The 55,059-nt window shown below is 66.4% G+C and carries 48 protein-coding genes and 5 tRNA genes (1 of these 53 only partly in view); 31 read left to right on the top strand and 22 right to left on the bottom strand.

Features of this window, described 5'->3' with window-relative positions:
• Window positions 1-179 precede the first annotated feature (179 nt).
• The 12 genes from folP (at window position 180) to ACTXG9_RS03565 (ending at window position 12,025) form a co-directional block, all read left to right on the top strand.
• Window positions 180-1,076, top strand: coding sequence for a dihydropteroate synthase (gene folP, locus ACTXG9_RS03620; RefSeq protein WP_111104591.1), 897 nt, complete (start codon window positions 180-182; stop codon window positions 1,074-1,076).
• The gene (miaA, locus tag ACTXG9_RS03615) at window positions 1,076-2,029 is read left to right on the top strand and encodes a tRNA (adenosine(37)-N6)-dimethylallyltransferase MiaA (RefSeq protein WP_021202262.1); all 954 of its coding nucleotides are present in this window, start codon (window positions 1,076-1,078) and stop codon (window positions 2,027-2,029) included. The genes folP and miaA overlap by 1 nt, the downstream gene beginning before the upstream one ends.
• 96 nt (window positions 2,030-2,125) lie before the next feature.
• The gene (gene hfq / locus ACTXG9_RS03610) at window positions 2,126-2,401 is read left to right on the top strand and encodes an RNA chaperone Hfq (protein ID WP_004152891.1); all 276 of its coding nucleotides are present in this window, start codon (window positions 2,126-2,128) and stop codon (window positions 2,399-2,401) included.
• Window positions 2,402-2,415: 14 nt separating this feature from the next.
• Window positions 2,416-3,726, top strand: coding sequence for a ribosome rescue GTPase HflX (gene hflX / locus ACTXG9_RS03605; protein WP_005412934.1), 1,311 nt, complete (start codon window positions 2,416-2,418; stop codon window positions 3,724-3,726).
• 118 nt (window positions 3,727-3,844) lie between these two features.
• Entirely contained in the window at window positions 3,845-4,339 is a 495-nt protein-coding gene (locus ACTXG9_RS03600; protein WP_005409020.1) for a CinA family protein, read from the top strand.
• A 34-nt stretch (window positions 4,340-4,373) separates the two neighbouring features.
• Window positions 4,374-6,056: a 2-polyprenylphenol 6-hydroxylase gene (ubiB, locus tag ACTXG9_RS03595; RefSeq protein WP_026346905.1), complete on the top strand. Its 1,683-nt coding sequence runs from the start codon at window positions 4,374-4,376 to the stop codon at window positions 6,054-6,056.
• A 209-nt stretch (window positions 6,057-6,265) separates the two neighbouring features.
• Window positions 6,266-6,901: a transcriptional repressor LexA gene (lexA, locus tag ACTXG9_RS03590; protein WP_005412936.1), complete on the top strand. Its 636-nt coding sequence runs from the start codon at window positions 6,266-6,268 to the stop codon at window positions 6,899-6,901.
• A gap of 204 nt (window positions 6,902-7,105) precedes the next feature.
• Window positions 7,106-8,143: a recombinase RecA gene (gene recA / locus ACTXG9_RS03585; protein ID WP_026346904.1), complete on the top strand. Its 1,038-nt coding sequence runs from the start codon at window positions 7,106-7,108 to the stop codon at window positions 8,141-8,143.
• A gap of 110 nt (window positions 8,144-8,253) precedes the next feature.
• On the top strand, window positions 8,254-8,745 hold the full coding sequence (recX, locus tag ACTXG9_RS03580) for a recombination regulator RecX (RefSeq protein ID WP_021202260.1): 492 nt from the start codon (window positions 8,254-8,256) through the stop codon (window positions 8,743-8,745).
• 109 nt (window positions 8,746-8,854) lie between these two features.
• Complete coding sequence (gene alaS / locus ACTXG9_RS03575) at window positions 8,855-11,503, top strand: alanine--tRNA ligase (RefSeq protein WP_111104585.1); 2,649 nt, start codon at window positions 8,855-8,857, stop codon at window positions 11,501-11,503.
• 147 nt (window positions 11,504-11,650) lie between these two features.
• On the top strand, window positions 11,651-11,854 hold the full coding sequence (csrA, locus tag ACTXG9_RS03570) for a carbon storage regulator CsrA (protein WP_004152909.1): 204 nt from the start codon (window positions 11,651-11,653) through the stop codon (window positions 11,852-11,854).
• 78 nt (window positions 11,855-11,932) lie between these two features.
• Window positions 11,933-12,025, top strand: a tRNA-Ser gene (locus ACTXG9_RS03565).
• A 95-nt stretch (window positions 12,026-12,120) separates the two neighbouring features.
• On the opposite strand, the gene ACTXG9_RS03560 is transcribed toward ACTXG9_RS03565, so the two are convergent.
• Both ACTXG9_RS03560 and ACTXG9_RS03555 read right to left on the bottom strand, forming a co-directional pair.
• The gene (locus ACTXG9_RS03560) at window positions 12,121-12,576 is read right to left on the bottom strand and encodes a DUF4189 domain-containing protein (RefSeq protein ID WP_032953406.1); all 456 of its coding nucleotides are present in this window, start codon (window positions 12,574-12,576) and stop codon (window positions 12,121-12,123) included.
• 114 nt (window positions 12,577-12,690) lie between these two features.
• On the bottom strand, window positions 12,691-15,021 hold the full coding sequence (locus tag ACTXG9_RS03555) for a TonB-dependent receptor (protein ID WP_456115458.1): 2,331 nt from the start codon (window positions 15,019-15,021) through the stop codon (window positions 12,691-12,693).
• A gap of 221 nt (window positions 15,022-15,242) precedes the next feature.
• Here ACTXG9_RS03555 and ACTXG9_RS03550 point away from each other — a divergent pair, with 221 nt between their 5' ends.
• A complete protein-coding gene (locus ACTXG9_RS03550) occupies window positions 15,243-15,725 on the top strand; it encodes a hypothetical protein (RefSeq protein WP_021202540.1) in 483 nt (160 codons plus the stop codon).
• A gap of 51 nt (window positions 15,726-15,776) precedes the next feature.
• Here ACTXG9_RS03550 and aceE read toward each other — a convergent pair whose 3' ends face one another.
• Together aceE and ACTXG9_RS03540 are read right to left on the bottom strand one after the other, a co-directional pair.
• Window positions 15,777-18,449, bottom strand: a complete 2,673-nt coding sequence (gene aceE, locus ACTXG9_RS03545; RefSeq protein WP_227852149.1) for a pyruvate dehydrogenase (acetyl-transferring), homodimeric type — start codon at window positions 18,447-18,449, stop codon at window positions 15,777-15,779.
• 245 nt (window positions 18,450-18,694) lie between these two features.
• On the bottom strand, window positions 18,695-18,994 hold the full coding sequence (locus tag ACTXG9_RS03540; protein ID WP_019658858.1) for a hypothetical protein: 300 nt from the start codon (window positions 18,992-18,994) through the stop codon (window positions 18,695-18,697).
• A 139-nt stretch (window positions 18,995-19,133) separates the two neighbouring features.
• Here ACTXG9_RS03540 and ACTXG9_RS03535 point away from each other — a divergent pair, with 139 nt between their 5' ends.
• From ACTXG9_RS03535 to ACTXG9_RS03520, 4 genes are all read left to right on the top strand, one after another.
• Window positions 19,134-19,649, top strand: a complete 516-nt coding sequence (locus ACTXG9_RS03535) for an RNA polymerase sigma factor (protein ID WP_180832963.1) — start codon at window positions 19,134-19,136, stop codon at window positions 19,647-19,649.
• Window positions 19,646-20,668 (top strand): FecR family protein, encoded by a 1,023-nt coding sequence (locus tag ACTXG9_RS03530; protein ID WP_456115457.1) that lies wholly within the window; start codon window positions 19,646-19,648, stop codon window positions 20,666-20,668. The genes ACTXG9_RS03535 and ACTXG9_RS03530 overlap by 4 nt, the downstream gene beginning before the upstream one ends.
• A gap of 141 nt (window positions 20,669-20,809) precedes the next feature.
• On the top strand, window positions 20,810-23,743 hold the full coding sequence (locus ACTXG9_RS03525; RefSeq protein WP_456115456.1) for a TonB-dependent receptor: 2,934 nt from the start codon (window positions 20,810-20,812) through the stop codon (window positions 23,741-23,743).
• A 10-nt stretch (window positions 23,744-23,753) separates the two neighbouring features.
• Window positions 23,754-25,349, top strand: coding sequence for an alkaline phosphatase D family protein (locus tag ACTXG9_RS03520; protein WP_180832968.1), 1,596 nt, complete (start codon window positions 23,754-23,756; stop codon window positions 25,347-25,349).
• A gap of 108 nt (window positions 25,350-25,457) precedes the next feature.
• On the opposite strand, the gene ACTXG9_RS03515 is transcribed toward ACTXG9_RS03520, so the two are convergent.
• The 4 genes from ACTXG9_RS03515 to ACTXG9_RS03500 all read right to left on the bottom strand — a co-directional run bounded on the left by ACTXG9_RS03515 (window position 25,458) and on the right by ACTXG9_RS03500 (window position 32,339).
• Window positions 25,458-27,566, bottom strand: coding sequence for a phosphocholine-specific phospholipase C (locus ACTXG9_RS03515; RefSeq protein WP_456115455.1), 2,109 nt, complete (start codon window positions 27,564-27,566; stop codon window positions 25,458-25,460).
• An 8-nt stretch (window positions 27,567-27,574) separates the two neighbouring features.
• The gene (locus tag ACTXG9_RS03510) at window positions 27,575-29,953 is read right to left on the bottom strand and encodes a TonB-dependent receptor (protein WP_456115454.1); all 2,379 of its coding nucleotides are present in this window, start codon (window positions 29,951-29,953) and stop codon (window positions 27,575-27,577) included.
• A gap of 116 nt (window positions 29,954-30,069) precedes the next feature.
• A complete protein-coding gene (locus ACTXG9_RS03505; RefSeq protein ID WP_019658851.1) occupies window positions 30,070-30,996 on the bottom strand; it encodes a c-type cytochrome in 927 nt (308 codons plus the stop codon).
• Window positions 30,993-32,339, bottom strand: coding sequence for a c-type cytochrome (locus ACTXG9_RS03500; RefSeq protein WP_456115490.1), 1,347 nt, complete (start codon window positions 32,337-32,339; stop codon window positions 30,993-30,995). The genes ACTXG9_RS03505 and ACTXG9_RS03500 overlap by 4 nt, the downstream gene beginning before the upstream one ends.
• A gap of 183 nt (window positions 32,340-32,522) precedes the next feature.
• Between ACTXG9_RS03500 and ACTXG9_RS03495 the strand changes: the two genes are divergently transcribed.
• Complete coding sequence (locus ACTXG9_RS03495; RefSeq protein WP_111103855.1) at window positions 32,523-33,641, top strand: alpha/beta hydrolase; 1,119 nt, start codon at window positions 32,523-32,525, stop codon at window positions 33,639-33,641.
• Between the two features lie 80 nt (window positions 33,642-33,721).
• Here ACTXG9_RS03495 and ACTXG9_RS03490 read toward each other — a convergent pair whose 3' ends face one another.
• Window positions 33,722-34,861 (bottom strand): MFS transporter, encoded by a 1,140-nt coding sequence (locus ACTXG9_RS03490; protein ID WP_111097993.1) that lies wholly within the window; start codon window positions 34,859-34,861, stop codon window positions 33,722-33,724.
• 184 nt (window positions 34,862-35,045) lie between these two features.
• On the opposite strand from ACTXG9_RS03490, the gene ACTXG9_RS03485 reads away from it, so the two are divergent.
• Window positions 35,046-35,741, top strand: coding sequence for an alpha/beta hydrolase (locus tag ACTXG9_RS03485; RefSeq protein WP_021202527.1), 696 nt, complete (start codon window positions 35,046-35,048; stop codon window positions 35,739-35,741).
• Window positions 35,742-35,821: 80 nt separating this feature from the next.
• Here the strand turns inward: ACTXG9_RS03485 and ACTXG9_RS03480 are convergent, their stop codons facing one another.
• Entirely contained in the window at window positions 35,822-36,523 is a 702-nt protein-coding gene (locus ACTXG9_RS03480) for a pirin family protein (protein WP_111097994.1), read from the bottom strand.
• 140 nt (window positions 36,524-36,663) lie between these two features.
• On the opposite strand from ACTXG9_RS03480, the gene ACTXG9_RS03475 reads away from it, so the two are divergent.
• Window positions 36,664-37,584, top strand: a complete 921-nt coding sequence (locus tag ACTXG9_RS03475) for a LysR family transcriptional regulator (protein ID WP_111097995.1) — start codon at window positions 36,664-36,666, stop codon at window positions 37,582-37,584.
• Between the two features lie 76 nt (window positions 37,585-37,660).
• Here the strand turns inward: ACTXG9_RS03475 and ACTXG9_RS03470 are convergent.
• The 10 genes from ACTXG9_RS03470 to ACTXG9_RS03425 all read right to left on the bottom strand — a co-directional run bounded on the left by ACTXG9_RS03470 (window position 37,661) and on the right by ACTXG9_RS03425 (window position 43,558).
• Window positions 37,661-37,737 (bottom strand) — tRNA-Arg (locus ACTXG9_RS03470).
• 32 nt (window positions 37,738-37,769) lie between these two features.
• Window positions 37,770-37,846, bottom strand: a tRNA-Arg gene (locus tag ACTXG9_RS03465).
• A gap of 58 nt (window positions 37,847-37,904) precedes the next feature.
• A tRNA-Arg gene (locus ACTXG9_RS03460) sits at window positions 37,905-37,981 on the bottom strand.
• The gene (locus ACTXG9_RS03455) at window positions 37,972-38,898 is read right to left on the bottom strand and encodes an alpha/beta hydrolase family protein (RefSeq protein ID WP_111103711.1); all 927 of its coding nucleotides are present in this window, start codon (window positions 38,896-38,898) and stop codon (window positions 37,972-37,974) included. The genes ACTXG9_RS03460 and ACTXG9_RS03455 overlap by 10 nt, the downstream gene beginning before the upstream one ends.
• Window positions 38,895-39,704 (bottom strand): bifunctional hydroxymethylpyrimidine kinase/phosphomethylpyrimidine kinase, encoded by an 810-nt coding sequence (gene thiD / locus ACTXG9_RS03450; RefSeq protein ID WP_456115453.1) that lies wholly within the window; start codon window positions 39,702-39,704, stop codon window positions 38,895-38,897. The genes ACTXG9_RS03455 and thiD overlap by 4 nt, the downstream gene beginning before the upstream one ends.
• Window positions 39,705-39,769: 65 nt before the next feature.
• Window positions 39,770-40,438, bottom strand: coding sequence for a YoaK family protein (locus ACTXG9_RS03445; protein ID WP_019661173.1), 669 nt, complete (start codon window positions 40,436-40,438; stop codon window positions 39,770-39,772).
• A gap of 12 nt (window positions 40,439-40,450) precedes the next feature.
• Window positions 40,451-40,957: a hypothetical protein gene (locus ACTXG9_RS03440; protein WP_111103707.1), complete on the bottom strand. Its 507-nt coding sequence runs from the start codon at window positions 40,955-40,957 to the stop codon at window positions 40,451-40,453.
• Window positions 40,954-42,354 carry a PhoH family protein gene (locus ACTXG9_RS03435; protein ID WP_019661175.1) on the bottom strand — a complete coding sequence of 467 codons (1,401 nt, stop codon included), beginning with the start codon at window positions 42,352-42,354 and terminating at the stop codon, window positions 40,954-40,956. Before ACTXG9_RS03435 ends, ACTXG9_RS03440 begins: the two co-directional genes overlap by 4 nt.
• 84 nt (window positions 42,355-42,438) lie before the next feature.
• On the bottom strand, window positions 42,439-42,918 hold the full coding sequence (locus ACTXG9_RS03430; protein ID WP_019661176.1) for a peroxiredoxin: 480 nt from the start codon (window positions 42,916-42,918) through the stop codon (window positions 42,439-42,441).
• A gap of 79 nt (window positions 42,919-42,997) precedes the next feature.
• Window positions 42,998-43,558, bottom strand: a complete 561-nt coding sequence (locus ACTXG9_RS03425) for a glycine cleavage system protein R (protein ID WP_019661177.1) — start codon at window positions 43,556-43,558, stop codon at window positions 42,998-43,000.
• 164 nt (window positions 43,559-43,722) lie between these two features.
• Between ACTXG9_RS03425 and dapA the strand changes: the two genes are divergently transcribed.
• Window positions 43,723-44,616 (top strand): 4-hydroxy-tetrahydrodipicolinate synthase, encoded by an 894-nt coding sequence (gene dapA / locus ACTXG9_RS03420; protein WP_019661178.1) that lies wholly within the window; start codon window positions 43,723-43,725, stop codon window positions 44,614-44,616.
• 32 nt (window positions 44,617-44,648) lie between these two features.
• Window positions 44,649-45,164: a hypothetical protein gene (locus ACTXG9_RS03415; protein ID WP_019661179.1), complete on the top strand. Its 516-nt coding sequence runs from the start codon at window positions 44,649-44,651 to the stop codon at window positions 45,162-45,164.
• Between the two features lie 169 nt (window positions 45,165-45,333).
• Here ACTXG9_RS03415 and fdxA read toward each other — a convergent pair whose 3' ends face one another.
• Window positions 45,334-45,657, bottom strand: coding sequence for a ferredoxin FdxA (gene fdxA, locus ACTXG9_RS03410; RefSeq protein WP_004153066.1), 324 nt, complete (start codon window positions 45,655-45,657; stop codon window positions 45,334-45,336).
• 194 nt (window positions 45,658-45,851) lie between these two features.
• Between fdxA and ACTXG9_RS03405 the strand changes: the two genes are divergently transcribed.
• Complete coding sequence (locus ACTXG9_RS03405; protein ID WP_111097708.1) at window positions 45,852-47,276, top strand: sugar porter family MFS transporter; 1,425 nt, start codon at window positions 45,852-45,854, stop codon at window positions 47,274-47,276.
• Between the two features lie 387 nt (window positions 47,277-47,663).
• Here ACTXG9_RS03405 and ACTXG9_RS03400 read toward each other — a convergent pair.
• Window positions 47,664-47,738 (bottom strand) — tRNA-Glu (locus tag ACTXG9_RS03400).
• Between the two features lie 52 nt (window positions 47,739-47,790).
• On the opposite strand from ACTXG9_RS03400, the gene pcnB reads away from it, so the two are divergent.
• From pcnB to ACTXG9_RS03360, 8 genes are all read left to right on the top strand, one after another.
• Entirely contained in the window at window positions 47,791-49,170 is a 1,380-nt protein-coding gene (gene pcnB / locus ACTXG9_RS03395; RefSeq protein ID WP_111098753.1) for a polynucleotide adenylyltransferase PcnB, read from the top strand.
• A 3-nt stretch (window positions 49,171-49,173) separates the two neighbouring features.
• Entirely contained in the window at window positions 49,174-49,659 is a 486-nt protein-coding gene (gene folK, locus ACTXG9_RS03390) for a 2-amino-4-hydroxy-6-hydroxymethyldihydropteridine diphosphokinase (RefSeq protein WP_111103702.1), read from the top strand.
• 34 nt (window positions 49,660-49,693) lie between these two features.
• A complete protein-coding gene (panB, locus tag ACTXG9_RS03385; RefSeq protein WP_111103699.1) occupies window positions 49,694-50,509 on the top strand; it encodes a 3-methyl-2-oxobutanoate hydroxymethyltransferase in 816 nt (271 codons plus the stop codon).
• On the top strand, window positions 50,506-51,345 hold the full coding sequence (gene panC, locus ACTXG9_RS03380) for a pantoate--beta-alanine ligase (RefSeq protein ID WP_111103697.1): 840 nt from the start codon (window positions 50,506-50,508) through the stop codon (window positions 51,343-51,345). The genes panB and panC overlap by 4 nt, the downstream gene beginning before the upstream one ends.
• 161 nt (window positions 51,346-51,506) lie before the next feature.
• A complete protein-coding gene (panD, locus tag ACTXG9_RS03375; RefSeq protein WP_005409061.1) occupies window positions 51,507-51,887 on the top strand; it encodes an aspartate 1-decarboxylase in 381 nt (126 codons plus the stop codon).
• Window positions 51,884-53,398 carry a glucose-6-phosphate isomerase gene (gene pgi, locus ACTXG9_RS03370; RefSeq protein ID WP_021202012.1) on the top strand — a complete coding sequence of 505 codons (1,515 nt, stop codon included), beginning with the start codon at window positions 51,884-51,886 and terminating at the stop codon, window positions 53,396-53,398. Before panD ends, pgi begins: the two co-directional genes overlap by 4 nt.
• A 280-nt stretch (window positions 53,399-53,678) precedes the next feature.
• Window positions 53,679-53,885, top strand: coding sequence for a DUF6229 family protein (locus ACTXG9_RS03365; RefSeq protein ID WP_010484314.1), 207 nt, complete (start codon window positions 53,679-53,681; stop codon window positions 53,883-53,885).
• Between the two features lie 80 nt (window positions 53,886-53,965).
• On the top strand, window positions 53,966-55,059 hold the beginning of the coding sequence (locus ACTXG9_RS03360; protein ID WP_456115850.1) for a type 2 lanthipeptide synthetase LanM family protein. It continues 1,804 nt past the right edge of the window; 1,094 of the gene's 2,898 nt are visible here — the first part of the coding sequence; it begins with the start codon at window positions 53,966-53,968; its stop codon lies beyond the right edge, outside the window.

Genomic DNA, 55,059 nt, shown 5'->3' with positions numbered 1-55,059 from the left:
GCAAGCGGCGACCGAGCTTACATGGACGTACTTGCAGCGGCCCCCGCAACCGGACCCACCCCGCCATTCTTCAGTGAACCCGCTGTTGCTCCGGCTGTTGCTGTCGCTCTGGCCTCTGCGGGTGCAGGGCACCGCCCTGCCGAACTAAACTACCTGCCGTTGTCCCAGCAGGATTGCCCATGTTCGATACCTCGCCCCAGCTCGATTGCGCCGGCCGCATCCTGCGCCTCGACCGTGCCCGGGTCATGGGCATCGTCAACGTCACCCCGGACTCGTTCTCCGATGGCGGCGCGCACGACACCACCGAGGCCGCGGTCGCCCATGGCCTCAAGCTGGTCGAGGAGGGCGCGGACCTGCTGGACATCGGCGGCGAATCGACCCGCCCGGGCGCCGCGCCGGTCTCGATTGAACAAGAGCTGCGCCGGGTGATTCCGGTGATCGAGCAGCTGGCCGCACGCACCCGGGTGCCGATCAGCATCGACACCTTCAAGCCGGAAGTGATGCGCGCGGCGGTGGCGGCTGGCGCCGGCATGATCAATGACATCTACGGCCTGCGTCAGCAAGGGGCGCTGGACGCCGCCGCTGCAACCGGCGTGCCGGTGGTGCTGATGCACATGCAGGGCGAGCCGGGCCACATGCAGGCCGATCCGCAGTACGACGATGTGGTCGCCGAGGTCCACGGCTTCCTGGTCCAGCGCCTGTTCGCTGCCGAGATGGCGGGCATTGCGAAGAAGAACCTGCTGATCGATCTCGGTTTCGGTTTCGGCAAGACCACTGCCCACAACATGACCCTGCTGGCACGCTCCGAGCGGTTCCTGGAGCTGGGCGTGCCGATGCTGGCTGGCCTGTCGCGCAAGCGCAGCCTGGGCGAACTGACCGGTCGCGACACGCCGTCCGAGCGCGTGGCCGCCTCGTTGGCTGCGCACCTGATCGCGGTGCAGCGTGGCGCACGCATCGTGCGCGTGCATGACGTGGCCGCCACCGTCGATGCACTGAAGATCTGGCAGGCCGTCGAGGCCGTGCCAACGCCGCGCGCCGATGCCACGCCGACGATCCGCTGGCCGGACGAAGACTGATGGACATCGACCGGCGGCCACTGGCGATCGCCGTGATGGGGCCGACCGCCAGTGGCAAGACCGCCACCGCGATCGCCCTTGCGAAGCAGCTGGATGGCGAGATCGTCAGCGTCGATTCGGCGCTGGTCTATCGGCATCTGGATATCGGCTCGGCCAAGCCGGATGCGGCCGAGCGGGCGCAGGCGCCGCACCATCTTCTGGACCTGCGCGATCCGTGGCAGACCTATTCGGCGGCCGAGTTCGCCGCCGATGCCGGCCGCGTCGTGGCCGACATCGTGGCACGCGGCAAAACGCCGATCCTGGCAGGTGGCACGGGGCTGTACTTCCGGGCCCTGCTGCAGGGCCTGTCGCCGATGCCGGAGGCCGACCCGGTGATGCGCGAAGCACTCAGCACCGAGGCGGCCGAGCGGGGCTGGGCGGCACTGCACGCCGAGCTGGCCAAGGTCGACCCGGCCGCCGCCGCACGTATCCATGCCACCGACCCGCAACGCATCCAGCGGGCGCTGGAGGTCTATCGCCTCACCGGCACGCCGATCAGTGAATGGCAGCGCCGGCCGGGCGTCGCGCCGTTGCCGGTGCGCACCCTCAAGCTGATCCTCGCCCCGCGTGACCGCGCGGTACTGCACCAGCGCATCGAGGCGCGCTTCGACGCCATGCTGGCGCAGGGCTTCCTGGACGAGGTGCGGGCATTGCGTGCAATGCCGGAAATGACCGCCGTGGCGGCGCCGCTGGACCTGCCCGCGGTGCGCGCGGTTGGCTATCGCCAGGCCTGGGAATACCTGGACGGGGAGGGCGATGCTGCCCGTTTCCGGGACAAGGCCATCTTCGCCACCCGGCAGCTGGCCAAGCGCCAGCTGACCTGGCTGCGCGGCGAGCTTGATGCGCGCTGGTTCGACCCCCATGTCGATGGGGAGCGCCTGGCCGGCGCGGTGTCGACCTTCGTCGCACGCTGAACCCCCGCCAGCCGTGTAACATCATCGGTCGGCGGGCGGCTCGGGGGCCGTGGCAACCGTCGGCAACCCAATAAGAACAATAATCAGGAGTGTGCAATGTCCAAGGGGCAATCGCTGCAGGATCCTTTCTTGAACGCACTTCGGCGCGAGCGCGTGCCGGTTTCGGTGTACCTGGTCAACGGCATCAAGCTGCAGGGCACGATCGAGTCGTTCGACCAGTTCGTGGTCCTGCTGCGCAACACGGTCAGTCAGATGGTCTACAAGCACGCCATTTCCACGGTCGTTCCGGCACGTAACGTGAAGGTCGGTCCGGGCGGTGGTTACGTGCAGTCCGGTGAAGGTGGTCAGGCAGGTGATGAAGCAGACGAGTAAGACCGGAGCGGTGAATGTTTGACCGCTCGAAAAAGGGCGAACACGCCCTGTTGATCCAGCCCCATTTCGGCAAGCTGGAAGACGATGTGCTGGAAGAATTCGGTGATCTGGCCCGCTCGGCTGGGGCCAGCATCGCCGCGACGATCACTGCGCGCCTGGACCGACCGAATCCGTCGACCCTGATCGGCAGCGGCAAGCTGGACGAGATCAAGGCTGCGGCCGACGCCAGCGGTGCCGACCTGATCCTGGTCAACCATGCGTTGAGCCCGGGCCAGGAGCGCAACCTGGAACGGTTCCTGGAGCGCCGGGTGATCGACCGTACCGGCCTGATCCTGGATATCTTCGCCCAGCGTGCGCACAGCCACGAGGGCAAGCTGCAGGTCGAGCTGGCGCAGCTGCGGCATCTGGCCACGCGGCTGGTGCGCGGCTGGACCCACCTGGAGCGCCAGCGCGGTGGTTCAATTGGCCTGCGCGGCCCGGGTGAAACCCAGCTGGAAACCGACCGCCGCCTGCTGCAGAAGCGGGTCGAGCAGTTGCAGAAGCGCCTGGAAAAGGTGGAAGTGCAGCGCACCCAGATGCGTCGTGCGCGTGTGCGCAGCGAGCTGCCCCGTGTGGCACTGGTGGGCTACACCAACGCCGGCAAGTCGACCCTGTTCAACGCCATGACCGGCGCCGAGGCCTATGCCGCCGACCAGCTGTTCGCCACGCTGGATCCGACCGTGCGCCGCATCGCGGTGCCGGGCGGCAACGTGGTGCTGGCCGATACCGTCGGTTTCGTCCGCGATCTGCCGCATGACCTGGTCGCTGCGTTCCGCTCGACCCTGTCCGAGGCGCGCGAGGCCGATTTCCTGCTGCACGTGGTCGATGCTGCCGACCCGCACCGCGAGGAGCGCATCGCCCAGGTGGACGAAGTGCTGACCGCAGTCGGTGCCGGCGATCTGCCGCAGCTGCTGGTGTTCAACAAGATCGACCGCATTGACGGCGCCGACGTGCGCCACGACGGCCAGGACGGTATCCCGGACGAATCGCGTCGCGAGCGGGTGTGGATTTCCGCGCGTGACGGTCAGGGCTTGGAGCTGTTGCAGGCGGTGCTGGGCAAGCGCCTGGGCCTGCAGCATGTCACCGGCGAACTGCGTCTTCCCCCGGATGCAGGCCGCCTGCGCGCGCGCCTGCACCAGCTGGAGGTGATCCGCAGCGAGCAGGCCGATGAGGATGGTTGGCTGCTGCAGGTCGACCTGCCGATCGCCGAAGCCGAAAAGCTGGCCGCCAGTGCCGATGGCGCCCCGATCCGCGCGCTGCTGCCGGAAAAACTGCCGGAGTGGTGAGGTAGCGACCGGTGCCCGGTAGTGCCGGCCGCTGGCCGGCAACGCAACCGTGCCGGAGGGGCGCGACATCCGCCTGTCATCTGCGGTACAACGTGTTCTTCACCCCACCGTCATGCCGATGTCCATCCCCACCGACGCCGATCTCAATGCCCAGTCCGCCGCGCTCGGACAGCGCCTGCAGCAGGCCTCGCTGCAGCTGGTGACCGCCGAAAGCTGCAGTGGTGGCTGGATCGCCAAGTGCATGACCGACATTGCCGGCTCGTCGGCGTTCTTCGACTGCGGCATGGTGGTCTACAGCTACGAAGCCAAGCAGCGCCTGCTCGGCGTGCGCGCGCAGACCCTGGAGCAGTTCGGTGCGGTCAGCCGCGAAACCGTGCTGGAAATGGTCTCCGGCGCGCTGGTCAATTCCGGTGCCGGCATCGCCGTGGCGGTGACCGGCATTGCCGGCCCCGGTGGCGGGAGCCCGGACAAGCCGGTCGGCAGTGTCTGGATTGGCTGGAAGCGCCGTGGCGGCTATGCCCGCGCCGAGCTGTTCCAGTTCGACGGCGACCGCGAAGCCATCCGCCGGCAAACCGTGGCGGCGGCATTGCGCGGTATCGACGCCCAGCTGTGACATGCTGCTCCGGTAATCGTCCGGAGCACGCATGATGTGGGAGACGCTGGGTACTGTCCGTGACCTGGGCCGACTGCAGGAAATCGCCGTCGTCCTGATCCGCTATGGCTTCGGCGACGTGGTGCGGCGCATCGGCTTGGCCACCACGCTGGAGCGGGCAGGGCGCCTGCTGCACTGGAACGAGGACCGCCAGGAACTGCTGCGGATGACCGCGCCGGTGCGTGTGCGCAGCGCTATGCAGGATCTGGGTCCCACTTTCGTCAAGCTCGGGCAGGTGCTGGCGACGCGCGTTGACCTGCTGCCGCCGGAATGGATCGCTGAACTGTCCGAACTGCAGAACGCGGTGCCGGCGCTGCCGTACGCGGATATCCGCGAGCAGCTCGAAGCCGACCTTGGCGCCTCGCCGACGGAGGTGTTCGCCTTCCTCGATGAAACCCCGATGGCCGCCGCCTCGCTGGCGCAGGCCCATCGCGCCCGGCTACACGATGGCCGTGAGGTGGTGCTGAAAATCCGGCGGCCCGGCATCCGCGATGTGGTCGAGGCCGATCTGCGGCTGCTGGCCCGCCTGGCCGAGATTGTCGAGGCGCGGCTGCCGGACCTGCGCCGCTATCGTCCGGCCGAGGTCGTGCAGCAGTTCACCGTGTCGCTGCGACGCGAACTGGATTTCGCCGCCGAATGCCGTAACGCCGAACGCATCGCGCGCAACTTCAGCGGTCGTGACGACATCCTGATCCCCAGCGTGCACTGGCAGTGGACCTGCGAAAGCCTGAACGTGCAGGACTTCGTCGACGGCATTCCCGGCCGTAACCTTGCCGGTGTCGATGCGGCCGGGCTGGACCGGCGCGAACTGGCCCGGCGCGGCGCCGGCATCGTGTTGAAGATGGTGTTGGAGGACGGGAGCTTCCACGCGGATCCACACCCGGGCAACATCATCTACCTGCGCGACGGCCGCATCGGCGTGATCGATTTCGGCATGGTCGGCGCGCTGTCCGAGGTGCGCCGCTTCCAGGTCGCGCAGCTGCTGCACGGGCTGGTCGAGCAGGACCCGCAGGGCGTGGCCGACGTGTTGCTGGACTGGGCCGGTGGCGTGGAAGTGGACGAGAACCGGCTGCAGCACGACATCAGCCAGTTCGTCGACCAGTACCGCGGCGTGCCGCTGAAGGACCTGCGTATCGGCCTGATGCTGGGCGATATCACCCAGCTGCTGCGCAGCTACAGTCTGACGTTGCCGGCCGATCTGGCGCTGATGATCAAGGCCTTCCTGACCCTGGAAGGAATGGGCCGCCAGCTCGACCCGGATTTCGACATGGCCAGTGCCGCGCGCCCGTTCCTGGAGCGGGTAGTGCTGCAGCGCTATGCGCCCAGGGCGCTGCTCAAGCGTGGCCGCCGCAGCCTGCTGGGGCTGGTCGACTTCGCCGGTGAGCTGCCGCGCGACCTGCGCAAGCTGGTGCAGGCGGCGCGCCGCGGACGACTGCAGCTGAAGGTCGAAACCACCGCGCTGCAGGGCTTCGGCGAACAGGTGAACCGTGCGGCAAACCGGCTGGTGGTAGGCGTGATCACGGCTGCCCTGATCATCGGCTCGTCGATCGTGATGCACAGCGTCGGCGGGGTTTCCAGCCGCTGGCTGCTGGCGCTGGGCGTGTGCGGCTTCATCGGCGCCGGCTTCTGTGGTGTGTGGATCCTGTTCTCCATATGGAGGAGCGGCAAGCACACATAGTGTGCTTGCCGCAGCGGTTCCCCATCGGAACCGTGGAATCGCTGCGCGACTCCTGTAGGGCCGACCGCTGGTCGGCTGCTCTTGCTTTTGCCTTTGCCGCCCGGCCATTGGCCCAACTGCCGAGCATGGCTCGGCACTACAGATCCCCATAACCTGTTTGTCGTACCCGGCACTTGCAGTTGTGTGCGTTAGTAGTAATACTACTAACCATGGACCTGACCGACACCCAGCAGGCGATCCTGCAGTTGATCGCCGAGCGTATCGAGAGCGAAGGCGCACCGCCCTCGCAGACTGAAATCGCACGTGCGTTCGGCTTCAAGGGCGTGCGCGCGGCCCAGTACCACCTGGAAGCCCTGGAGCAGGCCGGTGCGATCCGTCGCATCCCGGGCCAGGCCCGCGGCATCCGCCTGGTGCAGGCGCCGCCGGTCGAGAAGCTGGCCGAGCCGGGCCTGCCCGACAGTGTGCTGCGCCTGCCGGTGCTGGGCCGGGTTGCGGCCGGCCTCCCGATCGGCGCCGACATCGGCTCGGACGATTTCGTGGTGCTGGACCGGGTGTTCTTCTCGCCAGCGCCGGACTACCTGCTGAAGGTGCAGGGCGATTCGATGATCGACGAGGGCATCTTCGACGGTGACCTGATCGGTGTGCACCGCACCCGCGACGCCCATTCCGGGCAGATCGTGGTGGCCCGCATCGATGACGAGATCACCGTCAAGCTGCTGAAGATCGCCAAGGACCGCATCCGCCTGCTGCCGCGCAATCCCGATTACAAGCCGATCGAGGTGCTGCCGGACCAGGATTTCGCGATCGAGGGCCTCTATTGCGGCCTGCTGCGGCCCAACCGTTGACCCGTTCCATAGCGCATTACCCCGCGGTCTTTTGTGGCGATTCTCTGGTTCCACTGAGGTTGGTACGGATGTCCGATAATTCTTTTCAGAGCGCCGGGCAGAATCTCAGCCTGTGCGATACGTCCGACTTAAAGTGAACCCATGGCAAAGAAGACCCCCAAAGACAGCACCCCCAACGACATGACCTCTGCAAGGACCAATACGATGGACGAGAACAAGAAGCGCGCCTTGGCTGCTGCTCTGGGCCAGATCGAGAAGCAGTTCGGCAAGGGCTCGGTGATGCGCATGGGTGACCGCGTGGTCGAGCCCGTCGAAGCCATCCCGACCGGTTCGCTGATGCTCGACATCGCACTGGGCATTGGCGGTCTGCCGAAGGGCCGTGTCGTTGAGATCTACGGGCCGGAATCCTCGGGCAAGACCACCCTGACCCTGCAGGCCATCGCCGAGTGCCAGAAGATGGGCGGTACCGCAGCTTTCATCGACGCCGAGCACGCGCTGGACCCGATCTATGCCGCCAAGCTGGGCGTGAACGTGGACGACCTGCTGCTGTCGCAGCCGGATACCGGTGAGCAGGCGCTGGAAATCGCCGACATGCTGGTCCGTTCGGGCTCGGTCGACATCCTGGTGGTCGACTCGGTCGCCGCACTGACCCCGAAGGCCGAAATCGAAGGCGAGATGGGTGACCAGCTGCCGGGTCTGCAGGCCCGCCTGATGAGCCAGGCGCTGCGCAAGTTGACCGGCAACATCAAGCGCTCCAACACCCTGGTGATCTTCATCAACCAGCTGCGCATGAAGATCGGCGTGATGATGCCGGGCCAGAGCCCGGAAACCACCACGGGCGGCAACGCGCTGAAGTTCTATGCCTCGGTCCGCCTGGACATCCGCCGTATCGGCGCGATCAAGAAGGGTGACGAGATCATCGGCAACCAGACCAAGATCAAGGTGGTCAAGAACAAGCTGGCGCCTCCGTTCAAGCAGGTCATCACTGAGATCCTGTACGGCGAAGGCATCAGCCGCGAGGGCGAACTGATCGACATGGGCGTGGATGCCAAGCTGGTCGAAAAGGCCGGCGCCTGGTACAGCTACGGTGAAGAACGCATCGGCCAGGGCAAGGACAACGCCCGCGGCTACCTGCGCGACAACCCGACCGTCGCTGCAAAGCTCGAGGCAGAACTGCGCGAGAAGTTCCAGCCGGCCGAAGCGGCCCGCGAGGATGGTGACGACGAAGGCGACGACGAGTAAGGCTTGCTGTGGGGCAGGGCGGCGCCGTCAGTGACGTCGCCCTGTCCCGCAGGTTCGAATCGCCCATGGATGGGCTGGGTGCCACGGATGGCGCCACCCTTGGAGTACCCATGTCCGACGCCGAAGACATTCCGACCGGCCGCAAGCGCCGACCGCGTGAGCAGACTCCCGTGCAGCGGGCGCTGGGCCTTCTGGTCCGCCGCGAACACTCGCGCAAGGAACTCACCCGCAAGCTGACCGCCCGTGGCATTGAAGACGAAGCCGCGCAGGCCGCTGTCGCCAAGCTGACCGAGGCCGGCTGGCAGGACGACACCCGCTTCGCTGAGAACCTGGTGCGGATGCGCGCCAACACCGGCTATGGGCCGATCCATGTCCGCGCCGAGCTTGGCACCCACGGCCTGGACAGTGCCGCGATTGCCGCAGCGATGGACAGCTACGAAGGCGACTGGCAGGAAAATGCTCGCGATCTGGTCCGCAGGCGCTTTGGCGAGGCCGGCCCGCAGGACCTGGCGCAGCGGCGCAAGGCCGCCGATCTGCTGGCCCGACGGGGCTTCGACGGCGACAGCATCCGCCGCGCGACCCGCTACGACCCGGATGACTGAGACTGGCGGCGCCGGGCCTGATACCCTTTAGGTTTTCGGCGGTCCCTCGCGACCCTGGCCAACGCGGCCGGTGGTCCGGGTCCGCCGGCCCGCAGACTGCCAGCCCCCAATGAACGCATCCGCCAAATTCACGACTTCCCAGATCCGCAGCGATTTCCTTGAATTCTTCAAGGGCAAAGGCCACACCATCGTGCCGTCGGCGCCGCTGGTGCCGGGCAACGATCCGACCCTGCTGTTCACCAACTCCGGCATGGTGCAGTTCAAGGACGTGTTCCTCGGCGCGGAAAAGCGCAGCTACGTGCGCGCGGCCGATGTCCAGCGCTGCCTGCGCGCGGGCGGCAAGCACAACGATCTCGACCAGGTTGGCTACACCGCACGCCACCACACCTTCTTCGAGATGCTGGGCAACTGGTCGTTCGGCGATTACTTCAAGAAGGACGCGATCGCCTGGGCCTGGGAGCTGCTGACCCAGGTCTGGAAGCTGCCGGCCGAGCGCCTGCTGGTTACCGTGTACCAGACCGACGACGAAGCCTACGAACTGTGGCGTGACATGGTCGGTGTGCCGGAAGAGCGCATTGTGCGCATCGGCGACAACAAGGGCGCACCGTTCGCCTCGGACAACTTCTGGCAGATGGCCGACACCGGTCCGTGCGGCCCGTGCACCGAGATCTTCTATGACCACGGCGACCACATCGCCGGTGGCCCCCCGGGTTCGCCGGATGAAGACGGCGACCGCTTCATCGAAATCTGGAACCTGGTGTTCATGCAGTTCGACCGCCAGCCCGACGGCACCCTGGTGCCGCTGCCGGCGCCGTGCGTGGATACCGGCATGGGCCTGGAGCGACTGGCGGCGATCCTGCAGCACGTTCACACCAACTACGAGATCGACCTGTTCCAGGCGCTGATCCGCAAGGCCGCCGAGCTGACCGGCACCGCCGACCTGGAAAACAAGTCGCTGCGCGTGATCGCCGATCACATCCGCGCCTGTTCGTTCCTGATCGTCGATGGCGTGCTGCCGTCCAACGAAGGCCGTGGCTACGTGCTGCGCCGTATCATCCGCCGCGCCCTGCGCCACGGCTGGATGCTGGGCGTGCGGCAGCCGTTCTTCAGCAAGCTGGTGCCGACCCTGGTCGAGCAGATGGGCGAGGCCTATCCGGAACTGCCGGCGGCGGTGGACACCGTCACCCGTGCGCTGCAGGCCGAAGAAGAGCGTTTCGCCGAAACCCTCGATGCCGGCATGAAGATCTTCGAGGACGTGGCGGGCAAGGCCAGCAACGGCGTGATCCCGGGCGTTGACGCCTTCCGCCTTTACGACACCTACGGTTTCCCGCTCGACCTGACCCAGGACATCGCCCGCGAGCGCGACCTGACCGTCGACATCGCCGGCTTCGACGCCGCAATGGAGCAGCAGCGCGAGACCGCACGCGCAGCCGGCAAGTTCGGCGGCGGCGTGACCCTGCCGGCCGAGCTGGTGGCAACGCTCAGCCCGACCCTGTTCCTGGGCTATGACCGCCTGCAGGCCGACGGCCTGAGCGTGCTGGCCCTGCTCAAGGACGGCCGTCCGGTGCAGTCGGCCGATGCCGGTGATTCGGTCATCGTGATCACCAACCAGACCCCGTTCTACGCCGAATCCGGCGGCCAGGTCGGTGACACGGGCGTGCTTGCCGGCAACGGCGTGCGCCTGGTGGTGGAAGACACCCAGAAGTTCGCTGGCCAGTTCCATGGCCACGTCGGCACCCTGTCCGACGGCGGCCTGAAAGTGGGCGATGTGCTGTCCGGCCAGGTCGATGGCGAGCGCCGCGGCGCCACCATCCTCAACCACTCGGCAACGCACCTGCTGCATGCCGCCCTGCGCGAAGTGCTGGGCACCCACGTGCAGCAGAAGGGCTCGCTGGTCGCGCCGGACCGCCTGCGTTTCGACTTCTCGCACTTCCAGCCGATCAGCGCGGAAGAACTGGCGCTGATCGAGCGCAAGGTCAACCAGCAGGTACGCGCAAACAACGCGGCCGAAGTCCACAACATGGGCATGCAGGAAGCGCTGGACTTCGGCGCGATGGCCCTGTTCGGCGAGAAGTACGGCGAGCACGTGCGCGTGCTGAAGATGGGTGACTACTCCACTGAGCTGTGCGGTGGTACCCACGTCAACCGTACCGGCGACATCGGCCTGTTCAAGATCACCTCCGAGGGCGGTGTCTCGGCCGGCGTGCGCCGTATCGAGGCGGTCACCGGCCAGGGCGCCCTGGATTACGTGGACGCCGAGGAGGCCCGCCTGGCCGAAGCCGCTGAACTGCTCGGCGGCAGCGCCGCCGACGTGGTCGAGAAGATCCGTGCCCTCGGCCAGCGCCAGAAGCAGCTGGAGCGCGAACTGGAGGCCGTGAAGGCCAAGGTCGCCGCCGGCGCCACGGCCGACCTGTCCGGCCAGGCCGTCGAGGTTGCCGGCGTGAAGGTGCTGGCCGCCCGCCTGGAGGGCTTCGACGCCAAGGCCCTGCGTGACGCCATGGACCGCCTCAAGCAGCAGCTGGGCGACGCGGTGATCGTGCTGGCCGGCGCCCAGGACGGCAAGGCCGCCCTGGTTGCGGGTGTGAACGGCAGCGCAATGGGCAAGGTCAAGGCCGGGGAACTGTTGTCCCATATCGCCAGTCAGATCGGGGGCAAGGGCGGCGGACGCCCGGACCTCGCCCAGGGTGGTGGCGAGGACGGGCCCGCCCTTGCCACCGCGCTGGCTGCGGTCGTCGAATGGGTCAGCCCCCGCCTGTGATGAACCTGGCCTTCCCCCTCCTTGTAGGAGCGGGACGGCTGACGGTACCATTGCGAATCTTTTCCCTTTGTCGTGGTAGCGCTTCTTGACGGAGCGTCAAGCCGGTGGGGGATACCCTTCCACACGGTTCCATGGAGACTTACAAAAATGTTGATCCTGACTCGCCGCGTCGGCGAAACCCTGATGATCGGTGACTCGGTGAGCGTCACCGTGCTTGGCGTCAAGGGTAACCAGGTGCGTATCGGCATCACCGCGCCGAAGGACGTCGCTGTGCATCGCGAAGAGATCTATCAGCGCATCCAGCGTGGTGATGAAGCCGGTGGCACCGGTAGCGAAAATTCTGCCGAATAACGCTTTACCTTCGCACTCGATTAACGTTATGATTCACGCCCCGCTGAGGTGCAACGCACCAGATGCGGAGAAAACCCCGGAGTGATGCCCGAGTGGCCGAAGGGGCTCCCCTGCTAAGGGAGTATAGGGTCAAAAGCTCTATCGAGGGTTCGAATCCCTCTCACTCCGCCAGATATAAAGAAGCGCCTGCAGATCCTCGATCTGCAGGCGTTTTTCTTTGTTCAACGCGGTAACACACGGCCGCGCCGCACGGGCGTTGTGCAGGCCTAGTGGGTGGTGCCAGCCGCGTCCTGCCCGACTTCGGGCGAGGAATAGAGCCTGGGCTCCGGCACCGCATGACCCGGATGAGCGGGCGGCGCAATGCCGCTTGGCGTTTCGCGCCAGAGAATTGCCAGTGTGCAGTCATTGGCACGTTGCCTGCACATTCTTTCCGCTTTGCGTTGTGCGGCGTCCGCCGTCTTTTCCCCAAGTGCAAAGCCCATGGCGACGGTGCCGGTAGCGATCGCCGAATATCCCACCGCGGTAGTCGTGGCAGTCTGCGCGCAGTTGCGGGACCGAACGGCGCAGTGCTGCAGTGCGCGCTGCATCGCAGCCGACAGCGTGCTGTGGTTCATGGCGTAGCCGTAGCGGCCATCGTCGTCGTAGACGATGGCGGAGGCCGCGTTGGCGCCGGATGACAGGCACAGCAACAGGCCAAGTGACAGGGGGCGCATCCAGTTCATTCCCATCTCCATTTTCTGCTGATGGTGGATCAGACCGGGTTTGAAGCGCAACGTTGCCGCCACTACGCCGAGCCCGCAGTTCATCGAACCGCGGGCGGCGCCATCGGTTGACCGTCAGAGCCTAACCGTCACCCCCACCTGGAAACCACGCCCCGGCAACGGCGCGATGTACTTCAACGGCGAGTTGTGCGGGCGTGCTTCTTCATTGAGCAGATTGCTGCCGTTGACGAACACCTCCATGCCGGCGATGTAGCTGTTGCGTACCGGCAGCTCACGGCTGACCTGCAGGTCGACCAGGTTGAAGGCATCCAGTGGCACTTCCTCGCTGACGTTGCGGCCGAGGTACTTCTGCGTGTCGTAGTAGGTGCTGGACAGCTGCGCCTTCCAACCCTCGCGTTGCCACTGCAGATTGGCGCCGTAGCGGTTGGTCGGCATGTTCGGCAGGTACTCGCCGTCGTTGTGGGCACGCAGCGAATCGGGGTGATCGGCCTTGTTCTTCACCAGGTCGGCGAAGGCGGAGATGTTCAACGTGCCATAGCGGCCAAGGTCCAGGGCCTGCGATGCGTCGATCTCGAAGCCCTTCACCGTGGTGTCGGTCTGCTTCCAGTATTTCAGCGGCAGGCGGTTGGCGGTCTGCACGCCCGAGTAACCCAGGTACAGATAGTTCTCGTACTTCATCCGATACGCGGTGGCCGACAGTTCGAACCCTCCGACATGGAACAGGCCGGTCAGCTCCAGGTTTTTCGCGCGCTCTGGCTCGAGGTTCTGGTTGCCTTCTTCCTGGGTCATCACCGAGTAGTGCGCGTTGCTCGCATACAACTCATTGATCTCCGGTGCGCGCTGCGAGGACGAGTAGCGCACCTTGGCGGCGAACAACGGACCGAGCTCGACATACGATCCCAGGCTGTAGCTGTTGAGCCGGTAGTCGCGGTCCTGCAGTTTCGTGTTGGCGGCATTGCGCGCGGTCTTGAAGCGGCTTGGTTGCAGGTCATGGTCAACGCGCTCGTGGCGCACGCCAGCGTCGAAACTGGCCCAGCCGAAGTCCAGCGTCTCCTTCAGGAACATCGCGTTGCTGCGGGTGTCGACGTCAGGCAGGTAGCGCAGCGAGCCGCTGCCGGTGACATCACGCGACTGGTGGCTGTAACCGAGCAGGCCGCTGAGCGGACCGACACGCTGATGGCTCAACAGCAGTTCGGCCTGGGTGCTCTCGAAATCGTAGTCGTTGGCCCGGGTGGCACCCAGCCGTTCGCCCGAGGTGTTGTCCAGCTTCGAAACACGCAGTTCAGCGCGCTCGAACCACGGCAGCGGGTCGCGCAACAGGGCTTCCAGTGCGTAGCGTTCCTGCTTGATCACCACGCCCACCGGCAATGCGTTGGCGTAGTTGGAACCGAACGACAGGTTCTGCATCGAGAACCCGGGCACGCCGTAATCGCTGTCCTTGGCATCGATGCTGACACCCACGTAACCACGGTCGAAGAACAGGGTCGACCCGAACGCCACCTGCGAATTCCTCGCGTAACTGTTGCCCAACCGGTGATGGTAATCGGGCGTCACATCATTGTTGATCTGCTTCTGTACGTATGACGGCGCGCCGGCGACATAGGCCGGATTGACCGGATTGATGTAGGTACGGCGTTGCCAGACCGAAGTCGGGTTGTTGGTGTAGAACGAGAAATCACCATCGGCCCAGTCCGGGTTCTCGGTCATGAACTGGTCGATGTAAGGTTGCGAGGCCTTGTTGTAGATCTGCTGGACGCGCGCCTCCTTCTGGCAGCTGTCGGCCAGCGCCGAGTTGACGCCGCCGGTGGGCGGAAACAGTCGGGTATTGCAGACACTGGCCTTGCTGTTGCCGGGGATGTCGTAGTGCGAGATGCGCTGCCGAGAGACCTGCAGGTTGGTCGAGACGTTGCGCTGGTTGTTGAAGTTCATGCGGAAGCCCTGCGCGTCCGCAGCATTGAAGCCCTTGCGCAGGACCAGTTCCATCGACTGGTCCTTGTCTTCCATGCTGCGCGGGATCAGGCCCGGATCGATCTCCACGCTGCCTCCGATCGCATTGCCGCCGTAGCGCACGGTGTCGGAGGACTTGTTGACGGTCACACTGCGTACGAACAGCGGATCGAACGGAATGTTGATGTCGCCGCTGATCGCGTTCATGCCGAGGATGGACTGGCCGTCCTGCAGGATCTGCACGCGGTTGCCGCTGAGGCTGCGGATGACCGGAGCGCCCGCGTTTGGCCCGAAGGCGCTGCTCTGCACGCCGGAGACGTGTTCGAGCAGGCCGCCGAGGGTGCGGTTCTGCGCACGTGGGTTGTCGACAGTGACCCGGGTGTCGATGCGCGAGGGCTGGGAGGCCTGGACCTGGAGGGTGGGGAGGGTGGGTTCGTCCGCGGCCTGGGCGGTGTGGACGGCGAACAGAATGGCAGCAGCAAGCAGATGGCGACGCATGACACGCTCCGTGAAGATTACGTGAAATGTTATAACGTAACTATTACGGGCAACAAGGGCGTTTTGGCTCTAGTCGCGAGGCCGAACACACGGGAGGCGCGAATGAGGTTGCCGGCCGTTCAGCGCTCTGCCTTGTGCGGGGCGCCGATGCTGTGCACGATCCGGATGCTGCGCCCCACAGCGCTTCACGCAGCACCTTCTTCACGGAAACGGAGCAACGTATGAAGCTGCTGTCCGCTGTGTTGTTGTCTGCGCTTTCGCTGGCCGCCGTTCCGGCGCTGGCCGTGGAGGCTTCGCCCTCACCGCTGCTGGGACGCTGGTCGCTGGACATTGCCACCTCGGCGCTGCCCGAGGCGCAGCGCCCGAAACAGGTGGTGCTGGAATTCAAGGATGCCGGGGGTGGCCGCTGGAGCTCGCACGTGGACATCGTCCTGCACGACGGCAGGACCATGAAGTCCGACGGCACGTTGGCGCTGGATGGTACGCCGGGGCCCTTGTCCGGCACCTACGGCGCGGACAAGGCCAACCTGAAACTGCCGGCGCCGAACACCCTGGTGATGCAGCTGGTGGACCACGGCACGCCGGCCTCCACCCGCATCTATACCGTGGCGGCCGACCGTACGACGATGACCGAGACCAAGGCGTTCTACGGTCACGACGGTACGCCGATCCTGCAGACCAATCTGTTCAAGCGAATACCGTAGCGGCGCCGCCTGCACCACGCCCGCACAGCGGGCGTGGTGAATGCAGCAGCCTTATACCGCGGCCGGGTCGCGCTTGCCGGCGTCGATGCCGTACCTGTCGATGGCCTCCTGCATCCGCGAGCGTTCGATGCGGCCTTCGTCGGCCAGCGACTTCAGGGCGGCCAGCACGATGAAGTGGCGATCCACTTCGAAGAACGTGCGCAGCGACTCACGCGTGTCGGAACGGCCGAAGCCATCGGTACCGAGTGCGATGAAGCGGCGGTCGTTGATGAAGGGACGTATCTGGTCGCCTACGATCTTCATGTAGTCGGTGGCCACCACCACCGGGCCATCATGGCCCTGCAGGCACTCCTGCACGTAGGGTACGCGCGGTTCCTCAGCCGGGTGCAGCAGGTTCCAGCGTTCGGCAGCCAGGCCATCGCGGCGCAGTTCGGTCAGGCTGGTCGCGCTCCAGACATCACTGGCGATGCCGAAGTCCTGCAGCAGCAGTTTCGCCGCGGCTTCCACCTCGCGCAGGATCGAACCGCTGCCCATCAACTGCACGCGTGGCTGCGAGGCGCTGTCGGCCGCTGCCGGATGCAGCAGATACAGGCCCTTCAGGATGCCCGCTTCCACGCCCTCCGGCAGTGCCGGCTGCGGGTAGTTCTCGTTGAGCACGGTGATGTAGTAGTAGACGTCTTCCTGCTCGACATACATGCGGCGCAGGCCGTCGTGGATGATCACCGCCAGCTCGTAGTTGTAGGTCGGGTCGTAGGACACGCAGCTGGGAATCACCGACGACAGCACGTGGCTGTGGCCGTCATCGTGCTGCAGGCCTTCGCCCATCAGCGTGGTGCGGCCGGAGGTGGCACCCAGCAGGAATCCACGGGTGCGCGCATCGGCGGCGGCCCAGGCCAGGTCACCGACGCGCTGCAGGCCGAACATCGAGTAGAAGATGTAGAACGGGATCGTCGCCAGGCCGTGGTTGCTGTAGGCGGTACCGGCCGCGATCCACGAGCAGATCGCACCGGATTCGTTGATGCCTTCCTGCAGGATCTGGCCGTCCTTGGCTTCCTTGTAGTAGCTCAGCTGGCCGGCATCCTGCGGCGTGTACAGCTGGCCAAGGTAGGAGTGGATGCCGATCTGGCGGAACAGGCCTTCCATGCCGAAGGTGCGCGATTCATCGGGCACGATCGGAATGACCAGCTTGCCCAGCTCCGGGTCCTTCAGCAGGCGGGTGAGGATGCGCACGAAGCCCATGGTGGTGGACTGGCCGCGATCGCCGCTGCCCTGCAGCTGGGAGTTGAAGATCGACAGCGGCGGCAGCGGCAGCGGATCGACCTTGGCCAAGCGCGCCGGAAGCTGCCCACCCTGGATACGGCGGCGCTCGGCGAAGTAGGCTGCTTCGGCGCTGCCCGGTTCCGGGCGCAGATAGGGCATCTCCTCCAGCTGCTCGTCGCTGACCGGCAGGTTGAAGCGGTCGCGGAAGGCGCGCACCGCGTCGGCGCTCATCTTTTTCAGCTGATGGTTGATGTTCTGGCCTTCACCGGCTTCGCCCATGCCGAAACCCTTGACCGTCTTGGCCAGGATCACCGTCGGCCGGCCGCGGGTGTTCACCGCCTGCTGGTAGGCGGCGTACACCTTCTGGGGATCGTGGCCACCACGTGCCAGCGCCCAGATGTCGTCGTCGCTCATATGCGCGACCAGCTCCAGCAGCTCGGGGTAGCGGCCGAAGAAATGCTCGCGCACGTAGGCACCGCTCTGCGACTTGAAGGTCTGGTAGTCACCATCCACGCATTCCATCATGCGCTGGCGCAGCATGCCGCTGTGGTCGCGGGCCAGCAGGTCGTCCCAGCCGCTGCCCCAGATCAGCTTGATCACGTTCCAGCCGGCCACGCGGAAGGCGCCTTCCAGCTCCTGGATAACCTTGGCGTTGCCGCGCACCGGCCCGTCCAGGCGCTGCAGGTTGCAGTTGACCACGAACACGATGTTGTCCAGCCGCTCGCGGCCGGCCAGCGAGATCGCCGCCAGCGATTCGGGCTGATCCATTTCGCCATCGCCGAGGAAGGCCCAGACCTTGCGGCCCTGGTGCTCTTTCAGGCCGCGGTATTCCAGGTAGCGCATGTAGCGCGCCTGGTAGGCAGCGGTCAACGGGCCCAGCCCCATCGACACGGTGGGGAACTGCCAGAACTCCGGCATCAGGCGCGGGTGCGGATATGAGGACAGGCCTTCGCGGCCGGCTTCGCGGCGGAAGTTGTCCATCCGTGCCGGATCGATGCGGCCTTCCACGTACGCGCGGCCGTAGATCCCTGGCGCGGAGTGGCCCTGGATGTAGATCATGTCGCCGTCGAAGGTGTCGGTACGGCCACGAAAGAAATGATCGAAGCCCACGTCGTACAGCACTGCCGCCGACTGGTAGGTGGCGATGTGGCCGCCGACGTTGGAATGCTTGCCGGCACGCAGCACCATCACCATCGCGTTCCAGCGGATCATCGCGTTCAGGCGGCGCTCGATGGCCAGGTCACCCGGGTAGGCCGGCTGGCGCTCGGGCGGGATGGTGTTGACGTAGGCGGTCCAGGCACGGGTATGCAGGTCGCCGTGCTGCCGGGCGTCCAGATCGCTCAGCTGGTCGATCAGGTAGTGCGCGCGCGGCCGGCCGCCGGCCTGCATCACCGCCTCCAGCGATTCACGCCACTCCTGGGTTTCCAGTGGATCGGTATCGAAGGGAATGAGGGCTTGGTTCATGGCTGTCTCCAGAGGGCGCCGGTCGGAGGTCTGCCTGGGCGACAACACCGGCAGGGCGCACAGCACTGGAGCGGGGTCGCAATGGCGGGCGCCGTGACGCGAAGGGCGACCGTGGCGGCCACCGAGAAGACAAGCGTAGGCCTGCCCCCCACGCCTCGATAGGCGGGCGGGGCTTGGGTCTCTGGCAAGCAAGGGTTGGTGCCGCGCGCCGTAGCATGGGCCGATGCGCTGGGCGCGGCCGCTGATCAGGCCGGGGACAGCCCCGGCAGGAACACCGGGATGATCGCCACGCCGACGCCCAGCAGGCACCAGGCGACGACGGGCAACCAGCGCGCCAGGCGTTGGGCGGGTTCCGGTGCACGACGACCGCCGATCCACAACAGCAGCGTGAGCACACCTAGCGCATAGGCGAGGACGACGATTACCGGATGCACATGGATGACCCGGCTGGGCGGCCACATCTGCTGCTGGTAGGCGGTGGTGTGGGCGACCAGCAGCAGGAACAGCAGGCTGCTGAGGGTGTTGATGGCGGTGCGGGCGTTCATTGCGGGGCACTCCTTGTGCCGGCTGCCGGGACATTGCAGGGGCCGCATTCTAGCGGCTGCCTGCCGGTCGTTGAAACGCCACTGTCATCGATGGCGGTCACCCTGCGGGGCTTTCCAGCCTCGGGGTGGTTGGCCGGCCGTGAACAGCGTGAGGATCTGGGAGAAAAGCTACGCGCTGCGGCGCCGGCTACTGCGTGGCTTCTTCCTGCGTCGCGGTTCGGCCAGCGAGGATGCCGAAGACCTGGCGCAGGAGGTCTACCTGCGCCTGCTGCGCAGCACCGGCGAAGATGCCGATGCGGTCGAGAACCCGGAAGCGTACCTGTTCACCGTGGCGGCGAACCTGGCGCGCGAGCATGCGCGCGCGCGGTCGTCGCTGCCGCCGCTGGAAGACGTCGACCTGCTGGCCGAAGTGCTGAAAAGCGAAGAAGACATCGAAGGTGATTTCGAGCGTGCGCAGCGCTGGAACGATATCCGCAGCACCATCGCACGACTGCCGGCAACCACGCGGCGGGTGATGGAGCTGCACTACCGCGACGGACTGGACTGCCCGGCAATCAGCCAGCAGCTGCAGGTGTCGGTGCACATGGTGCGCAAGCACATCGGCAAGGGGCTGGAGGCCTGCAGGAAGGCGCTGGGCGCCAGGGAGCTCACATGAACCGGACCTCATCGCCCGTGGCCGACGACACGATCGCCTGCGAGGCCATGGACTGGTTCCTGGGCAACCGCGAGGGGCCGTTGGATGAGGCCGGGCGCCTCGCGTTCCTGGACTGGATGAAGCGCTCGCCGGAGCATGTGCGCGCCTACTTGCGCGTGCTCTCGTTGCACCGGCAGGTGGGCGAAGCGCTGCAATCGTCGTTGGCTGACGAGGCGCCGCCGCTGCGGGAGGCGACGTCGGCCAAGGTGGTGCCGCTGTTCGGTGGCGTGCACGCGCCGCCGCGCGCTGTGCCGCGGCGCGGTCGTGCGCGCTGGTGGGTGGCAGCTGCCGCAGCCTGTATCACCCTGCTCGGCGTGGGCCTGGTTCCGCAGGTGATGCCCACCGAGCAGCTTTACAGTGCCGGACAGGGCCAACTTCGCGACCTGGTGCTGCCCGACCAGACCCAGGTGCGGCTCAACGCGGACAGCTGCCTGCGGGTACGCATGGGCTGGTTCAGCCGCAAGGTGGAGCTGCTGCAGGGTGAGGCCACGTTCGACATCGCCCGCGACCGCCGTCCGTTCGAGGTGCAGGTGAACGGCCTGGAGATCCGGGACATCGGCACGGTATTCGATGTATCGCGACGGCTGCAGAGCACGCGCATCGGCGTGGTCTCCGGCGAGGTGGAGATCTGGAGCCAGGGTGCGGACGCCCGGCGTCTTGCGCAGCTGGGCGAAGGCCGAGTGGTGCAGGTCGACGCGGGCAGCCATGCGGTCGAGTCCTTGGACCTGCCATTGTCGATGCTGCTGGATTGGCAGCAACGCAAGGTGTCCTTCCTGGATGAGCGGCTGGACGAGGTGGCCGCTGCCTTCAACCGGCACAACCAGGTGCAGGTCCGCGTGCTGGACGAAGGCGCGGCATCGGCACGGTTGTCGGGCAGTCTCGATGCGCATCGCATCGGTGCACTGCAGGCCTTCCTCGAACGCGACCCGCGTTTCGTGGTGAGGCGCGAAGGCGACACCGTGCGGGTTGGCAGTCGCTGAGGCCGACATGGCCGTGGACTGTCAAAAAAAATTCATCGAATCCGCGTTCTCCACTTCGGTGGATGCGGGCTCTTACTTGGGAGAAGCCGCTGCCGAGCCACGCAGCGGCGCCTGCTGCCTTCTCTCTTCCAAGGACCCGTGATGCGCAACACGCTCTACCTGTCGATCATCCTCGCCCTGCCTCCCTGCAGCGTGCCGCTGGCCTTCGCCGCCGGTGCCGATGGCCTGGAGGCGCGTGTATCCACGCCGATCGCGGCGCAGCCGTTGGCGCGTGCGCTGGAGCAGTTGTCGCGCAGTTCCGGGGTGCAGTTCCTGTACTCGGCCAGCGGTGATGCCCGCATGGCCGGTGCGGTGCCGCGCGGTGCCACCGTCAGGCAGGCGCTGGACGCGCTGCTGGCCGGTACCGGCCTGGGGTACACCGTGGTGGATGGCAATGTCATCGCCATCGATCCGGCGCCAGCACGCAACCAACCGAAGCCGGCCGCGCCGAAGCCGCGCGAGGCCGAGGCAATGGTGGCGCCGACCCTGGACACGGTGAAGGTGATTGCTGCACATGAGGTCATCGACCAGAAGAAGCGCTCACCGGTGATCAAGGATTCGGTGGTGTACGACGAGATGGACAGCTACGGCGACGAGACCCTGGCCGAGAGCCTGATGGCCGCTCCAGGCCTGAGTGCGGTGGAGGATGCCGGTGAGCCACGTTACGTGACCGTGCGCGGCGTACAGGCCAACCTCAACTACACCACCATCGATGGCATCGCGATTGCCAGCGTGGGGGGCAGTGGCTCCGGCGAGCGCATGAACAACCTGCAGCTGATTCCCAGCGACATCGGCACCCGTACCGACATCTACAAGAGCTTCAGTGCGGAGCAGGCACCGGATGCGATCGGCGGCGTGATCGACATCATCAGCCGCAGTGCCTTCGACCGGTCAGGCAAGTACGTGTTTGCCGATGTGGCAGGCATCTATTCCACCGCCGAGACCAACGTCGAGCGCAGCGCAGGCGGCAACCACGAGACCCTGGGTCACTTCGGCAAGAGCGCCAAGATGGTGTTCTCAAACCAGTTTGGTGTCGACCAGGAGTTCGGCATCGTTGCGGTGGCACGCTACGAGCAGCGTTCGCGCAACAGCGTCAAGCGCTGGGTGGAGTCGAACTACTACTACAACGACGCAGGCAAATACCTCACCGACGGTACCACGGGCCCGGACGAGGCCAAGGGCTGGAACGGGCTGCGTGCGCCTGGCAACTTCAGCACCGGCACCTATACCAACTTCATCACCAACTTCGGTGGCTCCGCCAAGCTTGAGTGGAAGCCCTCGGACGATCCGTTCTACGCATCGCTGCTGCTGTACTCGTACCGGTTCTACGAGAACTCGACGATGAACAAGACCGATCTGTACGGCAATGCCAAGTTCCCGGTCCGCAACCAGACCGAGGACAGCGGCACCACCCAGATCAACAGCATCTACATCAAGAACCGTCACGACCGCTGGGACCGCAGCAACCGTGGTGCCATCGCCAGTTTCAACTGGGACATGGGCGACCGTTCGCGCCTGACCCTGCGCGGTGGCCACACCGAAGAGACCTTCCACAACAGCCAGGTCTACTGGGGTGTACGCGCCTACCCCAGCAATCTGTTCGTCGACTACGAGAACGACAGCCACGGGTTCCCCAACGCGGTGGCGGTTTCCGATTCCAGCCTGCTGACCAGTTCCGCATTCAAGCTCAATCCGGCGCAGGCCTACGTCTCCCCGCGCGATGCCAAGGAGAGCATCGACAACCTGCGCGCCGATTTCAGCTACAACATCGACGCCGATGCGCGTGGCTTCGGCCTGGCCACCGGCGCCGAGTACCGCCACCTGAAGATCTGGCAGGACATCGACTTCGACTACTTCAAGAGCAGCGCCACGCTCAACGACTACCTGTATCCGGGTTCGACACTGCTGGGCAGCGTGCCCGGCTTCCCGCTGATCGACAACCGCAAGTGGACCGAGGAACTGCTGCCGAAACTGGGCAGCAACAATGCGGCGTATCCGAATGCCAACTTCACCAGCGACTACAAGTACGTGGAGGACATCACCAATGCCTATGTATCCGCGCACTACGCCTGGGACCGGCTGCTGCTGATCGGCGGCCTGCGCTACGACCACACCCGCTTCGATGCCTACAGCCCGTTCAGCGATGATGGCGGCGCTACCTATACCTCTGCGTTCCGCAACACGAGCGGTGGCTACAACAACCTGCTGCCCTCGTTGAACGCAACCTTCAAGCTCACCGAGGACCAGCGCCTGCGCTTCTCCGCCAGCCGCACGCTGGGCCGGCCGACGCCGAGCAACATCGCCCAGGCCACCAGCACCAGCTGTGGCGATGACGAGGAGGGCAGGGGCTTCTGCACCATCAAGCAGGGCAATGCCGATCTGCAGCCGCGCCGTTCCACCAACATCGACCTTGCATGGGACCTGTACTTCAACGGCAACAACGGCCTGGTCTCGGTGGCGTTGTTCGACAAGGTGATCAAGGACGACATCTACACCCTGACCACCTTCGAGAACGTGGGTGATACCCGCTATCGGGTCACCCAGCCGATGAACACCGATGAGTCGAAGCTGCGCGGTGTCGAGTTCGCGGTGGCCAACCGCAACCTGCAGTGGGGCCGCCAGCGCTTCGACATGTACTTCAACGCCACGCGGCTGGAAGGGCAGACCGACTACCGCATCAGTGATGGCACCGCGCGCCACCTGGATCGCCTGCTGTACCAGCCGGACTGGTCGCTCAATGGTTCGGTGATCTGGCGCATGCCGTGGAGGAGCGCGCAGCTGCGCCTTTCCGGAACCTACCGCAGCCGGATGCTGGTCGACTTCGGTGACACTGAATGGCTGGATTCGTACTACGACCCGTACATGACGTTCAACATGGCCTTCAGCCACAAGGTCGGCAGGCACGTGACGCTGAAGTACGAAGCCAAGAACCTGTTCAACACCCAGCCGACCTACAGCACCGGCCCGAATGGGCGCTTCCGTACCGAGATCGACGACTACGGCCGCTTCTTCTACTTCCACATCATCTACAACTGAGGGCAGCGCCGTGGATACGATCAATCGCAGGCGATTCCTGGCCCTGGCCGGCCTGTCTGCTGCCGGCGCCTGGATGGGCACGGCACACGCGCTGGCCGCGCAGGCCGATGCCACCGCGCTGAACCCGCGCAACCTGCTGGCCAAGCCGCGCTTTGCCAGCACGCCCTTCACCCTGGGCGTGGCCTCGGGTGATCCCTCGGCCGATGGCATGGTGCTGTGGACACGGCTGGCGACCGAGCCGCTGGTGTTCGGCGGTGGCATGCCTGCCCGGCCGATGGTGGTCGAGTGGCAGCTGGCAGCAGACGAAGGCATGCGCAGGGTGGTACGCCAGGGTTCGGCAATGGCGCATCCCGAACTTGGCCACGCGGTGCACGTGGAGCTGGACGGGCTGGCGCCCGGACGGCCCTACTGGTACCGCTTCACCGTAGGCGGCCACGCCAGCGCAGTGGGTTGCACGCGCACGCTGCCGGCAGCCACGGCAGCGGTGGATCGCGTTCGCTTCGTGGTGGCCGGTTGCCAGCATTACGAAGAAGGCCACTACACCGCGTGGCGACGCATCGCCGAGGAACCACTCGATTTCGTCTTCCACTACGGTGACTACATCTACGAAGGCGAAAGCCAGCCGGGCCTGCGGAAGATGAACGGACAGCCGTTCACCAACCTGCGCAACCACGTCGGCCCGCAGATCTACACGCTGGATGATTACCGCCGCCGCTACGCCCAGTACAAGAGCGATGCCGACCTGCAGGCCGCGCATGCGGCGGCACCGTGGTTCGTCACCTTTGACGACCATGAAGTGGACAACAACTGGGCCGGCGCCGAAGACCAGGATGACACGCCCAGCGAAGTATTCCTGCTGCGCCGCGCACAGGCGTTCCAGGCCTACTACGAGAACATGCCACTGCGCCGTTCGGCATTCCCGCGCGATGGCCACATGCAGATGTACCGGCGCGCACGCTACGGCACGCTGATGGACCTGCACCTGCTCGACACCCGCCAGTACCGCAGCAAGCAGGTGAACATGGCGCTGCGTGAGGAGGTGGAATCGCCGGAGCGCAGCATTGTGGGAGCGAAGCAGGAACGCTGGTTGTTCGACGGCCTGGCCGATGCTTCACCGCGCTGGCACACGATCGCCCACCAGGTGGCACTGGGCAACTACATGCGCGAGAAAGACGGCGTGGTGCAGTCGTCCGACGACCAGTGGTCGGGCTATCTGCACAGTCGCCGGCGCCTGCTTGATCACATCCAGAAGGTGGGCTTCGGCAACGTGGTGACCGCCTGCGGCGATGCGCATCGCCACTATGCCGGTGATCTGGTGCAGGACCACCGTGACTCGGGCGTGGTCTCCAGCGAGTTCCTCGCCACCTCGATCACTTCCGGTGCCGACGGCCAGGGCGTGGACGCGTATGCCAGGAACCAGCTTGCGCACAGCCCTTACCTGAAGGCGACCACCGACAAGCGTGGCTACGTGCTGTGCGATGTCACCCGCGATGCGTGGATCGGCGACATGAAGACGCTGGATACGGTGATGCAGCCGAATGGCGCGGTGCAGAGCTGGAAGCGCTACGCGGTGGAGCACGGCCGGCCGGGGCTGCAGGAGGCCTGAATCTACCGGTCTGCGCTGTAGAGCCGAGCCCACGCTCGGCTGCTTTTTTCGGGGCAATGCGACCAGGGCGAAAGCAGCCGAGCATGGGCTCGGCTCTACCGGGATTCTTCAATCGTGCTCGAACCGCAGCGGCTCGGTGCCCATCGCCGGGTCACTGGTGCCGGGGCGCCCATCCTCGGCGCGGCCGGCCAAACGCAGCACACTCCCACCCGCGCTGACGCGCAGGTCATACCAGCCGGCGGTAGGCGTAGCATCCCACGCCAATGAAGTCTGCGCATGTGCGGGCAGCGCCAATGTCTGTTCGGGCATGTGTCCTGCATAGGCGCCGCCGTGCACGCGCACCTGCTGTGCACTGTCACCCAGATTGCGCAGGCGGAGCCGCAGTTGGTCATCGACGCGATCAATTGAAGCCTGCACGGCAGGACCCGTGGCCGCTCCCTGGAAGTGGCGGTGGAAGCCGTTCGGGCCCAGCAGCCACAGGTCATAGCGGCCCTGGGCATCGAGCGGCCAGCGCTCGCGCAGCGGCATGCCCGGCAGCAGCGTGTAGCGGCGTGGCACCGCATCCAGCCGCAGCCGGTCGTAGACATGCAGCACAGCCGCTGCGCCTTCGCAGGACAACGTCAGGTCCACGCCCGAGGCGTCCACCGCAGCCATCGATGCCTGCGGCCGATAGGGCAGGGCGCGCGCCGGGCGTACACCGCTTTCCTGTTTCGCAGGCTTCAACCCCTCGGGCAACGCGGGCACGGTGCGTCCCGGCAGGGCGGCGGCACGCGCGGCCACCGCGCTCATGTCCGGCAGGCCGCGCACGAACGGACGGGTATCACGCTGGGCGAAGTCGAACGCGTTGCTCAGATCCCCGCAGACCGCACGGCGCCACGGCGAGATGTCCGGTGCGGCCACGCCGAAGCGACGTTCGATCAGGCGTATGACCGAGGTGTGGTCGTACACCTGCGAATCGACCCAGCCGCCGCGGCTCCACGGCGAAATCACGTACAGCGGCACACGCGGACCGAGACCATACGGGCGCCCGCGCAGTTCGGCGGCATCGTACTTCTCGTCGCCCGGTGCGGGATGACGGTGATACTCGCCCTCGGTACTGACCGACGAGGCACCTGCCCATCCACCGTTCACCGGTGAGGGAGGGGCCGGTGGCGGCATGTGGTCGAAGAATCCGTCGTTCTCGTCGAACATCAGCAGCAGGGCGGTGCGGCTCCACACTTCCGGATCGGCGGTCAGCGCATCCAGCACGCGCGCGGTATAGGCCGCGCCCTGGGCCGGGCTGGACGGGCCGGGATGTTCGCTGCCGGCGGCATCGGCGATGATGAAGCTGACCTGAGGCAGGCGCCCGTCGAGTACGTCCTGGCGCAGCTGTGGCAGGCCACGGGTGCTGACAGCGCGTGCGCGCAGCTGCGGATCATGTCCGGGTGCCGCGCTGTAGGCACGACGGAACGCCTCGAAGCCGGCCAGCGGGTTGTCGGTGAAGTTGTCGGCCATGTCCTGGTAGATCTGCCAGGACACGCCGGCGTTCTGCAGGCGCTCGACATAGCTGGTCCAGCGGTACGACGCCGGATGCCCGCCGTGTTCGGGGAAGTTGTCATGCGAGTTGGCGATCACCGGGCCACCGGCACGGGCCTGTGCATCGTTGTGGCCGGTCCACAGGAACACCCGGTTCGGGTTGGTGCCGGCCTGCATGGCGCAGTGGTACGCATCGCAGATCGTGAAGGCATCGGCCAGCGCGAACTGGAACGGCAGGTCGCTGCGCTGGAAGTAGCCCATCGAGTGGTTCTGCTTGGCCTTCGGCCATTGCCCCATGCGGCCGTGGTCCCAGGCGCGCTGCGCATCGGGCCAGGTATGCGGCGTGCCTTCCACGCGCATGTAGCCGAAGTGCGCGGCGGTATCCAGCGGGAACGGCGCGATCGCCCGCGTGCCGCTGGCATCGGGCTGCAGCCACAGGCTGCGGGTGCGGCCACCGGCTTGCAGCGCGGCGGCCGGGGCGACGAACCGATCACCGAAGCCACGTACCCCCGGCAGCGTGCCGAAGTAGTGGTCGAACGAACGGTTCTCCTGCATGAACACCACGATGTGCTGCAGGTCTTCCAGGCTGCGCGTCTGCGCGGCAGGGGCGATCGCTGCGGCCCGGGCAATGCTGGGCAGCAGCGGAGAAAGGCCGGCGGCAACGCCGGCCTGCAACAACCGGCGTCGGCCGATATCGGTCACGGGCTCACTCACAGGTCCACGCGGAAGGAGATGCCGACGGTGCGCGGAGCGCCGATGAAGGCGTTGTCGCGGCCGTCCACCCCTGCAAGATACCGCTTGTCGGTGAGATTGCTCACCACCAGGTTGGCACCCATGCCCTTCAGGCGCGGCGACAGCCCCTGCAGGTCGAAGCCGATGTTGGCGTTGAACACGGTGGCCGAGGGCAGCGTGTTGACGTTGGCGGCATCAAGGTAGCGCGTGCCCAGGTAACGGCCGGACAGGCCGAAGTTCCAGTTGGCGCCCTGCCAGTCGGCCGACAGCACCAGGGTGTTCTCCGGCTGGCCGATCACCTTGGCGCCGTCGACGATGCCCAGCTGGGCATCACGCGCGGCATTGCCGCTGCCCAGGTACTTGGAGCGGTTGTAGGTGTAGGCCGCGTTGATCCGCCAGCCGTTGTTCCACCCATAGCCGAACGCGGCTTCCAGGCCGTTGCTTTCCACGCCGCCGAAGTTCTCGTAGACACCATCGGTCTCGCCCAGGTAGTCGATGCCACTGACGAAACCTGCCGGCAGATAGACGATGCGGTTGTCGAACCTGATGTTGTACAGGGTCACCGAGGCGGTCAGCGGCCAGCGGCTGATGCGCATGCCCACTTCGATGTTGTCGGCGGTCTCCGGTTCGACGTTGCGGAAGCGCTGCGGGTCGGTCTCGCCGAGCACGCCGGAGGGAATGGCGGCGAAGTTCTGCGAGAAGCCGGCGAACAGCTCCATGCCTTCCACACCCGGTGCCCAGGTGACGCCGGTGGACAACAGTGGATCGGACCTGGAATCGGATTTGACGTGCTCGCTGGCACCGATCACGCGGCGGCGCGACTGGTCGACGAAGAACTGCTTCACGCCCAGGCGGGCACTGAACGGCCCGAAGCGGGCCACGTCCTCGACGTAGTACATCTGCTCATCAACCTTGTACTTGTCCTCGAACTGCACCCAGTACGGCTGGTGGTCGAAGGCGATGTCCTGGCCGACGTTGAGCAGGCGGTGCCAGTCACGGCGTGCCGAACGGTCCAGCTTCTCCACCCAGAGGCCGCCACGGATGGTGTTGTCGATCGCACCGAAGGTCTGCCGCCATTCGACGTCGGCGGTCACGCCCATGCGGTCGTTGTCGTAGTGGGTGTGGCGGTAGGACTGCGCGCCCAGCACGTTGCCCGCGTAGCAGTTCGGATCGTACTCGGCGGTGAAGCCCAGGCGCGGGGTGCAGCTGGCCAGGCGCTGCGCGGCGCTGCCATCGGGATTGACGAAGAAGATCTGGCCGCGGTTGCTGCCGCCGTACACGGTTTTGCCACCGAGATATTCCGATTCGGGGCGGCCCGCACCCTCATCGCTGACCTGCGCCAGGTAGGGTGGCAGCCAGTCACCGCGGCCCTGCATGCGATGCCCATAGGCGGCCACCGACGCTTTGAAACCATTGCCGCCGTCAAAGGCCGCACGCAGGTAGCCGAAGGTGTTCTCGCGCAGGGCGCGTGAACCGGAGCGGTAGTTCTGGTCCAGGTAGGGAATGCCGGTGAGGGTGCCGACCAGGTTGTCGCGATCCGGATGGGTGGCAAAGCCCTTCGGCGAAACACTGGTGTATTCGGGCTCGTCGGCATCGTTGTAGGACAGGTAGCCGGCCAGCGTCCAGCGATCCAGTTCGGTGATGAACTTGCCGGCGATGTGGTTGTTGCTGGCGTGGCCGGTGCCGTCGATCCAGTCGTGCACCTTCGACGAGGAGGCGCTGATCCACGCGCGGGTGTGGCCGCCGAGCAGGCCGGTGTCGTAGCGCACGTAGTACTTGCGTGCCTCGTTGTCACCGGCACCGACCACGAAGCGCAGGCGGCTGTCCTGCAGCGGATCGCTGGTGAGGAAGTTGAGCGTGCCGCCCAGCGCCTCGTTCGAGCGCGAGGAGATATCGGCGGTGCCCTGGCTCACTTCCACCGTCTCCAGATCAAGGGTGTCGATGTAGCGGTTGGCCAGCGATCCACCGCCGTAGCCCGAACCACCGTTCGGCAGGCCGTCGATGGTGGTGCCGATCTGCTGCGTATCGCGGTTGGTGACGAAGCCGCGCATGCTGATCTGCGTGCCCCACACCGACGAGCCGGTGGCGTCGGCCTCGCTGACCACCACGCCGGGTACTTCGTTCAGCGCATCGTTGACGCTGCTCATCACCGTCTGCCGGTTCAGTGTTTCTGCGCGCACCGACGTCTTGGCGTAGCTGGTGGCCTGGCCGATCACCTGTACCTGGTCCAGGGTACGGGCATCGCTGCTGTGCGCTTCGCCCGTATCGCCCTGCGGTGCTTCTGCGAGGGCGTCCAGGGCGGGGGCGATCAGCACGGCAAGCAGCGAGACACGGGGAAAACGCGCAAACGTTCGCATTGAAACCGGACCTTCAGGGGAGGGAAGCCCCGGAGTGTCGGCAGTGCCCATGACATCGGCATGACGCGGCGAAGCAGGAACCGTGTTGTGTGACGGCCGGTTCCAATGGCTTCTGCTCAGTACCGCGCGTCCTTGGGTTTCGGGTCGCGCGGCCAGTCCTTGGCCTTGTTGGCGAAGTCCGGGCGTGGCTGGTTGATGAAGTAGCTGGCGATGTCCACCGCATCCTGGTCGGGCATCACCTGCTGGCCCAGTGGCGGTTCACGGGTCACTGCCGGCGGCATGTTGTGTTTGACGAAACCGGCGGCCTTGTACAGGCGCGCCATGCCGGCGCCGATGTTGAAGCTGTGGTCGCCCCATAGCGGAGGGAACGCGATGTCACCGCTGGCGTCGCGCCGGCCTTCGCCATTGTCGCCATGGCAGGCAGCGCACTGCACGGCGTACAGCGCCTGGCCACGGATCGGGTCCGGGACCAGCGTGCTGTCGATGGGCCCCTCACTGGGGGCAGCCACCCTTGCACCCACTGGCACAGGGCTGCTCAGCCACGCCATGTAGTCGAGCATCGCACGCATCTGCGGCGAGTCCTTCGGCAGCGGCTTGCCGTTCATTGAACGCTGCAGGCAGCCGTTGATGCGCTCGGTCAGCCCGATCACCTTGCCCGGACGCGGCATGTAGCGCGGATAGGCGCCGCCGCCGGTGTTGAAGTAGTGATTGCCGAACGGCCGCTTGCCTTCGGCCATGTGGCACGAGTTGCAGTTCAGATCGTTGCCGACGTTGTCCGGCAGCAGCCGTGCGGTCTCGTTGAGGAGGCGGCGGCCGAGCATCACCGACTCGGCATTGCCGAGCCCGGCGATTTCTTCGGCGCTGGGTGCACGGTAGTGGCCGACCACCTTGCCCTGTGCATCGAGGATATCGATCGTGCTGGCCACGGCGGCATCCAGGTCCGGGTACAGATGGCGGTAAGCGAGGGTACCGGCGCCGGCCAGCAGCACGAGGGTGATCGCACTGCCGATCAGCAGGCGGGAGCGTTTGCGCGAACGTTTCATCGTTCGGACTCCTGCGGAACGTAGTGCACCGGCTTGTCGCGCACCACCCGGCGCATGCGCGCCACGTCGACCTCGCTCACTGCGCTGGCCTGGTTGCCCCAGCTGCTGCGGATGAAAGTCAGGATCTGCGCCAGCTGCGCGTTCGGCAGCTGTTCGAAGCCGGGCATGGTGAAGGCCATGCGGTCGTGCGGGGTATGCGGCGTGCGGCCACCGATCAGGGTCACCTGCACCAGCGAGCTGGGATCGTCGGCGAACACGATCGAGTTGCCGGCCAGGGCCGGATAGACGCGGGGTATGCCGCGTCCGTCGGCCCGGTGGCAGGCCTGGCAGTGCTCGGCATAGGCCAGCGAACCGGCCACGCGGTAGTCGCCGCTGCGCAGTGCGGCGGTGGTCGTGTCGCTGCCGGGCGACCACTGTGCGCTGCGTCCTTCGCGGGCGGGCAGCTGCTTCAGGTAGCGGGCCATCGCCAGCAGGTCAGCGTCGGACAGGTACTGCGTGCTGTGCTCGACCACGTCGGCCATGCCACCGAAGGCCGCCGACCGATCGGTGCGTCCGGTGCGCAGGAAGTCGACGATCTCGCCCTCGCTCCAGCTGGCCAGGCCGGTCGATTCATTGCGCAGGTTCTTCGCATACCAGCCTTCCAGCACCGAGCCGGACAGGAACTGGCGGCTGCCATCGTTGGCCATCGCCTTTTCCTGGAACGCCAACCCGCGTGGCGTGTGGCAGGCGCCGCAGTGGGCCAAGCCTTCCACCAGTTCGGCGCCGCGCTGCTGGCCGGCATCCAGCGACGGATCCGGACTGAAGCTGCGCGGGCGTGCGAACAGCAGCTGCCACCAGGCCAATGGCCAGCGCATGTTTGCCGGCCACGGGATCGTGCTGTCGGCGTTGTTCTGCTTCACCGGTTGCACCGAGCCCATGAAGTAGGCGTACAGCGCCTTGATCTCGGCGTCGCTGGCGATCACGTACGAGGCGTACGGCATGGCCGGATACAACGGCTGGCCATCGTGACGGATGCCGCGACGTACCGCGCGCTCGAAGTCGGCGTAGTCGTAGGCACCAATGCCGGTGTCCGGATCGGGCGTGATGTTGGTCGAGTAGATCGTGCCCATCGGCGTCTGCATGCCGAGGCCACCGGCGAACGGCTTGCCACCCGGTGCGGTGTGGCAGGCCGCGCAGTCTGCGGCGCGCGACAGGTATTGTCCCTGCGCGATCAATGCCGGATCGTGGATGTCGACCTGCGCGGCCTGTCGCGGTGCGAACCAGTAGGGCGTGGTGCGGGCGACGCCGTAGGCGGCGGCCAGCGTGGCGACCAGGGCAATGGCGAGCTTGAACGAGGTGCGCATGGCGGCACTGTGGGCAATCGTGCCGGCGTATTCATTGATCCGGATCAATGCCGAGGTCAATCGCGCCATTGTGACAACCTGAATCGATCCCGGATTGTCATCAAGCCGTCATCCACGCGCGATAGATGGCCCACGCGCGCGTCGCTAACCTGCCACGCTGTCGCACCTTTTCCCCGATTGCCCATGAAGCGCCTGCTGCTGTTGTTGCTGGCGTGCGCCGGCCTGTGGCTGGCTGCATGCTCGTCCTCGATCAATGCCTCGTCCACTTCGCTCGCCGATCGGCTGATCGCGCCAGGTGGCGTGTCGACCCTGCTCGATCGCCCGCGCATCGCAGCGGCCATCGCCGAACTGCCCAACCGCCATGGCTTCGCGCCGGGCCGCGATGGCGTGCCGATCTTCTGGCGTGTGTTTGATCCGGGCGATTACGGCGCGCGTTACCACTACCTGCCGCAGCGCCACGAGAACGGCCTGCCGCTGGATACCGGTCTGAGCCTGGCAGTACCGCGACCGTTCCGCGCGCAGGCACCGCGCGGCACCGTGGTGCTGCTGCACGGCTGGATGATGAACGGTGATTCGATGCTGCCGTGGTCGTTGCAGCTGGCCGAATCCGGCTACCGCGTGGTCACGCTCGACCTGCGCAACCATGGACAGTCCGGTACTGGGCCGTCGGGCTATGGCACCTATGAATCGGACGATGTGGTGGATGTAATCGGCGAGCTGCGCGCGCGGGGTGAAGTAACCGGCCCGCTGTACCTGTTCGGCGTGTCCTATGGCGCCGCCACAGCGGTATTCACCGCCGACAAGCTCGGCGACCAGGTGGAAGGCGTGGTGGCGATGGAATCGTTCGCCAATGCCGGTGTAGCGATCCGCACGATGATCCCGCACCTGATGGGGCTGCAGCCGGAAGGCCTGAAGGCGCAGGCGATGGCGTCGTACGCGCGCTGGCGCTACGGCGGCCAGGACATCAACCAGGTGATCGCCGACGCCAGCCGTCGCATCGACGTCGATCTGGACCGCGTCGACGTCGCGCGTGCGCTGGCCGATACCCGCGCCTGCGTGCTGCTGCTGCACGGGCAGGGCGATCAGCACATACCCGTCAGCCAGGGCCGCGAACTGGCCCAGGCCAACCCGCGCGCGCACTACATCGAGATGCGCGGCGAAGACCATATCACCCTGCCGCTGCGGCTGGATCTGCTGGCCGGAGTGGTTGACGACTGGATGGCGCGCGACGAGCACCACCCGCAGAGCGCATGCCCGGCGCCGCAGCTGCCGGCCCAGGCCGAATGGCTGGCACACGGCTGAAAAAGGGGACGGAGGGGATTAAGTCGTTTGCAGCACACCCGTGGCAGATGCGACTTAATCCCCTCCGTCCCCTTTTTTTGTCAGGCCACGCGTCGGGCCAGTGAGCGGGCGGAGGCAGCTACGCCCAGCAGCAGTACGGCTACGCACAGGAAGGCAAAGCCGAGGCTGGTGGCATGCGCCACTGCGCCGATCGCCGCCGGGCCGGCGAGGATGCCGGCGTAACCCAGTGTGGTCACTGCAGTGATGGCGATGCTCTCCGGCATCACCCGCTGCTGGCCGGCCATCGAGAACAGTGCCGGCACGATGTTGGCGCAGCCCAGCCCGACCAGCACGTAGCCGGCCAGCGCCACCGGGAACGAGGGCACCAGCGTGGCCAGGGTGAAGCCTGTTGCGGCGGTGATGCCGCCGAAGACCAGGGTACGGGTGCGGCCGAGGCGCTCGACGATGCCGTCGCCGAACAGACGCATCGCGGTCATCGCCAGGGTGAACAACGCGAAGCCGGCACCGGCCTGGTCGCGTGGCACCTGTCGCACTTCGGCCAGGAACACCGCGCTCCAGTCCAGCATCGAGCCTTCGCCGAGGAACACCACGAAGGCCAGCACGCCGATGAACAGCACCACGCCATGCGGCAGCGCCAGCAGCGGGCCTTCATGCAGGATCCGTTGTGGGCGCCAGTGCGGCGCCGACAGAACCGCAACCAGCAGCAGTACTGCCACTGAGGCCAGCGCGGCCAGCCACAGCGGCGTGCCCAGAATCAGCAGGCCGGTCATGCAGCCGGCGCCGACGAAGCCACCGATGCTGTAGAAGGCGTGGAAGCCGGACATCATTGCGCGCCCGGCGTCGCGCTCTACCGCGACCGCCTGCATGTTCATCGCACAATCCAGTGCACCGACGCCGGCGCCGAACACGAACAGCGCCGCGCCCAGCGCCACCGGCGAGGGCGCCAGCACCAGCAAGGGCAGGGCGCACAGCATCATCGCGCAGGTGATCACCATCACCCGGCGGCAGCCCAGCCGCCCGGTCAGCGCACCCGCCAACGGCATCGCCAGCAGCGAGCCGAGCCCGAGGCACAGCAGCACGGCGCCGAGGCTGGCGTCGGACAGCCCGGCCTTGGCCTTGGCGTAAGGCACCATCGGCGCCCACGCGGCGGTGGCGAATCCAGGAATGAAGAAGGCGGCACGGGTGGCGTGCTGCTGGGCACGTGGGGATGAAGGCGTCATGCGCGATGCGAAGCTCCAGGGGACTTTTATGAAAACGTTTGCAGGCCGGATCGGCAAGTGCCATGCGTGACATCGGGCGACGCATACGATTGCAGTGACCCGATCGCGTCACCAGCGATTAACGTCGCCCACGGACAGTGGCTGCACGGTCGGCACCCCGCTGGCCGCTGCCGGAGATCCGTACATGAGCACGACACCGACCATCCTCCTCGTCCATGGATTCTGGGGCGGGGCCGCACACTGGGCCAAGGTGATCCTGGAACTGCATCGCAACGGCCACGACCGGGTGCAGGCGGTGGAATTGCCGCTCACGTCGCTGGCCGACGACGCAGGACGCACCCAGAAAATGATCCGGCAGATCGACGGTCCGGTGCTGCTGGTCGGCCATTCCTACGGCGGCGCAGTGATCAGCCAGGCCGGCAACGAGGCCAATGTGAAGGGCCTGGTCTACATCGCCGCGTTCGCGCCTGATGCCGGCGAGAGTCCCGGTGGCATCACCCAGCAGCACCTGCCGGAGGCGGCGCCGAACCTGGCACCGGACAGCGATGGCTACCTGTGGCTGCGTGCGGACAAGTTCCATGAGAGCTTCTGCCAGGATCTGAGCGAGGACGAGGGCCGGGTGATGGCGGTGACCCAGAAGGCGCCGCTGGCCAGCACGTTCGGTGATACGGTCAGCGATCCAGCGTGGAAGGACAGGCCGAGCTGGTACCAGCTGTCCCGCCACGATCGCATGATCGCACCGGAAAACCAGAAGGCCATGGCCGCAAGAATGCAGCCCAAGCGCCTGCTGGAGCTGGATGCCAGCCATGCCTCGCTGGCCTCGCAGCCGAAGGAAGTGACCGCGCTGATCCTGGAGGCCTGCGCCGCCATCGGTGGGTAACACTCCTCCTGTAGCACGCCTGGCGCAGGCGGGCTCTACGAAAAGGCCCCCGATGCTCAGCAGCATCGAGGGCCTTGTGGTTACAGCGGCAGGTCGAACACCAGCACTTCGGCATCGTTGCCGTTTTCCAGCGTCAATTGGGCTTCGTCGCTGACCTGCAGTGCATCGCCGGCTTCCAGGGTGATGCCGTTGACCTGCAGCTGGCCACGCGCCACCTGCACATAGGCGCCACGACCGTTGCCAAGCGCGTGGTGCAGCTTCTGGCCGCCATCGAGGATGCTGGCGAAGATGCGGGCATCCTGGTGGATGCGCAGCGAACCGTCGGCACCGTCCGGCGAGGCGATCAGGCGCAGCTGGCCGCGCTTGGTCTCCGGCGCGAAGTGGGTCTCCTCGTAGGACGGCGTGATGTTCTCGGTGTCCGGGAAGATCCAGATCTGCAGGAAGTGCACGGTCTCGTCGGCCGAGTGGTTGAATTCGCTGTGGGTGACGCCGCTGCCGGCGCTCATGCGCTGCACGTCGCCATAGCGCAGCACCGAACCGGTGCCCATCGAGTCCTTGTGTTCCAGCGCACCGCCCAGCACGTAGGAGATGATTTCCATGTTGCTGTGGCCGTGGGTGCCGAAGCCCTGGCCGCCGATCACCTTGTCTTCGTTGATCACCCGCAGCGGGCCGAAGCTGACGTAGCGGGGGTCGTAGTAGTTGGCGAAGGAGAAGGTATGGCGCGAGGACAGCCAGCCATGCTCGGCCAGGCCACGGGTAGCGCTCTTGCGGATCTGCAGCATGATGGAATCTCCTTGTTCGATGGTTTCGATGGGGCGGGGTGGACCGGTAGCCGCTGTGTTTCCCCGTTGGAGAGAAGTATCCGCTTGCGCCCGGGGTTTTAAAAACGGATAGTTTTGACAGCCACCATCGAAAAATTCGAATGCTCAAGCTCAGCCTCGATGCCCTGCAGATCCTGGATGCCATCGACCGCCGCGGCTCGTTTGCGGGCGCTGGCAAGGCGCTGCACAAGGTGCCCTCGACCATCTCCTACACCGTGGCCAAGCTGGAGGAGGACCTGGGCGTGCAGCTGTTCGACCGGGTTGGCCCGCGCGCCGAGCTGACCGCAGCTGGCCGCGCGCTGCTGGACGAGGGTCGGCACCTGCTGCGTGCAGCCCGCGAGCTGGAACTGCGGGTGCGCCGGGTGGCGTCGGGCTGGGAGACCGAGCTGACGCTGGCGGTGGACTCGGTGTTTCCGACCTGGCTGCTCGGCCCGGACATCGCCGCGTTTCGTGAGGCCGAGGCACCGACCCGGCTGCGATTGATCGGCGAGGCCCTGTCCGGCACCTGGGAGGCCCTGCTGGACCGCCGTGCCGACCTGCTGGTCGGCGCGCCGGGCGAGGGCCCCAGCGGCGGTGGCTACGTGGTCGAGCCGCTGGGTACGGTGGCGTTCGTATTCGCGGTCGCGCCCGAACATCCGTTGGCCAACGTGCCTGGCGTGCTCGGTCGCGAGCAGCTGGTCGAACACTGCGCGATCGCGGTCTCCGATTCCGCGCGCAGGCTTCTGCCGCGCACGGTCGGCCTGTTGATGGGGCAGGAGATGCTGACGGTGCCGGACATGGCCAGCAAGCTGAAGCTGCAGTGCGAAGGCGTGGGCTTCGGCTTCCTGCCCGAGCCGTGCGCGCGCGCTGCGGTGGCGCGTGGCCAGCTGGTGATCCGCGAGGTGGAGGAGCACAAGCCGGAAGAGACCTTCTGGCTGGCCTGGCGCACCGGCGAGGACGGCGCCGCACTGCGTTGGTGGCGCGAGCGCTTGCGCAGGCCGGAGCTGCTGTCGCAGTGGTGGCAGGCAATGGCCAGGGGGTAGGGGTTTGGCAGGGCGCAGCCCTGCCGAAAAACACACATAAAAAAACAGCAGGCCGAGGCCTGCTGTTTCGGTGTAATGGTGCGCCCGGAGAGATTCGAACTCCCGACCGCCTGGTTCGTAGCCAGGTACTCTATCCAACTGAGCTACGGGCGCCAATTACATAAACTTGTTGTGTTGACTGTGTATGGTGCGCCCGGAGAGATTCGAACTCCCGACCGCCTGGTTCGTAGCCAGGTACTCTATCCAACTGAGCTACGGGCGCGCGGTACACAATCAAATTTTACTGCATTTCCAGCGGCGGATGCCGGAAACCTGTCGAGTGGTGCGCCCGGAGAGATTCGAACTCCCGACCGCCTGGTTCGTAGCCAGGTACTCTATCCAACTGAGCTACGGGCGCCCTGCGACAGGAGCGGAATTATGCGGATGTCGGCGCGGACCGTCAACAGTTTTGTGAAAATTTTCATCCAACTGAATGAAAAAGCTGTCAGCCACGGCGTCCGGCGCCTTCAGCCACGCGAAATGATCGGCGCGCGTGCCCAGTTCCTGCGCGGACAGCACGCGCAGCTGCGCGTCCACATTCGGCAGTTTCGCCAGCAGCGTCTGCATCGATCCGGTGGGGGCCAACCAGTCGTGCTCCATCAGCACCGCCTGCGCGCTGCCATGCACGCGCGCCATCTGCGCATCGAGGTCTTCGTCCATGCCGGACGCGGCGTAGTGGTTGTTCAGGCCCACGCGCGCCCAGTCGGCAATCAGGCCGCGCGCCTCGGTGCCGCCGAAGCCAAGGCGACGGCCATGCAGCACGCCCTGGCGCTGCGCGATCCACGGCAGAAAGCGGTAGACCAGCGGCAGCAGCCATCCGCGTGGTGGCGGGAAGCCACGCCAGAACGGTGAGCCGCTGGCGGCCAGCCACAGCCGGTTGAAGTGCTGCGGATGGCGTCCGGCATGCACGCAGGCCAGCTGCCCGCCAAGGCTGTGGCCGCCGATGATCCAGGGCAGGGTGCCAGCCTCTTCATCCGCTGCAGCCAGAACGGCCTGGCTGCCTGGCAGATCCTGTTCGAGTACCTCGCGATAGCCCCAGTCCAGCGCGCGCGATGGGCGCAGCGAACTGCTGCCGTTGCCGCGCCACTCGTGCAGGTACACCGCCACGCCCTTCGCAGCCAGCGCCTGCGCCAACGGCAGGTAATGGCGCGCGGCCACGCCCAGCGCGGGCAGCCACAGCAGGCGCGCAATGGGGTGCGCGGGCACGCAGGCAATCACTTCGTAGCGATGGCCGTCGTCGCACTGTACGGCGAGGATGCGCGGCGCCAGGTTCATGCGTGTGGTGCCGCGCCGAAGTGATCGAGCACCCGCACCTCGCTGCGACCAGGGGCATGGCTCCGCTGCAGGCTGCGTGCGACGTAATCGATGCCGGCTTCGCAGGCGTTGGCCAGGCTCAGGCCATTGCACAGCTGCGCGGCGATGGCCGCAGCCAGCGTGCAGCCGGTGCCATGTGCATCCAGTAGCAGGCGGGCGTGGATGAATTCTTCGTTGCTGACGCCGTCGAAGTAGCGGTCGATTACGCGGTTGCCTTCCTGCAGGTGGCCACCTTTCAGCAGTACGGCGCCGGCACCGAGATCGAGCAGGGCTGACGCCGCGCGCTCAGCGTCATCGCCATTGCTGATCTTCCGTCCGACCAGCAGTTCTGCTTCCGGTGTGTTGGGGGTGATCAGCGTGGCCAGCGGGATCAGGCGCTCACGCATGGCCTGCAATGCGCTGTCTTCCAGCAGGCGCGCCCCACTGGTGGCGACCATCACCGGGTCCAGCACCACGTGCGGCGGACGATGCTTCTCCAGTGCGTCAGCAACGGCGTTGATCACGCCGGCGTTGGCCAGCATGCCCAGCTTTACCGCGTGAATGTCGAAATCGTCGAAACAGGCTTCCAGCTGCGCGCGCAGGAAGTCGATCGGCGGCACATGCACGGCGATGACGCCACGCGTGTTCTGTGCGGTCAGTGCGGTGATTGCGGAGAGGCCGTGCACGCGATGCGCGGCGAAGGTTTTCAGGTCGGCCTGGATGCCCGCCCCTCCACCGGAGTCGGAGCCGGCGATGGTGAGGGCGGAAACGGGGGTGGTCGGGCTCATCCAGCGATTGTGCCGTGGTCCCGCAGGGGAAGGTAGACCCACGCCATGCGTGGATGCGCTTCACCTCAATGCCGCCAGCGCGCCCACTGCTGGTACAGCACATAGCCCAGCCCGGTCAGGCCGGTCAGCAGGGCAGGGGCGAGCAGGGCGTCATATTGCCAACGCATGAACAGCCAGGCGCCGAGGATGCCGCCGGCCAGGAAGCCGCTGATGATGAGGCCGCTGAGGGTCAGGCGTCGTACCTGCAGCGGCAATCCGCGCAGCAGGTGGCCCAGGCCGATGCCGAGGTCGGTGAACATGCCGCTGAGATGGGTGGTGCGTACCACCGCGCCGCTGAAGGTGGTGGCCATCGCGTTCTGCAGGCCGCAGGCCATGGCGGCGGCCAGTGCGCCCCAGATCTGGTGGCGTTCGAACAGCGGAATGGCCACCAGCAGCAGCGCGGACTCCAAGGCCAGCGCCACGCCGTAGCGTCGGCCCAGTTGCAGGGTACTGTCCTGGATCAACAGGCCGCTGAGCATCGCACCCAGTGAGAACGCGATCAGCAGCCCCCACAGATGGCCGACCGCGCGCCAGTCGCCCTGCGCCAGCGCCATGCCCAGCTGGCTGGTGCTGCCGGTCATGTGGCTGACCGCCTGATGCTCGAAGCCGAGGAAGCCGACCACGTTGACCATGCCGGCCACGCACGAGAGCGCGACCGCACCAATCCAGACCCAGGTGGGCAGGCGTATTCCCATCGGCAAGGCCCCTCAGGGCCCGCCGAAGCCGCCGTTGAACTGCAGCTCGCTGAAGGCATTGCTGGAGGGGTCGAACACCGCGCCCCAGAACTGCGTGCCGCCGTCGCAGACGCGGATCGCTTCCCGTGCCGGATTGATGCCGCTGCCATCGGGCAGATGGAAGGCGTTGACGTAGATCAGCCGCTTGCCGGCGCTTTCGATGCCGACGTACTGGCGGTCGAAGTCCAGCACCTTCGGGACCTGTGCCTGCAGCGACGAGAGCTGTGCTTCCAGTTGGTCGATCTGCTGCCGGCTGGGTGCCCAATAGCCGCTGACCCGGCCCGCCTCGCGGCCTGGACTGGGCCGCGAGCAGGTGTCGAGCACCTGCGCGGCGATGATCGGGCGGGTGACCACCCAGGATTGTCCGGTACGTTCGGCGGTCGGCACGCTGGCCGGGCCGCGCGTGGTGGTGCAGGCGCCGAGCGCGGCTGCGAGGGCGATCGCAGCCGTGGGCAGCAGCAGGCGGGTGCAGCGGTTCACAACACCTCCGAAGCGTAATCGGCCAGGCGCGAGCGTTCGCCACGGCGCAGGGTGATGTGCGCACTATGCGGCCAGTTCTTGAAGCGATCCACCGCGTAGGTCAGGCCCGAGGTGGTTTCGGTCAGGTACGGGGTGTCGATCTGCTCGACGTTGCCCAGGCAGACGATCTTGGTGCCGGGGCCAGCACGGGTGATCAGCGTCTTCATCTGCTTGGGGGTGAGGTTCTGCGCCTCGTCCAGGATCAGGTAGCGTGACAGGAACGTGCGGCCGCGCATGAAGTTCATCGAGCGGATCTTGATGCGGCTGGCGAGCAGGTCGTTGGTGGCCTGGCGGCCCCAGGTGCCGCCTTCCTGGTTGTGCGTGAGCACTTCCAGGTTGTCGGTCAGCGCGCCCATCCACGGCGTCATCTTCTCTTCCTCGGTGCCCGGCAGGAAACCGATGTCCTCGCCAACGCTGACCGTGGCGCGGGTCATGATGATCTCGCGGTAGCGCTGCTGGTCCATCGTCTGCGCCAGGCCGGCGGCGAGTGCCAGCAGGGTCTTGCCGGTACCGGCGGTACCCAGCAGGGTGACGAAGTCGATCTCCGGGTCCATCAGTGCGTTGAGGGCGAAATTCTGCTCGCGGTTGCGTGCGCTGATGCCCCACACGGCATGGCTGCCGTGGCGGAAATCATCGACCAGCGACAGCACTACCTTGCCGTCGCCGACCACGCGGCTGACGCGCAGTTCGACTTCGTCTTCGCCGGGCAGGTAGACGTACTGGTTCGGGTACCACTCCTCGCCATCCTGCGCCTGGATCTCGTAATGGCTGCGGCCCTTGTCGCTCCAGCTGCGCAGATCCTCGCCGTGGCGCTTCCAGAAGTCTTCGGGCAGCTCGGTGGCACCGGTGTAGAGCAGGCTGAAATCGTCCAGTGCGCGGTCGTTCTCGTAGTCCTCGGACACGATGCCGGCGATGGCGGCCTTGATCCGCAGGTTGATGTCCTTGGAAACGAACACCACCGGCAGGTCCGGCGTTTCTTCCTTGAGGGCCAGGATCGCGCCGAGGATGGCATTGTCCGGAATGACCTTGCCAAAGCTCTTGCCCGCGTCGAAATGGCTGGTCTGGAAGCGCAGCTTGCCGGCGCTCTGCTTGCCCCGCAGCTGCAGGCCATTGGGACGCTGCAGTGGAATGCCGTCGGCCAGGTTGTCCAGGCCGGATTCCTGCACCAGCTCGTTGAGGAAACGGCTCACCTGGCGAGCGTTGCGGCTGGCTTCGGAGGTGCCCTTCTTGCCGTTGTCCAGCTCCTCGATCACCTGCATGGGCAGGTAGATGTCGTGCTCCTCGAATTTGAACAGCGCGGTGGGATCGTGCATCAGCACGTTGGTATCCAGCACGTAGATGCGCTTGCCTCGGGTCATCGTCGATTCCTGGTTACGGGCAGGGAAAAACCACCACGGCCTGCAGCGGGGCAGGGTGATGGCAGACACGGTAGGCAGTGGGACTCACTTGGACTGGGAGGCCTTCAGTTCGGCGAGAACGGCATCGGCATGGCCGGCAACCTTGACCTTGCGCCAGGACTGCACGATGCGGCTGTCGGGGGAAATCAGGAAGGTGCTGCGTTCGATGCCACGTACCTGCTTGCCGTACATGTTCTTCATCTTGATCACGTCGAAGGCGCTGCACAGCGCTTCGTCGCCATCGCTGACCAGCGGGAAGTTGAAGCCCTGTTTGGCGCAGAAGTTGTCGTGCGACTTCACCGAATCGCGCGAGACGCCCAGTACCACCGCGCCCGCCTTCCTGAACTTCGGCAGCAGGGCGTTGAAGTCGATGCCTTCGGTGGTGCAGCCCGGCGTGCTGTCCTTGGGATAGAAGTACAGCACCAGCCATTGGCCGGCATAGTCGCCGAGGGTGGCGTGGTCGCCGCCGGACAGGGCCAGCGGCAGGGAGAGGGTAGTGCTGTCCAGGGTGTCGCCGTTGTTCATGAGGTCCTTCTGTCGAGCCTGGGTTCTTGCCATTACAGCTACATGAAACGCCACGCGCGCGTGAGAGACGCGCGAAGAATCAGAACTTCATGGGATCCATGATCGCGTCCAGGTTCAGGTGGTCGCAGAACTCAAGGAAATCGTCGCGCAGCGCGGCAATATGCATGTTGGCCGGCACGCCGATGGTGACCTGTGCGCTGAACATTTCCGCACCGGTCTGCATGGCGCGGTAGCGCGTGCTCTGCAGGTTCTCGATGGTGATGCCCTGGCGGTCGAAGAAATCGGCCAGCTGGAACAGGATGCCCGGCTTGTCGGCGGCGATCACCTCGACGATGTAGGGCAGCAGGTTGGACTGCGCCTGCTTGGCGGCGGTGCGGTACCAGACCAGCTTCAGCCCTTCCTCGCGCTCCAGCCGGGTCAGCATCGCCTCCAGCTTGGCCACCGAGTCCCAGGAGCCGGTGGCCAGGGCGGTGACCGAGACGTCGCGGCCGACCGTGGCCAGCCGTGCGTCCACCAGATTGCAGCCGCTGTCGGCGATGCGGCGGGTGACGGGCAGCAGGGGGGACTCCGGATGCGTCGTGTAGGCGTTGATCAGGAGGTGGTTTTCGCTCGGCGCGGGGCGCGGGGTGGTGTCGGTCAAGGCGATTCCGGGTAATGCATGCGTGAGTCTGAATGCCCGCCAGAGGCGGGGATCCACCGGTGTCCAGCATACTTGCCCGTGCTTTCGCGCCGCAAGTAACATTCAGGTCGCCCCCGGCCTTTCGTGGCGGGCGTTTTCCCTTTCCAGCCAAGAGCAGCACGTCCTTGTCCCTTTCCGGCCTCATCACCGCGCTGGCGACCCCGTTCCGGGCCGACGGCGCCCTCGATCCCGACGGTTGGCAGCGCCTGCTGCACCTGCAACTGGAAGGTGGCGTCCATGGCGTTGTCGTTGCCGGCTCGACCGGCGAAGCGGCAACCCTCACCGATGCCGAGTACGACCTGCTGCTGGCCAGCGCGGTCGAACGCATTGGCGGCCGCATCCCGGTCATGGCCGGCACCGGCCTGTCCGGTACTGCCAAAACCATCGAACAGACCCGTCGTGCGGCCGCGCTTGGCGCCAGCCATGCACTGGTGGTCACCCCGCCTTACGTAAGGCCGACCCAGGCCGGCCTGATTGCCCATTATCGTGCGGTCGCCGACCAGGGCGGGTTGCCGGTCGTGCTGTACAACGTGCCCGGCCGTACCGGTTGCGACATGCAGCCGGAGACCGTGGCCGAACTGGCCAGCCACCCCAACATCGTCGGCATCAAGGAGGCGGTGGGCGACACCGGCCGGGTGCAGGCGCTGCTGGCGCTGCGCAGCCCGAAGTTCGCGGTCCTCAGTGGCGATGACGGCACCGCCGCGCGCTCGATCCGGGCCGGCATCGATGGCCTGATCTCCGTGGGCTCCAACGTGCTTCCGGGTGCCTACCGCCGGATGTGCGAACTGGCCGCCGCGCACGACCATGCAGCCACCGAATCCTGGGACGCGCGCCTGCAGCCGTTCCACGATTTCTGCGGCGTTGAACCGAACCCGATTCCGGTCAAGGCGCTGCTGCGCCGCATCGGTGTCGGCCATGACCTGCGCCTGCCGCTGCTGCCGCTGTCGGCGCCGCACCATGCGGCCGCCGACCACCTTGCCGGCGACATCGCCGCCCTCGAAGCCCTTTCCAGCCACTGACCTTCCGTCTTGGTCTGACCCAGGAGATTCACATGCGTCAATCCGTTTCCACCGTCCGCGTGCTGTCCTATGCCCTGCTTGCTGTGGCGGTCGCTGCCGGCACCACCGGCTGCTTCAAGCGCGGCGTCAAGGGCGACTACGCCCTGGCCCCGGAAATGCGTCCGCTGGAAGTGCCGCCGGACCTGAACCTGCCGGCCACCACCGGCGACAACAAGGTGCCGACCCTTTCCTCGGCGACCAAGCCGGCGGCCCCGGTGGCTGCGGCCCCGGCCGTGGGCAACACGGGTTTCACCATCGCCGGTGGCAAGGATGAGGCCTTCGCCAAGGTCGGCACCGCGCTGGAAGGCGTGGAAGGCGTGACCATCGCCAGCCGCGCGCAGCTGCTGGGCTCGTATGACGTGGCCTACGAAGGCAGCAACTTCCTGGTCCGCGTGGTGGCCGTCGATGCCGGCGCCTACATCTCCGCGGTGGACCCGCGCGGCCTGCCGGCCACGGCCGAAGCGCCGGTAAAGCTGATCGCCGCGCTCAAGGCGAAGCTGGCGCAGTAAGGGCTGGTCGGGTGGATGCGGGCCTTGGTCCGCACCTGCCTTGGGTAGCGCCGGGCCATGCCCGGCGAGCTTGAAGCGCGGCCCAGGATCCGCCGGGCATGGCCCGGCGCTACCGGAAATGGAAAAGGGCGCCCAAGGCGCCCTTTTTCGTTGTCGCAGCAGGCGCTTCTCAGCGTTCCAGCAGCTTCAGCTTGTCCGGCTTGCCATCCCATTCGCCGGCGTCGGCAGGCGGGTCCTTGCGCACGGTCAGCACCGGCCACTCCTTCGCCAGCTCGGCGTTGAGGGCGACGAAGCTCTCCTGGCCGGCAGGAACATCGTCCTCCGGGAAGATCGCGTTGACCGGGCATTCCGGTTCGCACAGGGTGCAGTCGATGCACTCATCCGGATCGATCACCAGGAAGTTCGGGCCTTCGTGGAAGCAATCCACGGGGCACACTTCCACGCAATCGGTGTGTTTGCACTTGATGCAGTTTTCGGTGACGACAAAGGGCATGGGCTGGGGGCGGATCGATTCCTGAACCCGCCAATTCTAGAACAGGTTGGCCCCCAGTGTCGGCGCGGGGCGGAAATCGGGCGCCTGGCAGGCGCGGCCGTGGCGGACATTGGCGGCAGGGCAAGGCCTGTGCGACGGCTGCGGGTCAGCCGGCTGCGTCGGATGGCCGGCCTCCCTTCCCAACAGGTTCATCCATGTCCCAGCGCCAACCCGGCATCGCCTCCCACGGCGGCGAAAACACGGCATTCATCGTCCTCATCAGCTGCGTGGCCACCCTCGGTGGATTCCTGTTCGGCTTCGATAGTGGTGTCATCAATGGCACGGTCGACGGCCTTCGCCAGGCCTTCAACTCCACCGAGGCGGCGCTTGGTTTCGAAGTCGCTTCGATGCTGCTGGGGTGTGCGGTCGGTGCCTTCCTGGCAGGCTGGCTGGGGGATCGCCTGGGCCGCCGAGGCGTGCTGATCGTGTCGGCGCTGATGTTCCTGGTTTCGGCGCTGGGCGCCGGTGCCGCTCACGCTTCCTGGCTGTTCATCGCCGCGCGCGTGCTGGGCGGTTTCGCGGTGGGCGCGGCCAGCGTGATGTCGCCGGCCTACATCGCCGAGGTGGCCTCGGCGCGCTATCGCGGGCGCTTGGCCACGGTGCAGCAGATGGCGATCATCTGCGGCCTGTTCGCCGCCTTCCTCAGCAATTACCTGCTGGCCCGTGCCGCTGGGGCGTCGACCGAGCCGCTATGGCTGGGCCATGAGGCCTGGCGCTGGATGTTCTGGATGCAGGCGCTGCCATCGGGGCTGTTCCTGCTGCTGTTGCTGGTGATTCCCGAAAGCCCGCGCTTCCTGGTCGTGAAGGGGCGCCCGGAGCAGGCGAGGGCGGTGTTGGCGCGGCTGTACGGCGAGGCCGCAGCCACGGCCAAGCAGGCCGAGATCGAGGCGAGCCTGGCCCAGGACCAGCACAAGCCACGCTTCGCCGACCTGCGCGACAAGGTCACCGGCAGGCTGCGCCCGATCCTCTGGGTCGGCATCGGCCTGGCGATGTTCCAGCAGCTGGTCGGCATCAACGTGGTGTTCTACTACGGCGCGGTGCTGTGGCAGGCGGTGGGGTTCTCGGAAAGCGACGCGCTGCTGATCAATGTATTGTCCGGTGCGCTGAGCATCGGTGCCTGCCTGCTGACAGTGCTGCTGATCGACCGCATCGGACGCAAGCCGCTGCTTTGGATCGGCTCGGTCGGCATGTCGGTAGCGCTGGTACTGATGGTGGTCGCGTTCGCCAGTGGCAGTCTCGCCGACGGTCGCCTGCAACTGTCCGACGGCATGGGCCGGCTGGCGCTGGTGGCGGCCAACGTCTATGTGGTGTTCTTCAACATGTCCTGGGGCCCGGTGATGTGGGTGATGCTGGGTGAAATGTTCCCCAACCAGATCCGCGGCCCGGCATTGGCCGTCGCCGGTGCGGCGCAGTGGACGTCGAATTTCGCGATCACCGTGACGTTCCCGATGCTGCTGGCGGGCATCGGCCTGGCCGGGGCCTACGGGATCTATACGGTGGCGGCCATCCTCTCGATCTTCTTCGTGGTCCGCTACGTGCGCGAGACCAAGGGCAAGGAGCTGGAGCAGATGGAAGGCTGACGCTGCCCGGCTTCGGTTGCATTCCGTTGGCGCCTCGGTGTCATCGAGGGCGAAGGCGGGGCAGCCCAATCCGGGACACGCCGTGAACCCATCCATGGGGGCTCGATGGCGCCATCCATGGCGCCAACGGTCCCGGCTTGAGCTGCCCCGCCTTCGCGTCAGGCATTGCGGTTCTGGCGGACGCAGGTCTGCGCGTCGGGATTGAATTGGCTGCGGAGGAGCGAGGCTGTTCGTGCCGCCGTCGCGGGAAACTGTCAGGGTGGCCCACCCCCTCCCACGCAGGAACAGGAAGGCGCTACTGCGACCAGGCCGACCGATGCCGATGCAAACCCCGGAAAACAGAAAAGCCCGCACAAGGCGGGCTTTTTCGGTTCCTGCTGCGGCGACTGGCGCTCCCTAGGGGACTCGAACCCCTGTTTTAGCCTTGAGAGGGCCACGTCCTAACCACTAGACGAAGGGAGCGTAACTGTGTCGCTGCCGAGGCAGGAGCGCTAGTATATGCACCTCGATGCCATTGGGCAATCCCGAAACTTCAACCGGAAGCGCCAACATCATTTCCCCTGCTACATCACCGTTCAGCCTGCGCGTCATCCCGCGCGACCAGCACACGATCTCCCGCAAGGACATCAGCCCGAACGCCCTGCGCGTGCTTTATCGCCTGCGCGATGCCGGCTTCGGCGCCTACCTTGTCGGCGGCGCGGTGCGCGATCTGCTGGTCAATGGCCAACCCAAGGATTTCGACGTGGCCACCGACGCCACGCCCGAACAGGTCAAGCAGCTGTTCCGCAACTGCCGACTGATCGGCCGCCGGTTCCGCCTCGCCCACGTTGTGTTCGGCCGCGAAATCATCGAAGTCGCCACCTTCCGCGCCAACAGCGATGACGGCAGCGGCGACCGCGAGATGGAAAACGGCATGCTCGTGCGCGACAACGTGTACGGGACCATCGAAGACGACGCCATCCGCCGCGACTTCACCTGCAACGCCCTGTACTACGCCATCGAGGACTTCTCGGTGCGCGACTACACCGGTGGCTTCGAGGACGTGCAGGCGCGCCTGATGAAGCTGATCGGCGACCCGGTGCAGCGCTACCAGGAAGACCCGGTACGCATGCTGCGAGCGGTGCGCCTGGCGGCCAAGCTCGGCTTCCAGATCGAGGAGGGTACTGCCGCGCCGATCCCGCACCTGGCCGGCCTGCTCAACGAAGCCGCGCCAGCGCGCCTGTTCGAGGAAGTGCTCAAGCTGTTCCTGTCCGGACACGGCGTGGCCAGCTTCGAAGGCCTTGAGCGTTACGGCCTGCTCGACGTGCTGTTCCCGGAAAGCGCCAAGGCGCTGAAAGCCAACCGCACCGGCGCGCTGCGCCGCATGCTGGTCGAGGGCCTGGCCAATACCGATGCGCGGGTGGCCAACGACGAACCGGTCTCGCCGGCGTTCCTGTTCGCGCTGCTGCTGTGGCCGGCGTTCTGCCGTGCACAGGCGACCCTGCTCAAGCAGGGCGTGGCACCGGAAGAGGCGCAGCGCCGCGCCGCCGACCGCGTCACCGTGCAGCAGTTGAGCACCATCGCGCTGCCGCGCCGCTTCTCGCTGCCGATGCAGGAAATCTGGCTGCTGCAGTCGCGCTTCAGCTCGCGCCAGCGCAAGCGCGTGTTCCGCACCCTGACCCATCCGCGCTTCCGTGCCGCGTTCGATTTCCTCAGCCTGCGCCAGGTGGCGTCGTCCGAGCACGCCGCCGATGTCGAGTTCTGGCGCGAAGCGCAGGCGCAGTCCGGGCGTGAGCTGGAGTCGTCGCTGGATGCGATGCACAGCGAAGAAGGCGATGACGAGAGCGGAGCGCCGCGCAAGCGCCGCCGTCGCCGCCGTCGTCCGGGTGCCCCGGCCGGTGCAGCGGGCGAGTAGGCGATGACCCCTGCCTGGATCGGCCTCGGCGCCAACCTCGGCGACGCGGCCGCCACCGTCGGCGCGGCGATTGCCGCGCTGGACGGCCTGCCCGGGACCCGGCTGCGCCAGGCCTCGCGGCTTTACGCAACGCCGGCCTGGGGCAATGAAGACCAGCTGCCGTTCGTCAATGCGGTGGCCTCGGTCGAAACCATCTTGCCGGCCGATGAGCTGCTGCAGGCCATGCTGGCGCTGGAGCAGCGCTTCGGTCGCGTGCGCGATCCGGCAGTGCACTGGGGCCCGCGCGCGCTGGACCTGGACCTGTTGTTGTACGGCGTGCAGGAGCTCGACCAGCCCGGGCTGAAGGTGCCACACCCGTACATGCACGAACGGGCCTTCGTGTTGGTGCCGCTGGCCGAAATCGCGCCGGATCTGGCCATTCCCGGCCACGGCCGCGTGCGGGACGCAGTGGTGCGGGTGGACGCCTGCGGGATTGCCCCGATAGGGTGATAATGCCCGGGTTATCTCCCCCGGTTATCAGCACATGAGCACCCACGCAGACAGCAAGCCCTGGACCGTTCCCGCCCTGGCCGAGGCCAAGCGCAATGGCCAGAAGCTGGTCATGTTGACCGCCTACGACGCCGGCTTCGCCCGCACTTTCGACGCCAATGGCGTTGACCTGATCCTGATCGGCGATTCGCTGGGCATGGTGGTGCAGGGCCATGATTCGACCCTGCCGGTGACCGTGGCCGACATGGTCTACCACACCCGCGCCGTGGCCCGCGTGCTGCAGCGTGCGCTGCTGGTGGCGGACCTGCCCTTCGGCGCCGATGCCACCCCGGAGCGCGCGCTGGATGCCTCGCTGCAGCTGCTGCAGGCCGGTGCCGAGATGGTCAAGATCGAAGGTGCCGGCTTCAAGGTCGACATCATCCGCTACCTGGTCGAGCGCGAGATTCCGGTCTGCGCGCACCTGGGCCTGACCCCGCAATCGGTGCTGCGCCTGGGCGGCTTCAAGATCCAGGGCCGCGGCGATGCCGCGCGCCAGCTGGTGGAAGATGCCAGGGCCGTGGCCGCTGCCGGCGCCAGCATCATGGTGCTTGAGTGCGTGCCGACCCCGGTTGCCGCCGAGGTGACCGCTGCGGTGGAGGTGCCGACCATCGGCATCGGTGCCGGCCCGCACTGCGATGGCCAGGTGCTGGTGCTGCACGATTTCCTCGGCCTGGACAGCGGTCATCGCCGCCCCAAGTTCGTCAAGGATTTCCTTGCCGAAGGCGGCTCGGTGGCCGGTGCCACCCGTGCCTTTGCCGACGCCGTGCGCGACGGCAGTTTCCCCGACGAACAGCACGCCTACGCCCAATGATCCAGACCTTCAACGAGCTCGGCGCGCTGCGCGGGCAGATCGCCCACTGGAAGCGCGAGGGCCTGCGCGTGGCGCTGGTGCCGACCATGGGCAACCTGCATGGCGGCCATCATTCGCTGGTGACCCTGGCCCGCCAGTACGCCGACAAGGTGGTGGCAAGCATCTTCGTCAACCCGACCCAGTTCGGGCCGAACGAGGATTTCAGCCGCTACCCGCGCACGCCCGAGGCCGATGTGGCTGGGCTGGAACAGGTCGGCTGCGATGCGGTGTGGCTGCCCAGCGTGGAGGCGATGTATCCGCTGGGCGTGGACAAGACCACGCGCATGCACGCGCCGGGTGTCAGTGAAGTGCTTGAAGGTGCCAGTCGCCCGGGTCACTTTGACGGCGTGTGCACGGTGGTAGCGCGCCTGTTCCTGCAGGTGCAGCCGGACGTGGCCGTGTTCGGCCGCAAGGACTACCAGCAGCTGGCTGTCATCAGGCAGATGGTGGCCGAACTGTCGTTCCCGATCCAGATCGTCGGTGCCGAGATCGTGCGTGACGAGGATGGCCTGGCCAAGAGTTCGCGCAACCAGTACCTGAGCGCGGAACAGCGCCCGGTCGCGACCGCCATTCACCGCACCCTGCTGGGCATGCGCGAGGGCTACGTGGCCGGTCACCCGCGCGAACGCATCGAGGCCGATGCCACCGCCGCACTGCAGGCGGCCGGTTTCCAGGTCGACTATGCGGTGCTGCGCACCCCGGAGCTGGCCGAGCCGACGTTCGATGGCGGTGGCCGCGTAGCGCTGATCGCCGCGCGCCTGGGTACGACCCGGCTGATCGACAACCTGGAATTCTGAGTTCCGGCGGCGCCGCGCGATGCATGGGGTCAGATGCCTTTTCCAGGGGAAAGGGTTCTGACCCCCGGTTTCACCGCCTACCTGAACAGGTTGTCGGCCGTGATGCCCCGCGCTGTGCGGGTGCTAGAATCCGCTCTTTCCTTTGCCGTTGCAGCGCCCCCATGCACCTGTCCCTGCTCAAGACCAAGATCCATCGCGCCACCGTCACCCATTCCGAGCTGAACTACGAAGGCTCGATCGCCATCGATGACAACCTGCTGGCTGCCACCGGCATCCGCGAGTTCGAGCAGGTGCACATCTGGGACGTGACCAACGGTGCGCGCTTCTCGACCTATGCCATCCGCGCCGAGGCCGGCAGCGGCGTTGTCTCGCTCAACGGTGGCGCCGCGCGCCACGTGCAGGTCGGTGACATCATCATCATCGCCGCGTTCGCCAGCATGACCGAGCAGGAAGCCGACAGCTTCAAGCCGAAGCTGGTGTACGTTGATGGCAAGAACCAGATCACCCACACCAACGACACGATCCCGACCCAGGCCGCATGACAACGAACAACGGATTCGACTCGCTGCATTCCCACGCCCAGCGCCTGAAGGGCGCAAGCATTCCCAGCCTGCTCGCCGCCGAACCCGGCCGCGTGCAGGATCTGGCGCTGCGGGTCGGTCCGTTGTACGTCAACTTCGCGCGGCAGAAATACGATGCCGCCGCGCTGCAGGCGTTGCTGGCGCTGGCTGCCGAACGTGATGTCGGCGGCGCCATCACGCGCCTGTTCCGTGGCGAGCAGGTCAATCTGACCGAGGGTCGCGCCGCACTGCACACCGCATTGCGCGGCGACGTGGTCGATGCACCGGTTGCCGCTGAGGCCTATGCCACCGCGCGCGAGATCCGCCAGCGCATGGGCGTGCTGGTGCGCGCGCTGGAAGACAGCGGCGTAACCGACGTGGTCAGTGTCGGCATCGGTGGATCCGACCTCGGTCCGCGCCTGGTCGCCGATGCGCTGCGTCCGGTCAGCGGTGCGCGCCTGCGCGTGCATTTCGTGTCGAACGTGGACGGCGCCGCCATGCAGCGCACGCTGGCCACGCTGGATCCGGCGAAGACCGCGGGCATCCTGATTTCCAAGACCTTCGGCACGCAGGAAACCCTGCTCAACGGCCAGATCCTGCACGACTGGCTGGGGGGCAGTGAGCGCCTGTATGCCGTCAGCGCCAATCCGGAACGCGCGGCCAAGGCTTTCGCGATCGCCGCCGATCGCGTGCTGCCGATGTGGGACTGGGTCGGTGGCCGTTATTCGCTGTGGTCGGCCGTGGGTTTCCCGATCGCGCTGGCTATCGGTTTCGAGCGCTTCGAGCAGCTGCTGGAAGGCGCCGCGCAGATGGATGCGCATGCGCTGGATGCACCGCTGGAGCGCAACCTGCCGGTGCTGCACGGCCTGACCGACATCTGGAACCGCAACCTGCTGGGCCATGCCACGCACGCGGTGATGACCTACGACCAGCGCCTGGCGCTGCTGCCGGCCTACCTGCAGCAGCTGGTGATGGAAAGCCTGGGCAAGCGCGTGCAGCGTGACGGACAGCCGGTCACCACCGACACCGTGCCGGTGTGGTGGGGCGGGGCGGGCACCGACGTGCAGCACAGCTTCTTCCAGGCGCTGCACCAGGGCACCAGCATCGTTCCGGCCGACTTCATCGGCTGCGTGCACAGCGACGATCCCTACACGATCAATCATCAGGCCCTGTTGGCCAACCTGCTGGCGCAGACCGAAGCACTGGCCAATGGCCAGAGCAGCGACGACCCGCACCGCGATTACCCCGGGGGCCGCCCGAGCACGCTGATCCTGCTCGACGCACTGACCCCGCAGGCGCTGGGCGCACTGATCGCCATGTACGAACACGCTGTGTACGTGCAGTCGGTGATCTGGAACATCAATGCCTTCGACCAGTTCGGTGTCGAGCTTGGCAAGCAGCTGGCCAGTGGCCTGTTGCCGGCGCTGCAGGGTGAGGGTGTGGCGATTGCCGATCCGATGACCCGCGAGATACTGGCGCAGCTGAAGCGCTGAGCCCGGTCGTGGATGCGCCGGCGACAGGCCGGCCATCCCGTGCCTTCCGTTCCTGCCATTCCGGGGCCCTGCGGCGTTGCCCATGCAGCGTATTCGCGTGCCTGCGGCAGCGCAGCTTGACTACGCATGGCGTGCCAATGCAGTGTGCATGGGCGGCTGTACCTGTCATCCAGTATCGCTCGCAGCATGATGTTGATGCCAGGGACTGGCCGTATCCGAAGGGACGTGGAATCGATTCATGTCCTCAACGCCTCATGTTGTGAATGACAGGAGATTGCGAATGGATCTGAATGACGACGTTGTGTCCGGCTGGCTCAATGGCTCGGACGATGTGGATGGGTGCGCCAACCCTGCGGGTTCGCTGTTCATCTACGGTGCGGCAGCCACCGAAGCGGCCCTCACCGGGGCTTCGGACACCATGATCACCGGTGGCACCAACGAGTGCACCACCACGGTATCGGTGATCAACCACTGCCTGTGTTGCTGATGTAGCCCGTGCCGGCACGCAGAGGCATGCAGCTGCGTGCCGGCGACTGGAACAGACTCTTGAATCTCGCAGGGGGCGTAATGACCGCTTCTCCGGCTGCGGCCGCGTTTGCGCGCATCACCGAACATTTCCTTGCCCAGGCGCGCGCTGCGCTGGCTGCCGGCCTGCATGATCCCGCCATTGCCCTGCAGCCCGGCGAACGTGCGCTGCTGCATTCGCAGGGCGAGGCGGCGCTGCATGAGCATGCCCAGCTCAAGCTCAACCGCGTGCTCCTGCTGGAGCTGCACGCCGCTGCACGCAGCGGTGACATCGGCCCGCTTGACAGTGCTGGTGCGCTGGACGAATTCGTTGCCCTGGCCACGAGCGAGGGCTTCCGCGCGCATCTGCAGCAACGTTATCCGGTACTGCTGCCGCGCCTGACGCGCATGCTCGAAGGACAATGCGCGGCCGTGGTGGAGCTCGCTGCACGCATCGGCAGTGATCGTGTTGCGTTGGCCGAGTTGCTGGGTGCGCCGGCGGGCACGCTGCATGCCGTTGCATTGGGCCGCGGAGACCTGCACGGTGGCGGCCGCACCGTGGCACGGCTGCAGTTCGAAGGCGGCACGGTGATGTACAAGCCGCGCTCATTGCGCATCGATGCCACGCTCGATGGCCTGTTGTCCGCGGTCTTCGGTGATGCCCCTGACCGCGTGCGCGTGCCGAAGGTGATCGATCGTGGCAGCCACGGCTGGGCTGCATTCGCCGCGCATCGCTATTGTTCCGGCGAGGCTGAACTGCGGTGCTATTACCGCGGCCTCGGCCACTGGCTGGCCATCCTGCGCCTGATCGGTGGCACCGACATCCATCTGGAGAATCTGATCGCGGTCGGGCCGGTGCCGGTGGTGGTCGACGCCGAAAGCGTGTTCTGCCGGGTAATCGAAATCGAGCCATCAGGGCTTGGCGATGCGTACGACACCGCCGTCAAGCTGATGCGCAATTCAGTGCTGCGTACCGGAATCGTGCCGTTCCGTACTGCCGGCCTGGGCATGGAGGGCGTGGACCTGTCTGCAGCCGGCGCGCTGCCCGGCGAGCAGCCACGGGTGCAGGTGCCGGTGATCGTCGACGACGGGACGGAACCGGCCCGGTTGGGCATGGTCGAGGCCGAGGTCTCCATTGCGCAGAACCATCCCAGCGC

It is taken from the genome of Stenotrophomonas maltophilia group sp. LNF247, assembly GCF_054083135.1.
Note: the sequence above shows the minus strand (reverse complement) of the source record. Positions and strands in the feature narration are given on the sequence as shown.

Coding starts and splice junctions, on each gene's coding strand:
- folP (WP_111104591.1), top strand. CDS start 180: ATGTTCGATACCTCGCCCCAGCTCGATTGCGCCGGCCGCATCCTGCGC.
- miaA (WP_021202262.1), top strand. CDS start 1,076: ATGGACATCGACCGGCGGCCACTGGCGATCGCCGTGATGGGGCCGACC.
- hfq (WP_004152891.1), top strand. CDS start 2,126: ATGTCCAAGGGGCAATCGCTGCAGGATCCTTTCTTGAACGCACTTCGG.
- hflX (WP_005412934.1), top strand. CDS start 2,416: ATGTTTGACCGCTCGAAAAAGGGCGAACACGCCCTGTTGATCCAGCCC.
- ACTXG9_RS03600 (WP_005409020.1), top strand. CDS start 3,845: ATGTCCATCCCCACCGACGCCGATCTCAATGCCCAGTCCGCCGCGCTC.
- ubiB (WP_026346905.1), top strand. CDS start 4,374: ATGTGGGAGACGCTGGGTACTGTCCGTGACCTGGGCCGACTGCAGGAA.
- lexA (WP_005412936.1), top strand. CDS start 6,266: ATGGACCTGACCGACACCCAGCAGGCGATCCTGCAGTTGATCGCCGAG.
- recA (WP_026346904.1), top strand. CDS start 7,106: ATGGACGAGAACAAGAAGCGCGCCTTGGCTGCTGCTCTGGGCCAGATC.
- recX (WP_021202260.1), top strand. CDS start 8,254: ATGTCCGACGCCGAAGACATTCCGACCGGCCGCAAGCGCCGACCGCGT.
- alaS (WP_111104585.1), top strand. CDS start 8,855: ATGAACGCATCCGCCAAATTCACGACTTCCCAGATCCGCAGCGATTTC.
- csrA (WP_004152909.1), top strand. CDS start 11,651: ATGTTGATCCTGACTCGCCGCGTCGGCGAAACCCTGATGATCGGTGAC.
- ACTXG9_RS03560 (WP_032953406.1), bottom strand. CDS start 12,576: ATGAACTGGATGCGCCCCCTGTCACTTGGCCTGTTGCTGTGCCTGTCA.
- ACTXG9_RS03555 (WP_456115458.1), bottom strand. CDS start 15,021: ATGCGTCGCCATCTGCTTGCTGCTGCCATTCTGTTCGCCGTCCACACC.
- ACTXG9_RS03550 (WP_021202540.1), top strand. CDS start 15,243: ATGAAGCTGCTGTCCGCTGTGTTGTTGTCTGCGCTTTCGCTGGCCGCC.
- aceE (WP_227852149.1), bottom strand. CDS start 18,449: ATGAACCAAGCCCTCATTCCCTTCGATACCGATCCACTGGAAACCCAG.
- ACTXG9_RS03540 (WP_019658858.1), bottom strand. CDS start 18,994: ATGAACGCCCGCACCGCCATCAACACCCTCAGCAGCCTGCTGTTCCTG.
- ACTXG9_RS03530 (WP_456115457.1), top strand. CDS start 19,646: ATGAACCGGACCTCATCGCCCGTGGCCGACGACACGATCGCCTGCGAG.
- ACTXG9_RS03525 (WP_456115456.1), top strand. CDS start 20,810: ATGCGCAACACGCTCTACCTGTCGATCATCCTCGCCCTGCCTCCCTGC.
- ACTXG9_RS03510 (WP_456115454.1), bottom strand. CDS start 29,953: ATGCGAACGTTTGCGCGTTTTCCCCGTGTCTCGCTGCTTGCCGTGCTG.
- ACTXG9_RS03505 (WP_019658851.1), bottom strand. CDS start 30,996: ATGAAACGTTCGCGCAAACGCTCCCGCCTGCTGATCGGCAGTGCGATC.
- ACTXG9_RS03500 (WP_456115490.1), bottom strand. CDS start 32,339: ATGCGCACCTCGTTCAAGCTCGCCATTGCCCTGGTCGCCACGCTGGCC.
- ACTXG9_RS03495 (WP_111103855.1), top strand. CDS start 32,523: ATGAAGCGCCTGCTGCTGTTGTTGCTGGCGTGCGCCGGCCTGTGGCTG.
- ACTXG9_RS03490 (WP_111097993.1), bottom strand. CDS start 34,861: ATGACGCCTTCATCCCCACGTGCCCAGCAGCACGCCACCCGTGCCGCC.
- ACTXG9_RS03485 (WP_021202527.1), top strand. CDS start 35,046: ATGAGCACGACACCGACCATCCTCCTCGTCCATGGATTCTGGGGCGGG.
- ACTXG9_RS03480 (WP_111097994.1), bottom strand. CDS start 36,523: ATGCTGCAGATCCGCAAGAGCGCTACCCGTGGCCTGGCCGAGCATGGC.
- ACTXG9_RS03475 (WP_111097995.1), top strand. CDS start 36,664: ATGCTCAAGCTCAGCCTCGATGCCCTGCAGATCCTGGATGCCATCGAC.
- ACTXG9_RS03455 (WP_111103711.1), bottom strand. CDS start 38,898: ATGAACCTGGCGCCGCGCATCCTCGCCGTACAGTGCGACGACGGCCAT.
- thiD (WP_456115453.1), bottom strand. CDS start 39,704: ATGAGCCCGACCACCCCCGTTTCCGCCCTCACCATCGCCGGCTCCGAC.
- ACTXG9_RS03445 (WP_019661173.1), bottom strand. CDS start 40,438: ATGGGAATACGCCTGCCCACCTGGGTCTGGATTGGTGCGGTCGCGCTC.
- ACTXG9_RS03435 (WP_019661175.1), bottom strand. CDS start 42,354: ATGACCCGAGGCAAGCGCATCTACGTGCTGGATACCAACGTGCTGATG.
- ACTXG9_RS03430 (WP_019661176.1), bottom strand. CDS start 42,918: ATGAACAACGGCGACACCCTGGACAGCACTACCCTCTCCCTGCCGCTG.
- ACTXG9_RS03415 (WP_019661179.1), top strand. CDS start 44,649: ATGCGTCAATCCGTTTCCACCGTCCGCGTGCTGTCCTATGCCCTGCTT.
- fdxA (WP_004153066.1), bottom strand. CDS start 45,657: ATGCCCTTTGTCGTCACCGAAAACTGCATCAAGTGCAAACACACCGAT.
- ACTXG9_RS03405 (WP_111097708.1), top strand. CDS start 45,852: ATGTCCCAGCGCCAACCCGGCATCGCCTCCCACGGCGGCGAAAACACG.
- folK (WP_111103702.1), top strand. CDS start 49,174: ATGACCCCTGCCTGGATCGGCCTCGGCGCCAACCTCGGCGACGCGGCC.
- panB (WP_111103699.1), top strand. CDS start 49,694: ATGAGCACCCACGCAGACAGCAAGCCCTGGACCGTTCCCGCCCTGGCC.
- panC (WP_111103697.1), top strand. CDS start 50,506: ATGATCCAGACCTTCAACGAGCTCGGCGCGCTGCGCGGGCAGATCGCC.
- panD (WP_005409061.1), top strand. CDS start 51,507: ATGCACCTGTCCCTGCTCAAGACCAAGATCCATCGCGCCACCGTCACC.
- pgi (WP_021202012.1), top strand. CDS start 51,884: ATGACAACGAACAACGGATTCGACTCGCTGCATTCCCACGCCCAGCGC.
- ACTXG9_RS03365 (WP_010484314.1), top strand. CDS start 53,679: ATGGATCTGAATGACGACGTTGTGTCCGGCTGGCTCAATGGCTCGGAC.